Raw genomic sequence first — 57,671 nt, 5'->3', positions numbered from 1 at the left:
CACAGTTCTATTCGACCGGGACTGACCGGAATACGCTGGTGGTAGCGATTTTCGATGCCGCTGAGTGCATAACGTTTGCCGGGAGTAACGCTGGCCGGGTCGTATCGCAGATAGAACGAAGTCGCGGTCTGTTCGTCATGGCTGACGCGCACCAGTTCAACTTCAGGGCTGTCGGCTTCATGCAGGCTGATAGTGACCGCTTCTTCGGTCGGGAAACTTTCCGGCTCTTGAACTTCAACATACAACAGCCCGATCGGGCTCAAGTGCACAGTCTGGCGATGAGGCAGCGTGTTGACGATAACAAAGTGTTCCTGATCAAGCAGCAGGGGTTGGCGGTTGTGGAACATCCGCACGGTAATCCGGTACTTCACGCCGATATTGGTATGGGAATGGGCAAACTCGAACTTCCAGTCGCCTTCGAACAGTCTCGCGAAGCGCTGTTCCCTGGCGGGCGTCGCCAACTTCGGATTAACCACCTCGATACTGACAATGGTTTCATGTTCACCGTCGAAGGGGATTTGAAAGGCTGCAGGCAGGCTGAAGTTTAAAGTCACTGCCGAAGCGGGATCTTGTAACAGGCTCATCTCGATATCCTTATCGTGATTATTTTAAAGAGCCTATTAATTCACGGATCAACTAACGGGGGAACCCGAGTGGTACCCCGTTAGTTGTCGACAAGTTTCAGACTTGCGGTGTCACTGCCGTTTCCGCGGCATCTTCACTGCGATGCAGGGCCACTTGACGAATCGACAGACGAATCTCCGCCGGCAACACGCGTTTGGCCGCGCCCTCCGCCAGTTCGCCGAGCAGTTCGTGGTAGCTCAACTTGCCGGCTTCGTCGCGGCGCAGGACGTCGAGGTCGAGCATCGTCTGGATGAAATGACGGAACAGGCTCTTGTCGAAGAACTCCGGGGCATTCAGGCCGTGCAGGATCGACAGGCGCTGGGCCATGACCGTGCACAGGTCTTCCAGCTCTTCGGCGCTGATGCTGTTCTGCCCGGCGTTGAGCAGCAGCGAGACGGTCATGTAGAAGCGCTGCAGGGTCTGCGCGATGCTTTTCGACAGCAGGGTCAGCAGCACAAAGTGCCGCGAACTTGGAGCGGGTCGCAGGTACACGTCCTTTTCGAAACGCAGCAGGCCTTGCTCGACGAACGCTTCCAGCCATTGATCGATTACCGCGTCCAGTTCCTCCAGGCTCCAGCGGATGAACAGCTCCGACTGCAAGTACGGATACAGCGCGCGGGTGTAGCGCAGGATCTGCTCGCGGCTCATGCGCGAAGTGCTCTGGAAGAAGCTCGCCAGCAGCGCTGGCAAGGCGAAGATGTGCAGCACGTTGTTGCGGTAGTAGGTCATCAGGACGGCGTTCTGCTCGTCCAGATACAGAATCTTGCCCAGCGCATCGTTCTGCTCGGACAGCAGGTCCATGTCCTTCACATGCTCGATCAGCGCGCGACCGTCGCCTTCGGGCAACGTGGTGTGCGGCGAGTAAGGGACTTTGCGCAGCAGCGCCAGATACAGATCCAGCACCCGCGCCATGGCCCGATCGTCCAGCGCCAGGCGGGTGGTCGAGAGCAGCGCCAGCGCCACCAGATTGACCGGGTTAATTGCCGCCGCTTCGTTCAGGTGCTGCGCGACTTTCTCGCCGAGGCGGTTGGTGGTTTCGTTGAGCCAGGCCGGTTTGTACTGCGGGCCGAGTTCCTGCTGGCGCCAGTCTGGCTGTTCGCTGTCGAGGAACTCTGCAAGTTTGATCGGTTCGCCGAAGTTCACCGCGACCTGACCGAAGCGCTGCTTGAGCGCGCCGATGACTTTGAAGATGTCGAAGATCGACTCTTTCTTCTTGCTCGCGCCACGCAATTCGCCGAGGTAGGTGCGACCTTCCAGCACGCGCTCGTAACCGATGTACACCGGCACGAAGACGATCGGCATCCGCGATGAACGCAGGAAGCTGCGCATCGTGATCGCGAGCATGCCGGTCTTCGGTTGCAGCATGCGCCCGGTGCGCGAGCGGCCGCCCTCGACGAAGTACTCGACCGGGAAACCTTTGGTGAACAGGGTGTGCAGGTATTCGTTGAACACCGAGGTGTACAGCGGATTGCCCTTGAACGTACGGCGCATGAAGAACGCGCCACCACGGCGCAGCAGGCTGCCGATCACTGGCATGTTCAGGTTGATCCCGGCGGCAATGTGCGGCGGGGTCAGGCCGTTGCGAAACAGCAGGTACGACAGCAGCAGGTAGTCGATGTGGCTGCGGTGGCACGGCACGTAGATCACTTCGTGACCCTGGGCGACCTTCTGCACGCCTTCGATGTGGTTGACCTTGATCCCGTCGTAGATCTTGTTCCAGAACCAGCTCAGCACCACTTCGAGGAAACGGATCGCGGTGTAGGTGTAGTCCGAGGCGATCTCGTTGCCGTAGCGCAGGGCCTGGGCCTTGGCTTTTTCCAGGGAAATGTTCTCGCGTTCGGCTTCGTCGACGATCGCCTGCTTGACCAGTGGCTGATTGAGCAGACCCTTGACCAGATTGCGCCGGTGGGAAATGTCCGGGCCGATCACTGCCGCCTTCAGGTTGCGGAAGTGCACGCGCAGGATGCGCTGGGCCATGCGTACGGTGCGTTCGTGGCCCTTGTTGTGCTCGATCAGTTCGCGCAGGTGAATCGGCGCGGAGAACTGCACACGGGTCTTGCGTCCCAGAACGATGATGCTCAGCAGTCGGCGCAGACGCCCGGTGACGGCCCAGCTGTCGGCGAACAGCAACTTCCACGGACTGTTTTCGCTGTCCGGCGACTGGCCCCAGAACACGCTGACCGGAATGATCTGCGCGTCTTCGGCGGCGTTCTGCGTCAGGGCGCTGACCAGACGGGTCAGGGTCGGCGGTGCCCCGCGCTTGTCCTGACGGCCGAGCCAGTCCGGGTCCGGCGTCAGGTAGAAAAACGCCGCCGGTTCGATCAACGGTCCCACCGACACCGGCAGCACCGGACGCGGCAGACCGGCCTTGGTGCACTCGGTGTCGACCACCGCCAGATCAGTCAGCGATGGGTTTTGCAGGACGTAGAACACCGGACGACTGCGGTCGAGGTTGAGGGTGAGCGACGACTGGTTGATCGTCTCGGAGCGAACCCAGAGGTACAACAATCGGCGCAAGGTGCCAAACACAAGACGGCGGAACGGGGAACGGGTCATACGGCTTCTGCGTGAGTGAATAAAACCGAGCGTTTGCTCGGGCGGTCGACAGTTTGCCGGATTCATCGAAAATCGGCAAAAAAGCGGCGAAGTAATCTCCTGTTGAGAGTTTTTGCGCCTGTCATATACTCGGCAATCTGTCGCCGGGGCCCTTTATGGACGTCGGGCGCAGGCTGACGTTCCGCAAAGGCTTTCCTGCGAAAAGCCTGTTCAATAATAAAAAAGGAGTATGAACAGATGGCAACACGTGAAACCGGCAATGTGAAGTGGTTCAACGACGCCAAGGGCTACGGCTTCATTCAGCGCGACGACGGGGTGGACGTGTTCGTGCACTACCGCGCGATTCGCGGCGAAGGGCATCGCTCGCTGACTGAAGGTCAGCAGGTTGAATATGCGGTGGTGGAAGGGCAGAAGGGGTTGCAGGCTGAAGACGTGGTCGGATTGTAAACCGCACTCTTCGGATACTCGGAAAACACTGTGGGAGCGGGCTTGCCCGCGAAAGCGGTTTGTCAGCCACCTCTATTTTGGATGTGCCGCCGCCTTCGCGGGCAAGCCCGCTCCCACAGATTTTGTGTACGGCTTTGTTATGCCGTTTTCCAGGTGATTTCTTCTTCACCGTCGGCGCTGATGCGAATCCAGCGATCCGCCGTTTCCTCACCTTCTTCCTCGACCCACGTGCCCGGTGCGCAACGCACTTCCACGTTCAGCGCGGCAAAGGCTGCACGGGCGCAGGCGATGTCGTCGTCCCAAGGCGTCGCGTCGCTTTCCAGGTACAGGCTGTTCCATTTGCCCACGGCCTTCGGCAGCCACGTCACCGGGATGTTGCCGGCCTTGCACTTGTAGGTCTGGCCTTTCTGTACCCAGTCGCTGCACGGGCCCAGAGCCTCACCGAGCCAGGCGGAAATCGCCTTGTGGTCGACGTCGGCGTCTTTCAGGTAAATCTCGATATCCGGTTGGCGCATGGATGTCCTCACTGCGGGTCTGAAAAATCCATTCGCGGATTTAGCCGGCCCCGGGCACTTGCCCGAGACCAAAAGTTATTGAAGAACGAAATAATCGTAGCGCATCGACACGGTGGTCACGAACGGCTCGGGCTGTTCGATCACGGCGGCGCGGCGTTCGGCACTGGCGCGCCAGCCGTGGGGTGTCATCGCCAGCAGGTTGGCGCGATCCTCGGGCTTGTCCAGCGTCAGTTTGAATTCCAGAGTTTCGCTGTGCGCCAGCGCCATGCCTTCCGGCACCAGGGCCAGATGCTTGTCGTCGGTGTATTCGCGCACTTCGTCGTACAGACGTTCGCGCAGTTCCATCAGGTGGCCGCTGGTCGGGCCGACCTTCATCAGACCGCCGCCGACGCTGAGCAGGCGTTTGGCTTCTGCCCAGTCCAGCGGACTGAAAACGCTGGCGAGAAATTGGCAACTGCCCGACGCCAATGGCACACGGGCCATGCTGGCGATCAACCAGGTGAGCGCCGGGTTGCGCTTGCAGGCGCGTTTCACCGCCTCGCGGGAGATGTCCAGTGCGTAGCCATCGGCGTCCGGCAGGGCCTCGGCGATCTGTGCGGTGTAGTAACCCTCGCCACAGCCGATATCGACCCAGCGCGCTGGCGCATAACTCGCCGCCAGTTCTGCCAGACGCTTGGCCACCGGGGCGTAATGCCCGGCGTTCAGGAAGTCGCGGCGCGCCTCGACCATCGCCTGATTGTCGCCAGGGTCGCGACTATTCTTGTGCTGCACCGGCAACAGGTTCAGGTAGCCCTGACGCGCGCGGTCGAAGCGGTGGCCGGCGGGGCAGACCACGCCGTTGTCCACGCTGCTGAGCGGTTCACTGCAGATCGGGCACGCGAGCATCAGGCGAGCAACTTGATCAGGGTCTGGTAGTAAATCTCGGTCAACACGTCGAGATCGGCCGCCAGCACACGCTCGTTGACCTGGTGAATGGTCGCGTTGACCGGCCCCAGCTCAACCACTTGCGTACCCATGGTCGCGATGAAACGGCCATCGGAAGTCCCGCCGCTGGTCGACGCGTGGGTCTCGCGGCCGGTGATGTCCTTGATGCTCGACGACACCGCGTCAAGCAGCGCGCCCGGCTCGGTGAGGAACGGCAGGCCGGACAGCGCCCAGTCGATGTGCCAATCCAGATTGTGTTTGTCGAGGATGTCGGCCACGCGTTTCTGCAGGCCTTCGACGGTGGATTCGGTGGAGAAGCGGAAGTTGAACACCGCCACCAGATCACCCGGAATCACGTTGGTCGCGCCGGTGCCGGAGTTGAGGTTGGAAATCTGGAAACTGGTCGGCGGGAAGAAATCGTTGCCGTGATCCCAATGCTCGGCAGCCAGCTCGGCCAGCGCCGGAGCCGCGAGGTGGATCGGGTTCTTCGCCAGATGCGGGTAGGCCACGTGACCCTGCACGCCGCGCACGGTCAGCTTGGCGCCCAGCGAGCCGCGACGCCCGTTTTTCACCACGTCACCGACCAGTGTGGTGCTCGACGGTTCGCCGACGATGCACCAGTCCAGACGTTCCTTGCGCGCCACCAGACGTTCAACCACCGCTTTGGTGCCATGGTGCGCCGGGCCTTCTTCGTCGCTGGTGATGAGGAACGCGACCTTGCCCTTGTGATTCGGGTAGTCGGCAACGAAACGCTCGGCGGCGACGGTCATCGACGCCAGGCTGCCTTTCATGTCCGCTGCGCCACGGCCACAGAGCATGCCGTGTTCATCGATCACCGCGTTGAACGGGTCGATCTGCCAGGCAGTCACCGGACCGGTCGGCACCACGTCGGTGTGGCCGGCGAAGCACAGCACCGGGCCGTCGTCGTTGCCGTGGGTGGCCCAGAAGTTGTCCACATCTTCGATGCGCATCGGCTCGAGGGTGAAACCGGCATCGCCCAGGCGCTGCATCATCTGCTTCTGGCAATCGGCGTCGACCGGCGTCACGGACGGACGGCGGATCAGGTCGATGGCGAGTTGGAGGGTCGGCGAAAGGTCGGCGTGGGCCGTCATGGAAAACTCCGGGAGCTTGAAATTGGGCTGGGGCCACTGTGGGAGCGAGCTTGCTCGCGAAAGCGGTATATCAGGCAACATAAGGGTTGAATGTTACAAAGCCTTCGCGAGCAAGCTCGCTCCCACAGGGATTGGGTTCGGTCGGTTACACCGCGTATCACGCCAAGCCTCGCAAAATGGCGGTTATCTTAAAGCAAAACGGCGACCATTGGCCGCCGTTTAGTGGATCAAAGAGGAATTAGACGACAGGCGCCGGTTCAGGCTCCGCCGCCGGTTTTGGCAGCGACGAGAGGAACGCCATGATCAGCGCCGCAACGTACGGCAGCGACTGCACCAGCAGCATCGCCACCCAGAAGCGCATGTCGTTGCTCGGAATGCCTTGCACCAGGTAAATCCCCAGCGCCGCGCCCCACAACAGCAGCATGATGAACAGCTCTTCCCGCGCTTCGGAAATCGCCACCCAGAAGCCGTGGTTGTCGGCGTTTTTCGGTGTGCGGAAGAACGGAATGCTGCTGGTGAAGAAGCCGTACAGCACCGCTTTGGCGATGGTGTGCGACAACGCCAGCCCGGCCAATGCCGCGCAGAACGCATCCTTGAGGTTCACGCCGACGGCGCGACGGTAGAGGAAGATGATCTTACCGACCTTGAACACGAACAGCGCCAGCGGCGGGATGGCGAAAATCAGCAGCGGCGGATCGACCCGCTGCGGCACGATGATCATCGCCGCCGACCACAACAGCGCGCCGACGGTGAAGAAAATGTTCATGCCGTCCGCCACCCACGGCAGCCAGCCCGCAAGGAAGTGGTAACGCTGGCCACGGGTCAGCTCGGTGTCCTTGCCGCGCAGCAGGCTGCGGGTGTGGCGCTTGATGATCTGGATCGCGCCGTAGGCCCAGCGGAAACGCTGCTTCTTGAAGTCGATGAAGGTGTCCGGCATCAGACCCTTGCCGTAGCTGTCGTGGTAATACGCCGCCGACAGGCCTTTTTCGAACACGCGCAGACCGAGTTCGGCGTCTTCACAAATGCACCAGTCGGCCCAGCCCAGCTCTTCCAGAACCGAACGCCGGGTCATGGTCATGGTGCCGTGCTGGATGATCGCGTCGCGGTCGTTACGGGTGACCATGCCGATGTGGAAGAAGCCTTTGTATTCGGCATAGCAGAGCTTCTTGAAGGTGCTTTCGTTCTGGTCGCGGTAATCCTGCGGCGACTGCACCACGGCGATTTTCGGGTCGGCGAAGTGCGGCACCATGTGCTTGAGCCAGTTCGGGTGTACGCAGTAGTCGGAGTCGATCACCGCGATCACTTCGGCGTCCTTGGCGGTGTGCGGAATCAGGTAGTTCAGCGCGCCACCCTTGAAACCGGCCAGGGGCGAGACGTGGAAGAACTTGAAGCGCGGGCCGAGGGTCTGGCAGTAGTCGCGCACCGGTTCCCAGACTGCCGGGTCCTTGGTGTTGTTGTCGATGATCAGGACTTCATAGTCCGGGTAATCGAGGGCCGCGAGGGCGTCGAGGGTCTGTTTGACCATGTCCGGCGGCTCGTTGTAGCAAGGCACGTGGATCGAGACTTTCGGCCGGTAGTCCGAATCACCGATCACCGGCAGGAATTCCCGCCGACGCTTGTGAATCCACACGGCTTCGGCCAGTTCATGCGCTTCGGTCAGCAACACGATGAACACCCCGAGCGCACCCAACGCCAGGAGGAAACCCACCGTCAGGCTGAACCACGTACTGTATTGCTGGCTGTAGTCGTAGCCGATCCACACCAGCACCGAACCGCAAAGGAACGCGATAAAGGTCAGGAAGGTGCGGCCACGCTGGCGCAGGGCCGAGCCGTCGATCATCAGCAGGGTCAGCGACAACAGCGCCAGCACCACCGAACCGATGGCCAGCACGCGCCATTGCGGGATGGCGACGACCGGGCCTTCGAAGTTGAATTTCTGCTGGCGCGCAGCGTTGAACACGCCCCAGTAGGCGCCGACCGAACCTTCGTCACTGGCCTTCCACGGCTGGTCGAAGGCTTCAATCACGAAGTAGTTGAAGCCCTGACGGTTGAGTTTGTTGACCAGCGTGCGCAGGTAGATCGCCTGATCCGCCGGCGACGCATCGGCGCCACCGCGCATGCGCCCGTTGCTCGGCCAGCCGACTTCGGACAGCAGCAACGGTTTTTTCGGGAACAGCTTTTTCAGGTCGCGGGCGCGGTCGAAGACAAACTGCCCGGCCTTGTCCACTGGAATGAATTCCCAGTAAGGCAGCACGTGCGCAGCGATCAGGTCGACGTGTTTGGCCAGTTCCGGGTGTTCTTCCCAGACGTGCCATTGCTCGGAGGTGGTCACCGGCACTTTCACCGCTGCGCGCACGCGATCCAGCAGCACGCTCAGTTGTTCGGCGGTGATTTCCTTGCGGAAAATCGCCTCGTTACCGACCACCACCCGCACCACGCTGCGCGAGGTGTTGGCCAGTTCGATGGCGCGCTGGATCTCGCGCTCGTTGCGTTCCTGATCGGGGCTGATCCAGATCCCGAGGGTCACGCGCAGACCAAACTCTTCCGCCAGTTTCGGGATGTCCTGCAGCGAACCGTCGACCGAGTAGATGCGGATGTTGTCCGTCAGCTTGCTCATGATCTCCAGATCACGGCGCATTTCATCGTCAGTCGGATACTGATCCTTCTGCGGGAATTGGCCCTGCTGGAATGGCGAATAAGAGAAACCGGAGATCTGCTCCGGCCAGTTGGGCGCGGAGACCGGGCGGTTGATCAGCGCCCAGAAACCGGTGAACAGGGCGGCGATTGCCAGAACCACCACCAGGTTGAGACCAAATTTACGCGATGACATAGCTATTTCGGGTTCCAAAGGCTGTGGAACGAAGGAACGGTTGGCAAGCGCCAAAAGGGCGCGAATCCTACACCGGCAGTTCACTGCTCGTACACCGGACAGGGAAATGCCCGACATTGGGCAGTCCAACCTGATTTAAGTTCTTTAGTAACAGCTTGTAAGAGAAAACTTTGTTATTCAGTTATAGCAATTCCCGGTGGCGAGGGAGCTTGCTCCCGCTGGACTGCGAAGCAGTCCGCTTTTCAAGGGCCGCTTCGCGACCCGGCGGGAGCAAGCTCCCTCGCCACAAGGGTTGCGCAAAACGGCGGCGTTCACCGTTCATAGCGTCAAAGATGTTCTTGGCCGCCGACGGCCCTATAATGCGCGCCGGTTTTTGGGGTAATGGTCATGAGTACAGAAGATCCGCGGTTTGCAGGCATCGCCCGTTTGTATGGCATCGAGGGCCTTGAGCGCCTGCGTGCGGCCCATGTGGCGATTGTCGGCGTCGGTGGCGTCGGTTCCTGGGCGGCGGAAGCCATGGCCCGCTGTGGCGTGGGTGAGATTTCGCTGTTCGACCTCGACGACGTCTGCGTCAGCAACGCCAACCGCCAGTTGCACGCGCTGGACAGCACCGTCGGCAAACCCAAGGTCGAGGTGATGGCCGAGCGTCTGCGCGGGATCAACCCGGACTGCACGGTGCACGCGGTGGCGGATTTCGTCACCCGCGACACCATGGCCGAGTACATCACACCGAACATCGACTGCGTGATCGACTGCATCGACGCCGTCAACGCCAAGGCTGCGCTGATCGCTTGGTGCAAGCGGCGCAAGATCCAGATCATCACCACCGGCGGTGCTGGCGGACAGATCGATCCGACGCTGATTCAGGTCTGCGACCTCAACCGCACATTCAACGATCCACTGGCCTCGAAAGTGCGTTCGACGTTGCGTCGCGACTATGGCTTCTCGCGTACCGTGACTCGCCATTACAGCGTGCCGTGTGTGTTCTCCACCGAACAACTGCGCTATCCGAAACCGGACGGCAGCATCTGTTTGCAGAAGAGTTTTGTCGGCGACGGGGTGAAGCTCGACTGCGCCGGCGGGTTTGGCGCGGTGATGATGGTCACGGCGACGTTCGGCATGGTCGCGGCGACCAAGGCGGTGGACAAGATTGTGGCGGGTGTGCGGCGGCCGGCTGACCGAGTAAAACCTCAGGTTTGATCTGTGAGGCTGATGACCTCATCGCTGGCAAGCCAGCTCCCACAGTTATTGGGTAAGTTCACCGCATCTATGAACACCATCGAACCCTGTGGGAGCTGGCTTGCCAGCGATGGCGATTAACCGGCCAACTCATTCATCCGCTGGAGCACGGCATTCAAGCCATTACTGCGCGACGGCGACAACTGCCGCGACAGTCCCAGCTGATTGAACCAGTCCGGCAAATCCACCTGCTGCAACTCGACAGCGCTCAAACCGTTGACCCGCAACAGCAACAACGCCACCAACCCACGAATCATCCGCGCATCGCTGGCAGCGCTGAACTGCCAGTGGCCGTCCTGCAATTCCCCCACCAGCCACATTTGACTCTCACAGCCATGCACCCGATTGGCTTCGCATTTGTCCGCGTCGCTCAGCGGCGGCAGACGATCGCCAAACTGCATCAGCAACCGCGCGCGTTGTTCCCAACCGGCGGCATTGTGAAAGGTCTGCAGCGCTTCGGCGGCGGCGAGCGGCAGGTTCATCGCAGCAACTCCAGGGCCTGATCCAGCGCGTCAAAGAAACGCTCCAGATCCTCCGAATCGTTGTACAGCGCCAGCGACACACGAATAGCACCGGCCAGCTCAAAGCTTTTCAGCAACGGCATGGCGCAGTGATGCCCGGCGCGCACGGCGATGCCTTGCTCGGTGAGCAGGTGCGCCAGATCGGCGTTGTGCACACCCTCGACGACAAAACTGGCCAGCGCCAGTTGCGGCTTGCCGAGCAGGCGAATGCCGTTACGCGCGGCCAGGCCTTGCAGCAGATAGGCGTGCAGCGCCGCTTCGTGAGCGGACACCGCGTCCTGATCCAGCCCGGCCAGATAATCGAGCGTGGCACCGAGGCCAATCACGCTGGCGATCGGCGGCGTGCCCGCCTCGAACCCCAGCGGGGCAGGGCGGAAGCGTGAATCGTGATAATTGGCTTCCAGCACCATTTCGCCGCCGAACTGCCAGGGCTGCAGTTGCTCAAGCGCCTTGTTGCGCCCGAACAGCACGCCGAGGCCATCGGGGCCGTACAGCTTGTGGCTGGAAAACACATAGAAGTCGCAACCCAGCGCCTGCACGTCGTGGCGACCATGCACCACACCCTGGGCGCCATCGACCACGGTCAGCGCGTTGTGCGCCTTGGCCATCGCCAGCAGCGCCGGCAGCGGTTGCCAGGCACCGAGCACGTTGGACAGCTGACTGATCGCCAGCAAGCGAGTGCGTGGACCGATCAGGTGAACGGCAGCAGCGAGGTCGATCACCCCGTCTTCGTCCAGTGGCAGGATCACCAGTTTCAGCTCGCGACGCTGCGCCAGTTGCTGCCACGGCAGCAGGTTGGCGTGATGCTCCAGGGCGCTGATGACAATTTCATCGCCCGGGTGGAAAAGATGTTCCAGGCCGTAAGCCAGGAGATTCAGCGCGCTGGTGGCGCCGTGGGTGAAGATGATCTGCCCGCTGTCACCGGCATTCAGCCACTGGGCAACCTTGAGCCGACTGTCTTCGAACGCCTGTGTGGCGTGGGCGCCGGGCAGATGCTGCGCACGATGCACATTGGCCGCGCCGTTGGCGTAGTAATGCGTCAGTGCGTCAAGCAGGGCCTGGGGTTTTTGCGTGGTGGCGGCGTTGTCCAGATAGGTCTGGTCTTGCCGTTGCAGGGCGGCGATGGCCGGAAAGTCGGCACGCCAGGGGGAGGGAATCATCATAGGTTCAGCCCTGTGAACTTGGGCGGGGGTACATCGAACCTTGTGGGAGCGAGCTTGCTCGCTCCCACAGGTGGATCGTACGGCTGCTTAGTTGTGCGCGTGCAGCGCTTCGTTCAGCTCGATCGCCGATTTGTGGGTCTTGCATTCCACGGCACCGGTTTCCGAGTTGCGACGGAACAGCAGGTCGGTCTGACCGGCCAGCTCGCGCGCCTTCACAACCTTGACCAGGTTGTTGTGCTCGTCCAGCAGCGCGACCTTGGTGCCGGCGGTCACGTACAGGCCCGACTCGACGGTGTTGCGGTCGCCCAACGGAATACCGATACCGGCGTTGGCGCCGATCAGGCAGCCTTCGCCCACCTTGATCACGATGTTGCCGCCGCCCGACAAAGTGCCCATGGTCGAGCAGCCGCCGCCCAGGTCCGAGCCCTTGCCGACGAATACGCCAGCGGAAACGCGGCCTTCGATCATGCCCGGGCCTTCGGTGCCGGCGTTGAAGTTGATGAAGCCTTCGTGCATCACGGTGGTGCCTTCGCCCACGTACGCACCCAGACGCAGACGAGCGGCGTCAGCGATACGCACGCCGGCCGGCACCACGTAGTCGGTCATTTTCGGGAACTTGTCCACCGAGAACACTTCCAGCAGCTCGCCGCGCAGGCGGGCTTCGAGTTGCAGCTCGGCCAGTTCGCTCAGGTCGATCGCACCCTGGCTGGTCCAGGCCACGTTCGGCAGCAGCGGGAAGATCCCGGCCAGGCTCACGCCGTGCGGCTTGACCAGACGATGGGACAGCAGGTGCAGCTTCAGGTACGCCTCTGGCGTCGAGGTCAGCTGTGCGTCTTCGGCCAGCAGGGTGGCGACCAGCGGCTTGTGGCTTTCGGCCAGACGGGTCAGCAGTTTGCCTTGAACGGCGTCGATGCCTTTGACCGCTTCAGCCAGTTGCGCAGCCTGCGCGGTGGTGAAGGTGATGGCCTGGTTGCCTTCGGTGTAGCCGAGGATCGGCGCAACGGCAGCGACCAGTTCGGCCGACGGGTTGAGCAGTGGCTGGGCGTAGAACACTTCCAGCCAGGCACCTTGACGGTTTTGCGTGCCGACACCAAAGGCGATGCTGAACAGAGAGTTGGACATGTGAATACCTCTAGCAATAAGTGACGGGCTGCTTACTTGAGTGCGGCCGCGTAGATGTCTGGCTTGAAGCCAATCAGGGTTCGATCACCGAGATCAAGCACCGGGCGCTTGATCATCGAGGGCTGCGCGAGCATCAGTTCGATGGCTTTCGACTGGTCGAGATCGGCTTTACGTTCGTCGTCGAGTTTGCGAAAGGTCGTGCCGGCACGGTTCAACACCGTTTGCCAGCCGTGCTCGTTGCACCATTGAGTCAGGTGCTCACGGTCGATGCCGGCGGTTTTGTAGTCGTGAAAGTCGTAGCTGACAGCGTGTTCATCGAGCCAGGTGCGCGCCTTCTTCATGGTGTCGCAGGCTTTGATGCCGAAAAGGTGCAACGTTTTACTTGAAACGGTCAAGGAATCGCCCCCTTTACAGGTGCTGGAAAAAAATGGTGTCGGATTATGCCATGGCCAACGCGTTTCGCGGCGCCCGGCTTCATTTGGCAATGCAAAACCCTGTGGGAGCGAGCTTGCTCGCGAAGGGGCCGTGTCAGTCAAAATCTCTGTTAATGACACACCGTATTCGCGAGCAAGCTCGCTCCCACACTGGAATGGCGTTGCGGGCGTGCGACATAGGTGCAACGGTCAGACGTATCCTGAGCGGCTAATATGACCGTTCAACGCTGTCGATTGTCTGAGATTTCCGCTTTATGCAAACCGCTTATACCGTCCTGATCCTGCTGATGCTGGTCAGCGTCTCGCGGCTGGTCGGACGGGTCATCCCGCTGCCGCTGCCCCTGGTGCAAATCGCCGCCGGTGCCTTGCTGGCCTGGCCGACATTGGGCCTGCACGTAGCGCTGGATCCGGAGCTGTTCCTGTTTCTGTTCCTGCCGCCGCTGCTGTTCTCCGATGGCTGGCGGATGCCCAAACGCGAGTTCTGGCATTTGCGTGGGCCGATCCTGACGCTGGCGGTCGGCCTGGTGCTGTTTACCGTGGTCGGTGCCGGGTACTTCATTCACTGGCTGTTGCCGACAATTCCACTACCGGTGGCCTTCGCGCTGGCCGCTGTGCTGTCGCCGACCGACGCCGTGGCGGTGTCGGCGATCTCGCAGAACCGTTTGCCGACGCCGCTGATGCACATACTGCAGGGCGAAGCCTTGATGAACGATGCCTCGGGTCTGGTGACGTTCAAGTTTGCCCTGGTTGCGGCGGTCACCGGAGTGTTCTCACTGGCCAATGCCAGCCTGACCTTCGTGCTGGTGGCGGTCGGAGGCTTGGCCGTCGGCGTGGTGCTGAGCTGGCTGGTCGGGCGTTTGCGCGCGTGGATGATCGCCCGGGGCTGGGACGATCCGGCCACCCACGTGGTGTTCATGTTGCTGCTGCCGTTCGCGGCTTATGTGCTGGCCGAGCGGTTGGGCGCTTCGGGCATCCTGTCGGCGGTGGCGGCGGGGATGATGCAGAGCTGGCTCGATCTGTTGCCACGACAGACCAGCACTCGCTTGCTCAACCGTAGCGTCTGGTCATTGCTCGAATTTGCCTTCAACGGTCTGATCTTTCTGCTGCTGGGCCTGCAATTGCCGGACATCATCAAAGCGGTGGTCAGCCACGAGCCGACGTTGTGGCCGACGCTGCTGTACCGTGGCCTCGATGTGGTGGCGATCTTCCTCGCACTGGTGCTGTTGCGCTTTATCTGGGTGCAGAGCATCTGGCGCCTGTCGGTACTGCTGCGCCGTTTGCGCGGCAAGGGCGACCTGACGCAAGTGCCGACCGCGCGATCCTGCTGGCTGCTGACCGTCGGCGGTGTGCGCGGTGCGGTGACGCTGGCCGGTGTGATGTCGGTGCCGATGTTGATGGGGGCCGAGGCGTTCCCCGAGCGCGATCTGCTGATTTTCATCGCCGCCGGGGTGATTCTGTTGTCGCTGATTTGCGCCTGCATCGCTTTGCCATTGCTGCTGCGCGGCATCGAGAAAAGTCCGGACGACAAGCGCCGTCAGGAAGTGCGCGATGCCTGGCGCAAGACCGCCGAGGCGGCGATCCATGCGCTGGAAACCGAAGAGGTCGCGCCGCAGGATGCTGCTCAGGCAGCACTCTCGGCCGAACTCAAGGCGCGGATCATGTCCGAGTACCGGCATCAGCTAGAAGTGTTCAACGATTCGGCTGAAGCCCAGGCGCTGGCGTTCCAGATGGATCTGCTGGAACGCCGTTTGCGACTCAAGGCGCTGCGGGCGCAGCGCCTTGAGTTGTATAGCCTGAGCCGTCATCACCAGATTGGTGATGATGTGCTCAGAGAAGTATTGAGCGAGCTTGATTTGAGCGAGGCAAATCTGGGGCAGGTCAAATAGTCCGATACGGACCTGACAGGCTCACTGACTCTCGGGGTAGGGGTAAGCGTTCGACATGAAGGTTTTATCCTGTTCGCTGAGACCCAGATTGATGAAGATCTGGAAGTCACCGAGTGTCCAGGACTGGCTGACGGGATAGTGCATGATCGACTTCTGGTCGTAATCTGAATAAATGCTTTCGTCGGGATTGCCGACGTCAAAGTACCAATCGTGCAGTCGTTTGCGCGTCACGCTGGCCTGGTAGTTGTCTTCTTCCGGGTCGGCAGTTATTCCGTGTTGTTTATAAATGGCCGGTTTGTCCCAGGGAATGTTTGCCGTGGGGTTGGTCTGTTCATGTTCTGCACCGAGCATGTGACCGAACTCATGCATGACATTGGCTGCGAAATAACGTGCCTGGCTCGGTGGGTGTGGCCAGAGTCTCATGGTCGGCTCATCGGGATGTAAGAGAGCATCGGTACCGATCAGAGAGGAAAACGTTCCCGGTTGACTGAGTATGCGGATATCGCCTTCTTCACCTTCGACGAAATCGAACTTCAAGTTGATGTGCGGCAACCAGTTGCTGGCGGCGGCGATCGTTTCGTCCTTGAATGCCTGCGTACCGTTGAGGAACGCGATGCGAAGTGTGCTGCCGGGAGTCCAGAATTTTGCCGGATTGTTTTTAGCCCACATTTTTCTGAGTCTCCCAAGTGCATGTGATAGTGCGGGAGGCGCGTGTGTTTTTGAATTGCTTGCTTGGCTGAAGCCGGGTTGAGTGCATAACTGAACATCCATGTTTTCATTCTTCAGGTTTAACTTATCCGGTTGCTTATTGTTCCCGGGAAGTTGCTTTGAATGAGGGATGCTAGTGACTGAGCTGGAGTCGGTAAATTGAATATATGTACGGTTTTATGACCGGTTACCGTGCCAGCGGAACTGGCACGGTAAAGACACTTACGCCTGGCGAGAGACAAACGCGCGAATCCGCTCTGCGGCCTCGACGCATTCAGCCAGTGGCGCAACCAGCGCCATGCGCACTCGACCGGCGCCCGGATTCACACCGTCTACCTCGCGGGACAGATACGAGCCTGGCACCACGGTCACGTGTTCCTGCTCGAACAGGTCGCGACAGAACGCCGCGTCGTCACCTTGTACGTTCGGCCACAGATAGAAACTGCCGTCCGGACGCTGCACGTCCATCACCGGGCTGAGGATCGCCAAGACAGCGTCGAATTTCTCGCGGTACAGCGCACGGTTGGCGCGCACATGCACTTCGTCATTCCACGCCGCAACGCTGGCCAGTTGGGTTTGCACCGGCATCGCGCAGCCGTGGTAGGTGCGGTAGAGCAGGAAGCCTTTGAGGATATCGGCGTCGCCCGCGACGAAACCGGAACGCAGTCCCGGCAGGTTGGAGCGCTTGGACAGGCTGTGGAACACCACGCAACGCTTGAAGTCCTTGCGGCCCAGTTCGACACACGCACTGAGCAGGCCCGGCGGTGGGGTCTGTTCGTCGAAGTACAGTTCGCTGTAGCACTCGTCGGCGGCGATCACGAAGTCGTGTTCGTCGGCCAGGGCGATGAGTTTTTTCAGCACATCGACCGGGATCAGCGCGCCGGTCGGATTGCCCGGCGAACACAGGAACAGGATCTGGCAGCGTTTCCAGATGTCTGGCGAGACTGCGTCGAAATCCGGGTTGAAGCCATTTTCGTCCAGGCACGGCAGGTAGTGCGGCTTGGCGCCGGCGAGGAACGCTGCCCCTTCGTAGATCTGATAGAACGGATTCGGGCTGACCACCAGTGCATCGTCACCGCGATTGACCACGGTCTGGGTAAAGGCGAATAGCGCTTCGCGGGTGCCGTTGACCGGCAGCACGTTGCGCGCCGGATCAATCCAGCCGCTTGGTACGCCGAAGCGACGTTCGCACCAGCCGGCGATGGCTTCGCGCAGGGCCGGAATGCCGAGAGTGGTCGGGTACACCGCCATCTGATCCAGATTGTTCGCCAGCGCTTCGGCGACAAAGCTTGGCGAACGGTGTTTCGGCTCGCCGATCGACAGGGCGATCGGGCGTTTGTCCGGGTTCGGCGTCACGCTGCCGAGCAAGGCGCGGAGCTTTTCGAACGGGTAAGGCTGGAGCTGGTTCAGAGCGTTGTTCATGGGGACCTCGTTCAATGTGGAGAGAACTCCGTGGCGAGGGGATTTATCCCCGATCGGCTGCGCAGCAGCCGCAAAACCATCGCGTGCGGTGTAACGGATACTCCGCGATTGCCGGTTCGGGGCTGCTTCGCAACCCATCGGGGATGAATCCCCTCACCACAAAAGCCCCGGCAGCTATATCTGCCTCCACAGGGGTAGTTTGCTGATTCAAATACTGATGCGCGAAAGCTTGATATCCGGTTCCTGATTGACGCTCAGTTGCTCGACGATTGCGTCCTGCAAGCGGCTGCACAGCAGTGGGTCGGAGAGCGGCTGGTTGTGGGCGTCGGTGATGAAGAACACGTCTTCCACGCGTTCGCCCAGGGTCGCAATCTTGGCGTTCTGCAGCGACAGGTCGAACTCGAGGAAGATCCCGCCGACCCGCGCCAGCAGGCCCGGGCGATCAGGGGCGGTGAGTTCCAGCACCGTCACCGGACGCTGAGCGTCGTTGTGGATCGTTACCTGCGGCGCGAAGGCAAAGTGCTTGAGCTGGCGCGGCACCCGGCGCTGGATGATCGTCGGGTAGTCGTCCGGGTTGCGCAGCGCTTCGGTCAAACCGTCGCGAATCTGTTTGATCCGTGTCGGGTTGTCGCCGATGGATTCACCGTCGTTGTCGAGCACGATATAGGTGTCGAGGGTGAACTGGCTGCTTGAGGTGATGACCCTGGCGTCATGAATGTTCAGGTTGAGCTGATCCATCGCGGCCACGGTCACGGCGAAGAAGTCGTGCTGATCCGGCGCATAGATGAAGATCTGCGTGCCGCCCTCGAACTCGCGCTGGGTGGTTTCCTTGATCAGCACCAGCGGGCCGCCATCGGCCGGTTGCTGCAGGATCGCGTCACTGTGCCAGGCCACGTCGCCAGCGGTGTGACGCAGGAAATAGTCATCGCCCAGTTGTGCCCACAACTGCTCGACGTCGTCCGGATCGGTGCCGCCACGCACGAGGATGTCCAGTGCGGCGCTCTGGGTCTGGCGGATCTGCTCTTCGCGATCCACCGGGTTTTCCAGGCCACGACGCAGAGCGCGTTTGGTCTCGGTATAGAGCTGGCGCAACAGGCTGGCGCGCCAGGAGTTCCACAGCGTCGGGTTGGTCGCGTTGATATCGGCAACCGTCAGCACGTACAGGTAGTCCAGACGGGTTTCGTCGCTGACGATCTGCGCGAAATCATGGATCACCTGCGGATCGGACAGATCCTTGCGCTGCGCGGTGGTCGACATTACCAAGTGGTTCTGCACCAGCCAGACGATCAGGCGGCTGTCCCACAGCGGCAACTGATGGCGCTGGCAGAATGCTTCGGCATCGACCGCGCCGATGTCCGAGTGATCGCCATGCCGGCCCTTGCCGATGTCATGGTACAGGCCGGCCATGTAAATGAGCTCAGGCTTGGGCAGTTTGGCCATGAGCTTGGCGGCCAGCGGGAATTTTTCCGACACCTGGGTGTACTGCAACTTACGCAGGTGTTTGATCAGGTTCAGGGTGTGCGCATCGACCGTATAAATGTGGAACAGGTCGTGCTGCATTTGCCCGACGATAAAGCCGAACTCCGGCAGATAACGCCCGAGGATGCCGTAGCGGTTCATCCGGCGCAGGTTGCGGTGCACGCCGATCTTGCACTTGAACAGCTCGATGAACAGGCTGGTATTGCGGATATCGTTGCGGAAATTGTCGTCGATCAGGTGCCGGTTCTCGCGCAGCAGACGAATGGTGTCGGCGCGCACACCTTTGATTTCTGGCTGCTGGGCCATCAACACGAAAATCTCGAGCATGGCGAACGGCGTGCGACGGAACACGTTGTCGTTGCGCGCTTCGATGTAGCCGTCGTGCAACTGGAAGCGCGAGTTGATCGGCTGCGGCGGTGCTTCGTCTTCCGGGGCGAGGATGACTTCCTCGAAATGCTGGATGATCAGGTCGCTGAGCTGGGCAATGCTCATCACCACGCGGAAATATTGCTGCATGAAGTTTTCGACCGCCTGTTTGGCGTCGTCGCCTTCAAAGCCGAGCAGGCCGGCAATGGTCCGTTGATGATCGAACAGCAGACGGTCTTCGGAGCGACCGGCGAGCATGTGCAGGGCATAGCGCACTTTCCACAGAAATTCCTGGGACGACGCCAGCAGGGCGTTTTCGCTCTCGACCAGAAAACCTTCGCCGGCCAGGGCGCGCAGGTTCAGGGTGCCGTACTGACGCCGGGCCACCCACAGAATCGTCTGGATATCCCGCAGGCCGCCGGGCGAGCCTTTGACGTTGGGTTCCAGGTTGTATTCGGTGTCGTTGTACTTGTGGTGGCGGGCCTTCTGTTCGGCGCGCTTGGCCAGGAAAAACTCCTTGGCCGGCCACATGTGGGCCGTGCTGGTGACATCAAGCATGCGCTGACGCAGGCGCTCGGGGCCGCAGATGGTGCGGCTTTCCATCAGGTTGGTGACCACGGTCAGGTCGGCACGGGCTTCCTCGGCGCATTCATCGACCGAGCGTACGCTCTGGCCGACTTCCAGGCCGATGTCCCACAGCAGCGTCAGAAAACGCTCGATGGAGTCGCGGAAAACTTCGTGATCGGCGCTGTCCAGCAGGATCAGCAAGTCGATGTCAGAGTAGGGATGCAACTCGCCCCGGCCATAGCCACCGACCGCGACCAGCGCGATGTCGGCGTCTTCGCTCCAGTTGAACTGCTCCCAGGCCTTTTGCAGGATGTTGTCGACGAACCATGCGCGGTCTTCGATCAGGCGGCGGATGTCGCGGCCATTGCGAAAACGCGTATCGAGGACCTCGCGCGCCTGGCGGATCGCCTTTTTGAACGCCGCGATAGGACTCGCTTTCAGGGCCAGTTCAGCCTGGAACTGGCCGCGGTCGAAGAGTTCGGGATCCACCTGCGGCATCGATTGGCTTTCCTTCTATAAAGGTGGGAGCGTTCTACGGGTCAGGCCGAGACGCGCGGGATGGTGTCGTCGGCGCGCAGGGTGAAGATCTCGTAGCCGGTGTCGGTCACCAGCAGGGTGTGTTCCCACTGCGCCGAGAGCTTGCGGTCTTTGGTGATCGCGGTCCAGCCGTCGCCCAGCACCTTGGTGTCGGCTTTGCCCTGGTTGATCATCGGCTCGATGGTGAAGGTCATGCCGGCCCTCAGTTCCATGCCGGTGCCGGCGCGGCCGTAGTGCAGGATCTGCGGTTCTTCGTGGAACACCTTGCCGATGCCGTGGCCGCAGAACTCGCGAACCACCGAGAAGCCGTTCTTTTCCGCGTGCTTCTGGATGACTTCACCGATGTCGCCGAGGCGGCAGCCAGGTTTGACGATCTCGATTGCCTTGTACATGCATTCCTGAGTGACCTGCGACAGGCGCTCGGCCCAGACAGGTACTTCGCCAACGTGGAACATGCGGCTGGTGTCGCCGTGGTAACCGTCCTTGATCACGGTGACGTCGATGTTCAGGGTGTCACCGTTTTTCAGCGGCTTATCGTTTGGAATGCCGTGGCAGACCACATGGTTGATCGAGGTGCAGATCGACTTCGGAAAACCCTTGTAGTTAAGCGGGGCCGGGATGGCCTGCTGCACGTTGACGATGTAGTCGTGGCAGATCTGGTTCAGTTGATCGGTGGTCACGCCCGGTTTGACGTGTTCGGCAATCATTTCCAGCACATCGGCGGCCAGTTTGCCGGCGACACGCATGCCAGCGATGTCCTCGGGGGTTTTGAGGTTGACGGTCATACAGGCTCTCTCTGCGCTCGGCGGCGCTTGCTGATACGGATAGGGTGGCAGGTGTACGTTTTGCGACCCTGAAAAACCCGATTCTAACAGACGAAAGGCGCAAATCCGCGCCTGCGTACATCGTCTCTCTCTATACAATGGTGTGCCTGACGGCGATTCCAAGGGGGCTGCGCCCATGTCTCTGGTGCGAATACAGATTCCGGGTTCCGTTTCTGTGCACCCTGTGGTATAAAATGCGCCGCTTTCCGGGGATGCCCCGAGAAGCTTAAATCCACACACGTGTCGACACGATGACCTGGGTGCCTTTGGCTTTATGCCACTGGTTGGTCATTGGGATACGTGGAGGCCAAACCCGACTTATTAAGGAACTATCATGTCCCAAGTCAACATGCGCGATATGCTGAAGGCCGGTGTGCACTTCGGTCACCAAACCCGTTACTGGAATCCGAAAATGGGTAAGTACATTTTCGGCGCGCGTAACAAGATTCACATCATCAACCTTGAAAAAACCCTGCCAATGTTCAACGAAGCTCTGACTTTCGTAGAGCGTCTGGCCCAGGGCAAAAACAAGATTCTGTTCGTCGGCACCAAGCGTTCCGCTGGCAAGATCGTTGCTGAAGAAGCAGCACGTTGCGGTTCGCCGTACGTCGACCACCGCTGGTTGGGCGGCATGCTGACCAACTTCAAAACCATTCGTGCTTCCATCAAGCGTCTGCGTGACCTTGAAGTTCAAGCCGAAGACGGTACTTTCGCCAAGCTGACCAAGAAAGAAGCGCTGATGCGCTCCCGTGACCTGGAAAAGCTGGATCGCTCCCTGGGCGGCATCAAGGACATGGGCGGTCTGCCAGACGCACTGTTCGTGATCGACGTTGACCACGAGCGCATCGCGATCACCGAAGCCAACAAGCTGGGCATCCCGGTCATCGGCGTTGTCGATACCAACAGCAGCCCGGAAGGCGTTGACTACATCATCCCAGGCAACGATGACGCAATCCGCGCTATCCAGCTGTACATGGGTTCGATGGCTGACGCAGTGATCCGTGGTCGCAACAATGTTGCTGGCGGCACTGTTGAATTCGCAGCTGAAGAAACTCAGGCTGCAGCTGAGTAATCGACGCCCTGGCGTTGACTCAGTAAGCAAAAAGGGGGCTTGGCCCCCTTTTTGCCACCTCGAAAACCGTTTGTTGGCGCCCACGTGTGGCAGCGCACCTCCTGCATTTGTAACGTGCAGCAGCTACAAGGTGTTTCGGGAAGAATTGAACGCCCGTTCGATCGGGTGGAATGGTTGAAAACCTATCCAAGAGGAATTTGAAAATGGCAGCAATTACTGCAGCGTTGGTTAAAGAACTGCGCGAGCGTACCGGCGAAGGCATGATGGACTGCAAGAAAGCCCTGGAAAAGGCTGACGGCGACATCGAAAAAGCCATTGATGACATGCGTGCTTCGGGCGCGATCAAGGCTGCGAAAAAGGCTGGCAACGTTGCCGCTGAAGGCGCAATCGCAATCAAGGACGACGGTAAAGCTGCCGTTATCCTGGAAGTGAACTCGCAGACCGACTTCCTGGCTCTGCAAGACGACTTCAAAAACTTTGTTGCTGCTAGCGTAGAAAAAGCCTTCGCTGACAAGCTGACCGACGCTGCTCCGCTGATCGCTGCTCAAGAAGCCGCTCGCGAAGCACTGGTTGCCAAAGTAGGCGAAAACGTCAACATCCGTCGTCTGACCCGTATCGAAGGTGACGTTGTAGGTTCCTACCTGCACGGCAACAAGATCGGTGTTGTTGTGGCTCTGAAAGGCGGCGACGTCGAGCTGGCCAAAGACATCGCGATGCACGTAGCTGCAAGCAACCCTGAGTTCCTGCTGCCTTCGCAGGTTTCGGCTGAAGCGATCGAGCGTGAAAAAGCTGTGTTCCTGCAGCTGAACGAAGAGAAGATCAAAGGCAAGCCGGAAAACATTGTTGAGAACATGGTCAAAGGCCGTATCAGCAAGTTCCTGGCAGAAGCGAGCCTGGTTGAGCAGGCGTTCGTCAAGAACCCTGAAATCAAGGTTGGCGAGCTGGCCAAGAAAGGCGGCGCAGAAATCGTTTCCTTCACTTACTTCAAAGTAGGCGAAGGCATCGAGAAGCCGGTCGACAACTTCGCTGAAGAAGTTGCTGCCCAGCTGGCTGCCGCCAAGCAATAAGACGGTTTTTCAACTGTCGCCCGAAAGAGGCTGCCCGCTCACGCGCGCAGCCTCTTTTCAGATGGGTTACCAATTTTTAATTGGTTTCCACTGGGAACTGACTTACAAAGCCAGGTTCCGATGGCGCTGAAGCAGCGCCAAGCTAGAGTGAACGGCAGCTGTAAAACAGCTTGCACAGATTTTTTTAAATACGCCGCAGGAGAGATTCGCAATGGCTCAGCAGGGCAGTGGTTATCAGGCTCGCTATAAACGCATTCTACTCAAGCTTAGCGGCGAGGCCCTGATGGGCTCGGAAGAGTTCGGGATCGATCCAAAAGTGCTGGATCGGATGGCGCTGGAAGTCGGCCAGTTGGTCGGCATCGGCGTACAGGTCGGTCTGGTGATCGGCGGTGGCAACCTGTTTCGTGGCGAGGCCTTGAGCAAGGCCGGCATGGATCGGGTGACAGGCGACCACATGGGCATGCTGGCCACTGTGATGAACGCCCTGGCCATGCGCGACGCGCTGGAACGTGCCAATATCTCGGCCATCGTGATGTCGGCCATTTCCATGGTTGGCGTGACCGATCACTATGATCGCCGCAAAGCCATGCGCCACCTGAACTCCAAGGACGTGGTGATTTTCGCGGCCGGTACCGGCAATCCGTTCTTTACCACGGATTCGGCAGCCTGCCTGCGTGCCATCGAAATCGATGCCGACGTCGTGCTGAAAGCGACCAAGGTCGATGGCGTCTACACTGCCGACCCATTCAAGGATCCGCATGCCGAGAAGTTCGATCATCTGACATATGATGAAGTGCTGGATCGCAAGCTGGGTGTGATGGATCTGACAGCTATTTGCCTGTGCCGCGATCACAAGATGCCGCTGCGCGTATTCAACATGAACAAGCCCGGCGCCCTGCTGAACATCGTACATGGCGGCGCTGAAGGAACCCTGATCGAGGAAGTTCAACAATGATCAACGAAATCAAGAAAGACGCCAAAGAGCGCATGCAGAAGTCGGTGGAATCGCTGTCCCACAACTTCGGTCGCATCCGTACCGGTCAGGCGCACCCAAGCATCCTGGAAGGTGTGATGGTGCCGTACTACGGCGCTGACACTCCGATCAAGCAAGTGGCCAACATCACTGTCAAAGACGCCCGTACCCTGCAAGTCGTTGCGTTCGAACGCAACATGCTGGGTGCCGTCGACAAGGCGATCGGCAGTGCAGGCCTGAACCTGAACCCGACCAACCTCGGTGAGTTGCTGCTCATCAGTATGCCGGCCCTGACCGAAGAAACCCGTCGTGGCTTCACCAAGCAAGCGCGTGACGTTGCTGAAGACGCGCGTGTTGCCGTGCGCAACATTCGTCGTGACGCGAACAGCTCGCTGAAGGACCTGGTCAAGGAAAAAGAGATCAGTGAAGACGAAGAGCGTCGCGCGACTGGCGAGATCGACGATCTGACCAAGAAATTCGTGGCTGAAATCGACGCGAAGCTGGCAGAGAAAGAAAAAGACCTGATGGCCGTATAAGGGTCGCGTTTCAATGGAAAAGACCAAGCAGTCTGCGCCGTCCGCGGTGCCGCGCCATGTCGCGATCATCATGGATGGCAATAATCGCTGGGCGAAAAAACGCTTTATGCCGGGTGTCGCCGGGCATAAAGCCGGCGTGGATGCTGTGCGGGCGGTAATCGAGGTGTGCGCCGAGGCCAAGGTCGAAGTGCTCACCCTGTTCGCCTTTTCCAGTGAAAACTGGCAGCGCCCGGCCGATGAGGTCAGTGCCTTGATGGACCTGTTCTTCAAGGCCCTGCGTCGTGAGGCCAAGCGCCTCAACGACAACAACATCAGCTTGCGCATCATCGGTGATCGCTCGCGCTTCCACCCTGAGCTTCAGGCGGCGATGCGCGAAGCCGAGGCCATGACCGCGGGTGCCAACCGCTTTATTCTGCAGATCGCCGCCAACTACGGCGGTCAGTGGGATATTGCTCAGGCAGCGCAACGTCTGGCGCGTGAGGTTCAGGCCGGGCATCTGCGTCCGGAAGACATCACTCCGGAGCTGTTGCAAACCTGTCTGGCGACCGGCGACCTGCCGCTGCCGGACTTGTGCATCCGTACCGGTGGCGAGCACCGCATCAGCAACTTCCTGCTGTGGCAACTGGCGTATGCCGAGTTGTACTTCTCCGACCTGTTCTGGCCGGACTTCAAACACGAAGCCATGCGCACTGCGCTGGCCGATTTCGCTTCGCGCCAGCGTCGCTTCGGTAAAACGAGCGAACAGGTCGAAGCTGGAGCCCGGGTTTAATGCTTAAACAACGAATCATCACTGCGCTGATCCTGCTGCCGATCGCTCTGTGCGGTTTTTTCCTGCTCGAGGGTTCCGGTTTTGCGCTGTTCATCGGTCTGGTCGTGAGCCTGGGTGCCTGGGAATGGGCGCGTCTGGCTGGCTTTACCGCGCAGTCGTTCCGTGTCGGCTTTGCCGCTGTCGTCGCGCTGATGCTGTTCGTCATGTACGTCCTGCCGGGTCTTGCCCCTTGGGTGTTGGGTGCTTCGGTGTTGTGGTGGGCGGTGGCGACTTACCTGGTGCTGACGTATCCACGCTCGAGCGAGCATTGGTCCACCGCAGCCACCAAACTGGTGATCGGCTTGCTGATCTTGCTGCCGGCCTGGCAGGGGCTGGTTCAGATCAAACAGTACCCGCTGGGTAACTGGCTGATCATGGCGGTGATGGTGCTGGTCTGGGGTGCCGACATCGGTGCTTACTTCTCCGGCCGTGCTTTCGGCAAGCACAAGCTGGCGCCGCAGGTCAGTCCTGGTAAGAGTTGGGAAGGTGTTTACGGTGGTCTGGCGCTGAGTCTGGTGATCACCGCGATCGTCGGTCTGGTTCGCGACTGGACGGTGGCTGAGCTGCTCAAGGGGCTGATCGGTGCTGCATTGATCGTATTCATTTCGGTGGTGGGCGACCTCACCGAAAGCATGTTCAAGCGTCAGTCCGGCATCAAGGACAGCAGTAACCTGCTGCCAGGCCATGGCGGCGTGCTTGATCGCATCGACAGCCTGACCGCGGCGATCCCGATTTTCGCTGTCTTGCTGTGGATGGCTGCACCGTGAGCCGTCCTCAACAGATCACTGTTCTGGGGGCTACCGGTTCGATTGGCCTGAGCACCCTCGACGTCATCGCGCGTCATCCTGAGCGCTATCAGGTGTTCGCCCTGAGCGGCTTCACGCGCCTGAGCGAGTTGCTGGCCTTGTGCGTGCGCCATGTGCCGCAATTCGCAGTCGTGCCGGAAGTGGCAGCGGCGCGCGGTTTGCAGGATGACCTGCGGGCTGCCGGTCTGCCCACTCGCGTGCTGGTGGGGGAGGAGGGCCTGTGTCAGGTTGCCTCTGCACCTGAAGTGGATGCCGTGATGGCGGCCATCGTCGGTGCCGCGGGCCTGCGCCCGACGCTAGCGGCGGTGGAGGCTGGCAAGAAGATCCTGCTGGCCAATAAAGAGGCGCTGGTGATGTCCGGCGCGCTGTTCATGCAGGCCGTGCACAAGAGCGGCTCGGTGCTGCTGCCGATCGACAGCGAGCACAACGCGATCTTCCAGTGCATGCCGCAGGATTTTGCCCGTGGCCTGAGCACTGTCGGCGTGCGACGGATTTTGCTCACGGCTTCGGGCGGGCCTTTTCGCCAGACGCCGTTGAGCGAGCTGGCGCACGTTTCGCCTGATCAGGCGTGTGCGCACCCGAACTGGTCCATGGGGCGCAAGATTTCCGTGGACTCCGCCAGCATGATGAACAAGGGCCTTGAGTTGATCGAGGCCTGCTGGCTGTTCGACGCCAAGCCGTCGCAGGTCGAGGTGGTGATCCATCCGCAGAGTGTGATTCACTCGCTGGTCGACTATGTGGATGGCTCAGTGTTGGCGCAGTTGGGCAACCCTGACATGCGCACACCGATTGCCAATGCATTGGCCTGGCCCGAGCGTATCGACTCGGGTGTAGCGCCCTTGGATCTGTTTGCCATTGCGCGCCTGGACTTCGAGGCGCCCGACGAAGAGCGTTTTCCTTGCCTGCGCCTGGCGCGACAGGCAGCCGAGGCGGGTAACAGTGCGCCGGCGATGCTCAATGCGGCCAACGAAGTGGCGGTCGCCGCGTTTCTCGACGGACGGGTGGGTTATCTGGAAATCGCGAGTATCATCGAGGACGTGCTGAACCTTGAGCCAGTGGTTGCGCTGGAGGATCTGGACGCGGTGTTTACCGCAGACGCGAAAGCGCGGGCTCTGGCCGGGCAGTGGCTGAATCGTCACGGCCGATAGCCATTGCAGTACCATGGCGTCACGCGGCACTGAACAGGATTGCGGAGAAAGTAGATGAGCGCGCTCTATATGATTGCCGGCACCCTGATCGCTTTGGGTGTGTTGGTCACCTTTCACGAATTCGGCCACTTCTGGGTCGCGCGTCGCTGTGGCGTCAAGGTTCTGCGTTTTTCCGTGGGCTTCGGCATGCCCCTGTTGCGTTGGCACGACAAGCAGGGCACTGAATTTGTCGTCGCCGCGATTCCGCTGGGCGGCTACGTCAAGATGCTCGATGAGCGTGAAGGCGAAGTCCCGGCCGATCAGCTTCATCAATCCTTCAATCGTAAATCGGTGCGCCAGCGCATCGCCATTGTCGCGGCGGGGCCGATTGCCAACTTCCTGCTGGCCCTGGTGTTTTTCTGGGTGCTGGCCATGCTCGGCAGCGAGCAGATCCGCCCGGTCATTGGTGCCGTCGAGTCCGGCAGCATTGCGGCCAGGGCTGGTTTGAGTGCCGGTCAGGAAATCGTCGCCATCGATGGTGAGCCAACGTCCGGTTGGGCCGCCGTCAATTTGCAACTGGTGCGTCGACTCGGGGAAAGCGGCTCCCTGCAATTGCTCGTGCGCGAGCAGGGTTCGACCGTCGACGCGCCGCGTGAGCTGGCGCTGGATCATTGGCTCAAAGGCGCTGATGAGCCCGATCCGATTCGCTCGCTGGGTATTCGCCCATGGCGCCCGGCTTTGCCGCCAATACTGGCTGAACTCGATCCAAAGGGCCCGGCACAAGCCGCCGGTCTGAAAACCGGTGATCGCCTGCTGGCGCTCGATGGCCTGGCGCTGAATGACTGGCAGCAAGTGGTCGACAGCGTTCGTACGCGTCCTGATACCAAAATCATGCTGAAAGTCGAGCGCGATGGTGCTCAAATTGACGTCCCGGTGACCCTGGCGGCGCGCGGCGAAAGCAAGTCGCCAAGCGGTTATCTCGGGGCGGGCGTAAAAGCCGTGGACTGGCCGCCGGAAATGATTCGCGAGGTCAGTTATGGTCCGTTGGCCGCGATTGGCGAGGGTGCCCGTCGTACCTGGACCATGAGCGTGCTGACGCTGGACTCGTTGAAGAAAATGCTGTTTGGCGAGCTCTCGGTAAAAAACTTGAGTGGGCCGATAACCATTGCTAAAGTGGCGGGCGCTTCTGCCCAGTCGGGCGTTGCTGATTTCCTGAATTTCCTTGCTTATCTGAGTATTAGCCTGGGGGTTCTGAATTTGCTGCCCATTCCTGTACTGGATGGGGGGCATTTGTTGTTTTATCTGATTGAGTGGGTGCGTGGTCGCCCCTTGTCGGATCGGGTGCAAGGTTGGGGGGTGCAGATCGGTATCAGTTTGGTGGTCGGAGTGATGTTGCTTGCTCTGGTCAATGATCTGGGTCGACTGTAAAGCTTCGCTGAATTGCGAATCTGCCGCATTTTGCGGCAGTTTGTTTATTGCCAGTTGGAATAAGAAAGGACTTCATGAAACGTCTGCTGCTAACTGCGGTTCTCACCGTATTGATGATCGCCGAAGTTCACGCCGAGTCCTTCACTATCTCTGATATTCGCGTCAACGGCCTCCAGCGGGTCTCCGCGGGTAGCGTCTTTGGTGCCTTGCCGTTGAACGTCGGCGAGCAGGCGGATGATCGTCGCCTGGTGGAATCCACTCGTGCGTTGTTCAAAACCGGTTTCTTTCAAGATATCCAGCTGGGCCGCGAAGGCAACGTTCTGGTGATCACGGTCGTCGAACGTCCGTCGGTCGCCAGTATCGAGATCGAGGGCAACAAGGCGATCTCTACCGAAGACCTGATGAAAGGCCTGAAGCAGTCCGGTCTGTCCGAAGGTGAAATCTTCCAGCGTGCCACCCTCGAAGGTGTCCGTAACGAGCTGCAGCGTCAGTACGTTGCCCAGGGCCGTTACTCGGCGACCGTCGATACCGAAGTGGTCTCGCAGCCGCGCAACCGCGTGGCGCTGAAAGTGAAGATCAACGAAGGCACCGTGGCCGCGATCCAGCACATCAACGTGGTGGGTAACACGGTCTTCCCTGATGACGACCTGATCGACCTGTTCGAGCTGAAAACCACCAACTGGCTGTCGTTCTTCAAGAACGATGACAAGTACGCCCGTGAAAAGCTGTCCGGTGACCTGGAGCGTCTGCGTTCCTACTACCTGGACCGTGGTTACATCAACATGGATATCGCTTCGACCCAGGTATCCATCACCCCGGACAAGAAGCACGTCTACATCACCGTCAACATCACCGAAGGCGAGAAGTACACCGTACGTGACGTCAAGCTCAGCGGTGACCTGAAAGTCCCTGAAGACCAGGTCAAGTCGCTGTTGCTGGTGCAGAAAGGCCAGGTGTTCTCGCGCAAGCTGATGACCACCACTTCCGAACTGATCACTCGTCGCCTGGGTAACGAGGGCTACACCTTCGCCAACGTCAATGGCGTTCCTCAGCCGCATGACGACGATCACACCGTGGACATCCTGTTCGCCGTCGATCCGGGCAAGCGTGCCTACGTCAACCGTATCAATTTCCGTGGCAACACCAAGTCCGAAGACGAAGTGCTGCGTCGTGAAATGCGTCAGATGGAAGGTGGCTGGGCTTCGACCTACCTGATCGACCAGTCCAAGACCCGTCTTGAACGTCTGGGCTTCTTCAAGGAAGTGAACGTCGAGACTCCGGCTGTACCGGGTGTCGACGACCAGGTGGACGTGAACTACGCCGTTGAAGAACAAGCTTCCGGTTCGATCACCGCCAGCGTCGGTTTCGCCCAGAGCGCCGGTCTGATCCTCGGTGGTTCGATCACCCAGAACAACTTCCTGGGTACCGGTAACCGTGTGAGCGTGGGCCTGACTCGCAGCGAATACCAGAGCCGCTACAACTTCGGCTACGTTGACCCCTACTGGACCGCCGATGGCGTGAGCCTGGGTTACAACGCGTTCTATCGCACCACCGACTACAAAGATCTCAACATTGATGTAGCCAGCTATGCGGTAGACAGCCTGGGTGCCGGCGTCAACGTTGGCTATCCGATCAGCGAGACTTCGCGTCTGACCTTCGGTCTGTCCGCACAGCAGGACAAGATCAAGACCGGTCAGTACACCGTTGACGAGATCTTCGACTTCGTGAACAAGGAAGGCGATCAGTACCTGAACTTCAAGGCGTCGGCCGGCTGGTCCGAATCGACCCTGAACAAGGGTGTATTGCCGACCCGTGGCCGTTCCCAGAGCCTGACACTGGAAACCACGATTCCAGGCAGCGACCTGTCGTTCTACAAACTCGACTACCGTGGTCAGTTGTTCCAGCCGATCACCGAGAACTACACCCTGCGTCTGCACACCGAGCTGGGTTATGGCGACGGCTATGGTTCGACCGACGGCTTGCCGTTCTATGAAAACTACTATGCTGGTGGTTTCAACTCGGTTCGCGGTTTCAAGGACAGCACCTTGGGTCCTCGTAGTACGCCGAGTCGTGGTTTCGACAAAACCGGTAACGTAGGTACCATCGCTGACCCGGACCAGGATCCGTTGCCATTTGGTGGTAACGTGCTGATCCAGGGTGGTGCCGAGGTTCTGTTCCCGCTGCCATTCGTGAAGGATCAACGCTCCCTGCGGACTTCGGTATTCTGGGATGTGGGTAACGTATTCGATTCCAAGTGCCAGAAGACGACAAACGCGACAGCAGGCTCCACGTCAGACACACAGTGCAACGACATCAGCCTGAGCAACATGGCCAGTTCCGTTGGTGTGGGTGTGACCTGGGTCACCGCACTGGGTCCTCTGAGTTTTGCTCTGGCGATGCCGGTCAAGAAACCGGATAACGCTGAAACTCAAGTGTTCCAATTCTCCCTCGGCCAGACGTTCTAAGCGTCTGACCCAAGATAACGACAATGGATTTTGTAGGAGTGCATCGTGCGTAAGTTGACTCAATTGGTTCTCCTGGCCTCCGTACTGGTGGCAGGCCCGGCGTTCGCCGACATGAAAATCGCTGTTCTGAACTATCAGATGGCATTGCTGGAATCCGATGCGGCCAAGAAATACGCGGTGGATGCCGAGAAGAAGTTCGGTCCGCAACTGACCAAGCTCAAGACGCTGGAAAGCAGCGCCAAAGGCATTCAGGACCGTCTGATGGCCGGTGGCGACAAGATGCAACAGGGCGAGCGTGAGCGTCTGGAGCTTGAGTTCAAGCAAAAGGCCCGTGACTTCCAGTTCCAGTCCAAGGAACTGAACGAAGCCAAGGCAGTTGCCGACCGCGAAATGCTCAAGCAACTGAAGCCGAAACTGGATAGCGCAGTGGAAGAAGTCATCAAGAAAGGTGGTTTTGACCTGGTGTTCGAGCGTGGCGCAGTGATCGATGTCAAACCTCAGTACGACATCACGCGCCAGGTTATCGAGCGCATGAATCAGCTGAAGTAACCCATGACCGTGACTATCAAGCTCGGCCAGTTGGCTGAGTTCCTCGGCGCCACCCTGCGTGGCGACCCCGAGACGCAAATTACTGGGCTAGCCACCTTGCAGGAGGCTGGCCCAGCTCAGTTGAGCTTTCTGGCAAATCCTCAATATCGCAAATACCTGGCAAGTTCCCAGGCGGCTGCGCTATTGCTCAAGGAGGCTGATGCCGACGGTTTTGCCGGTCACGCACTGGTGGTGCCGGATCCTTACCTGGCTTATGCACGCATCTCGCACCTGTTCGATCCGAAACCGAAAGCCACTGCGGGTGTTCATCCCACAGCGGTGATTGCGCCGGATGCAGTGGTTGATCCAAGCGCCAGCATTGGTCCGTTCGTGGTGATCGAGGCGGGTGCGCGCATCGGTGCGCAGGTCACGTTGGGCGCCCATTGCGTCATCGGTGCCCGCAGTGAAATCGGTGAGGGCGGCTGGCTCGCTCCGCGGGTGACGCTGTACCACGACGTGCGCATCGGCAAGCGCGTAGTGATCCAGTCCGGTGCCGTGCTCGGTGGTGAAGGTTTCGGTTTTGCCAACGAGAAAGGTATCTGGCAGAAGATCGCCCAGATCGGTGGCGTGACCATCGGCGACGATGTCGAGATCGGCGTGAACACCGCCATCGACCGTGGTGCGCTGGCAGATACCGTGATCGGCAACGGCGTGAAACTCGACAACCAGATCCAGATCGCGCACAACGTCCAGGTTGGTGATCACACCGCCATGGCGGCGTGTGTCGGTATCTCCGGCAGCACCAAAATCGGCAAGCATTGCATGCTCGCCGGTGGTGTCGGCCTGGTTGGGCACATCGATATTTGCGACAACGTTTTCCTGACCGGGATGACCATGGTGACCCACTCGATTACCGAGCCGGGTGCCTATTCGTCCGGCACAGCTATGCAACCGGCGGCCGAATGGCGCAAAAGCGCGGCCCGCATCCGTCAGCTCGATGACCTCGCGCGACGTTTGAAGCAGCTGGAAAAGCGCGTCGGGGAAGTGACCCCCGGCAGCAATGCTTCATCTGATGGCTGATACCATTTCCATATCAAGTGTGCACAGCCTCTAGACTGCCTCCTTGATTTGCTAGAGGAGTGCGCGTCAGTCGCGCTCCCAATCTTTACATAGGCTTCCCCCCGAAATGATGGACATCAACGAGATTCGCGAATACCTGCCTCACCGTTACCCGTTCCTGCTGGTGGACCGGGTGGTGGAACTGGACACTGAAGGCAAGCGCATTCGCGCCTACAAGAATGTCAGCATCAATGAGCCATTCTTCAACGGTCACTTCCCGGCGCACCCGATCATGCCGGGCGTACTGATCATCGAAGCGATGGCCCAGGCTGCCGGGATCCTCGGTTTCAAAATGCTTGACGTAAAACCGGCCGACGGCACCCTGTACTACTTCGTCGGTTCCGACAAACTGCGTTTCCGCCAGCCAGTGCTGCCGGGCGACCAGTTGATCCTTGAAGCCAAGTTCATCAGTTGCAAGCGTCAGATCTGGAAATTCGAATGCCAGGCTTCGGTCGACGGCAAGCCGGTCTGCTCGGCGGAAATCATCTGTGCGGAACGCAAGCTATGAGTTTGATTGACCCTCGTGCAATCATCGATCCGTCGGCCATTCTGGCTGACGGCGTCGAGGTCGGCCCGTGGTCGATCATCGGCGCAGGTGTGGAAATCGGCGAGGGTACTGTGATCGGGCCGCACGTGGTCCTCAAAGGCCCGACCCGCATCGGCAAGCACAATCGCATCTACCAGTTTTCCTCGGTAGGCGAAGACACGCCCGATCTGAAGTACAAAGGTGAAGAAACCCGTCTGGTGATCGGTGACCACAACGTCATCCGCGAAGGCGTGACCATTCACCGTGGCACCGTGCAGGACCGTTCGGAAACCACGCTGGGCGATCATAACCTGATCATGGCCTATGCCCACATCGGGCATGACAGCGTCATCGGCAACCACTGCATTCTGGTCAACAACACCGCGTTGGCCGGGCATGTGCACGTTGACGACTGGGCGATCCTGTCCGGGTTCACCCTGGTTCATCAGTATTGCCATATCGGCGCGCACAGCTTCTCCGGCATGGGCACTGCCATCGGCAAGGACGTTCCGGCGTTCGTCACCGTATTCGGCAACCCCGCCGAAGCGCGCAGCATGAATTTCGAAGGCATGCGCCGCCGCGGTTTCAGTGAAGACGCGATTCATGCGCTGCGCCGCGCTTATAAAACGGTGTATCGCCAGGGGCTGACCGTGGAGCAAGCGCTGGCCGAACTGGTCGAACCTGCTGCGCAATTCTCGGAAGTCGCGCTGTTCCGTGATTCGATCCAGTCCTCGACTCGCGGCATCACCCGCTGATCATGGCCAATCTGCGTATTGCGCTGGTGGCGGGCGAAGCTTCCGGGGATATTTTGGGCGCCGGTTTGATGCGCGCCCTCAAGGCGCAGCATCCGGCAGTCGAGTTTATCGGTGTCGGCGGTCCGTTGATGCAGGCTGAAGGCCTGACGTCGTATTTCCCCATGGAACGCCTTTCGGTCATGGGGCTCGTGGAGGTGCTCGGGCGGCTGCGCGAGTTGCTCAAGCGCCGCAAGGACCTGATCGCCACGCTGATCGCCGAGAAGCCGGACGTGTTCATCGGCATCGATGCCCCGGATTTCAACCTCAATATCGAACTCAAGCTGCGTCAGGCCGGGATTAAGACCGTGCACTACGTCAGCCCGTCGGTGTGGGCGTGGCGCCAGAAGCGTGTGCTGAAGATTCGCGAAGGCTGCGATCTGATGCTCACCCTGTTGCCATTTGAAGCAAAATTCTACGAAGAGAAAGGCGTGCCGGTGCGGTTCGTCGGTCATACGCTGGCCGATACCATTCCGTTGCAGGCCGACCGCGCCGCTGCGCGTGCCGAACTCGGCTTGCCCGACGGGCCGCTGGTGGCGTTGATGCCCGGCAGTCGCGGTGGTGAAGTGGGTCGTCTGGGCGCGCTGTTCCTTGATACGGCCGAGCGTCTGCGGGCCATGCGCCCGGGGCTGCGTTTCGTCATCCCGTGCGCCAATGCCGAGCGTCGCGCTCAGCTCGAAGAGCTGCTGGTTGGTCGCGACTTGCCGGTCACCTTGCTCGATGGCAAATCGCACCTGGCCCTCGCGGCGTGCAACGCGGTGCTGATCGCTTCGGGCACGGCGACGCTTGAGGCGTTGCTGTACAAGCGACCAATGGTCGTTGCGTATCGCCTGGCGCCGCTGACCTTCTGGATTCTCAAGCGCATGGTCAAGAGCCCGTACGTGTCGCTGCCGAACCTGCTGGCCCAACGGCTCTTGGTGCCGGAATTGTTGCAGGATGATGCGACAGTCGAGGCATTGGCGCAGACATTGTTGCCATTGATCGAAGGCGGCGAAGAGCAGACCCGAGGCTTCGACGAAATCCACCGAACCCTGCGGCTGGATGCTTCCAATCAGGCGGCGGATGCCGTCCTTAACCTGATCGGTCGGAAACAATGAGCAAGACGATGCAAATGGGCCTGGATTTCACCCTGGTCGCCGAAGTCGAAGAGCTGGTGGCCGGTGTCGACGAAGTCGGTCGTGGCCCGTTGTGCGGCGCGGTGGTGACGGCGGCGGTGATCCTCGATCCAAACCGGCCGATCCTCGGTCTCAACGACTCGAAGAAGCTCACCGAAGCCCGGCGCGAGAAGCTTTACGACGAGATCATCGAGAAATCCCTGAGCTGGTGCATCGCCCGCGCCGAAGTCGAGGAAATCGACGAGCTGAACATCCTGCACGCGACCATGCTCGCCATGCAGCGCGCGGTGGCCGGGCTGCATGTGCAGCCGAAACTGGCGATGATCGACGGTAACCGCTGCCCGAAACTGCCGATGCGCGCCGAAGCGGTGGTGCAGGGCGACGGCAAGGTGCCGGCCATCGCTGCCGCGTCGATTCTGGCCAAAGTCAGCCGCGACCGGGAAATGGCGGCATTCGAATTGATCTACCCGGGGTACGGCATCGGCGGCCATAAAGGCTATCCGACGCCCGTTCATCTGGAAGCGTTGGCGCGGCTGGGCCCGACACCGATTCACCGGCGCTCGTTCGCCCCGGTGCGTCAGGCTTACGAGGCGCGCGAAGGCCTGACACAGGTTTAGGCGCAAGGCTGATGTTTTGTTCGAGGCCCGGTACAATCCGGGCCTTGTTGTCTCTATGTAACTGGACAGGATCACTATGCCGGCTTCATTCGTTCATCTACGCCTGCACACTGAATACTCCCTGGTCGACGGGCTGGTGCGGATCAAGCCACTGGTCAAGGCGCTGACCGGCATGAACATGCCGGCTGTGGCGGTCACCGATCAGAACAACATGTGTTCCTTGGTCAAATTCTATAAAAACGCCATGGGCGCCGGCATCAAGCCGATCTGCGGCGCCGACCTGTGGCTGTCCAACAAGGATCCGGACGGGCCATTGAGCCGGATCAGTCTGTTGGTGATGAACGCCAAGGGTTATCGCAATCTCACCGAGCTGATCTCGCGCGGCTTCATCGACGGCCAGCGTAACGGCATGATCATCATCGAGCGCGAATGGGTCGCCGAGGCCAACGAAGGCCTGATCATGCTGTCCGCCGCGAAGGAAGGCGAGATCGGCATGGCCATGATTGGCGGTAACCCGGCCGAAGCCGAGACTTTGGCGCGGGAGTGGATGGCGGTGTTCCCTGACCGTTTCTATCTGGAAATCCAGCGCACCAATCGCCCCAACGACGAAGAGCAATTGCACGGCGCCGTGGCCCTGGCCGACAAGCTCGGCGCGCCGCTGGTGGCGACCAACGATGTGCGCTTTATCAAGCAGGAAGACTTTGCTGCCCACGAAACCCGCGTGTGCATCGGTGAGGGCCGCGCCCTCGACGATCCGCGGCGCTCGAAGAATTACAGCGATCAGCAGTACCTGAAAAGCGCCGAGGAAATGGCCGAGCTGTTCAGTGACATTCCCGACGCGATCGAAAACACCGTCGAGATTGCCAAGCGTTGCAACATCGACGTGAAGCTGGGCAAGCACTTCCTGCCTGACTACCCGATTCCTGATGGCATGACCATCGATGAATACTTCCGCAAGGTGTCGTTCGACGGTCTGGAGGACCGCCTCAGCGTATTGCTGCCCAAGGACACCACCGAAGACTATGAAGCCAAGCGTCAGGTCTACGTCGACCGGCTGAATTTCGAGCTGGATATCATCATCCAGATGGGCTTCCCCGGTTACTTCCTGATCGTGATGGACTTTATCCAGTGGGCCAAGAACAACGGCGTTCCGGTGGGCCCGGGCCGTGGGTCGGGTGCCGGATCGCTGGTGGCCTATGTGCAGAAGATCACCGACCTCGACCCGCTGGAATACGATCTGCTGTTCGAACGTTTCCTTAACCCGGAACGGGTCTCGATGCCCGACTTCGACGTCGACTTCTGCATGGACGGTCGCGACCGGGTAATTGATTACGTGGCCGAAAAATATGGCCGCAACGCTGTAAGCCAGATCATCACCTTCGGTTCCATGGCCGCCAAGGCGGTGGTGCGCGACGTGGCGCGAGCCCAGGGCAAGTCATTCGGCCTGGCGGATCGTCTGTCGAAGATGATTCCGTTCGAAGTCGGCATGACCCTGGAAAAAGCCTACGAGCAGGAAGAGATCCTGCGCGACTTCATCAAGGTCGATGAGGAAGCGGCGGAAATCTGGGAGATGGCGCGCAAGCTCGAGGGCGTGGTGCGTAACGTCGGCAAGCACGCCGGTGGTGTGGTAATCGCCCCGACCAAGCTGACCGATTTCTCGCCTATCTATTGCGACGAGGCCGGCGATGGCCTGGTGACCCAGTTCGACAAGGACGACGTTGAGGCGGCCGGTCTGGTGAAGTTCGACTTCCTCGGCTTGCGGACCCTGACGATCATCGACTGGGCGCTGAAAACCATCAACCGCGACCGCGCCAAGGTCAACGAGCCGCCGCTGGACATCGCGTTCATCCCGCTGGATGACAAACCGACTTATCAGTTGCTGCAAAAAGCTGAAACCACCGCGGTGTTCCAGCTCGAATCCCGGGGCATGAAAGAGCTGATCAAAAAGCTCAAGCCTGACTGCCTCGAAGACTTGATCGCACTGGTGGCCCTGTTCCGTCCGGGCCCACTGCAATCGGGCATGGTGGATGACTTCATCAACCGTAAGCACGGTCGCGCCGAATTGGCTTATCCGCACCCGGATTACCAGTATGAAGGCCTGCAACCGGTACTGGCGCCGACGTACGGCATCATCCTGTATCAGGAACAGGTGATGCAGATCGCCCAGGTCATGGCCGGTTACACCCTCGGTGGTGCGGACATGCTGCGTCGGGCGATGGGTAAGAAGAAACCCGAAGAAATGGCCAAGCAGCGCGGCGGTTTCATTGAAGGTTGTGCGTCGAACAATATCGATGCGGATCTTGCCGGTAACATTTTTGACCTGGTGGAGAAATTCGCCGGTTACGGCTTCAACAAGTCCCACTCCGCCGCTTACGGCCTGGTGTCGTACCAGACCGCTTGGCTGAAAGCCCATTACCCGGCGCCGTTCATGGCGGCGGTGCTTTCGGCGGATATGCACAACACCGACAAGGTCGTGACCTTGATTGAGGAAGTGCGCACGATGAAGCTGCGCCTCGACGCGCCGGACGTGAACACTTCGGAGTTCAAGTTCACGGTGAACGACGAAGGCCGCATCGTGTACGGCCTGGGCGCGATCAAAGGTGTCGGTGAAGGCCCGGTGGAAGCGATCACCGAGGCCCGTCAGGCCGGTCCCTTCAAGGATCTGTTCGACTTCTGTGCCCGGGTCGACCTCAAGCGCATCAACAAACGTACGCTGGACGGTTTGATCCGCAGCGGTGCGCTGGATCGTCTCGGCCCGTACTTCCACGATGAACAAAAGGCTTATCAGGCCAACATCGACCGCAACCGCGCCGTGCTGCTGGCGGCGATGGAAGAGGCAATCAAGTCGGCTGAGCAGACTGCGCGCACCCGCGACAGCGGTCATGCCGACCTGTTCGGTGGGCTGTTCGTCGAGGAAGATGCCGACGTCTACGCGACGCACCGCAAGGCCAAGGAGCTGACCCTCAAGGAGCGGCTCAAGGGTGAGAAAGACACTCTGGGCCTGTACCTGACCGGTCATCCGATCGACGAGTACGAAGGCGAGATTCGCCGTTTCGCCCGGCAGCGCATCATCGACCTGAAACCGGCTCGCGACACGCAAACCGTGGCCGGGATGATCATTGCCCTGCGCGTGATGAAGAACAAAAAGGGCGACAAGATGGGCTTCATCACCCTCGATGACCGCTCGGGACGGATCGAGGCGTCGCTGTTTGCCGATGCGTTCCACTCCGCGCAGTCGTTGTTGCAGACCGACGCGATGGTGGTGGTTGAAGGCGAGGTCAGCAACGACGACTTCTCCGGCGGCCTGCGCCTGCGGGTCAAACGGGTGATGAGCATGGAAGATGCACGGACCAATCTGGCCGAGAGCCTGCGCCTGAAGCTGCACTCTCAGGACTTGAAAGGCGATCAGCTACGCTGGTTGGGTGAGCTGCTCAAGCGTCACCGCGGGGCGTGCCCGATCACCATGGAGTACACCAGCCCGGATGCGAAGACCTTGCTGCAGTTTGGCGAGACCTGGCGAATCGACCCGGCGGATGCGTTGATTCAAGCCCTGCGTGACCAGTTCGGGCGAGACAACGTCTTCCTCCAATACCGTTGACCGGCAAGTGCCATCATTGCGCTTGCCCACAACCTGAATTTTTAATCTCGACCTCAGCGCGCCTCTCCCTTAAGGTAGGGCGCGAATAGACAACCGGCCGGCCCAAGCTCATTTGGGACACGACCCAAGACGGACGCCTATGAACCCGAATTTTCTAGATTTCGAACAGCCGATCGCCGACCTGCAAGCCAAGATCGAAGAGTTGCGCTTGGTCGGTAATGACAATTCGCTGAATATCGGCGATGAGATCTCCCGCCTGCAGGACAAGAGCCGCACGCTGACCGAAGACATCTTCGGCAAGCTGACCAGCTGGCAGATCGCTCGCCTGGCGCGCCACCCGAAACGCCCGTACACCCTTGATTACATCGAGCACATCTTCACCGAGTTCGACGAACTGCACGGTGACCGTCACTTCTCCGACGACGCCGCCATTGTGGGTGGCGTGGCCCGTCTGGAAGACCAGCCAGTGATGGTTATCGGTCACCAGAAGGGTCGCGAAGTGCGCGAGAAGGTACGCCGCAACTTCGGCATGCCGCGTCCGGAAGGCTACCGCAAGGCTTGCCGTCTGATGGAAATGGCCGAGCGTTTCAAGATGCCGATCCTGACCTTCATCGATACTCCGGGCGCCTACCCGGGTATTGACGCCGAAGAGCGCAACCAGAGCGAGGCCATCGCCTGGAACCTGCGCGTGATGGCGCGCCTGAAAACCCCGATCATCGCCACCGTGATCGGTGAAGGTGGTTCCGGCGGTGCGTTGGCGATCGGTGTCTGCGATCAGTTGAACATGCTGCAGTACTCGACCTACGCGGTGATCTCGCCGGAAGGTTGCGCTTCGATCCTGTGGAAAACCGCCGAAAAAGCGCCGGACGCTGCCGAGGCGATGGGCATCACCGCCGAGCGCCTGAAAGGTCTGGGTATCGTCGACAAGGTGATCGGCGAGCCACTGGGCGGCGCCCATCGTGATCCGGCCGCTGCCGCTGCGTCGATCCGTGCCGAACTGAGCTCGCAACTGGCGATGCTGAAGAAGTTCGACAACGAAGCGCTGCTCAAGCGCCGTTACGATCGTCTGATGAGCTACGGACTCTAAGTCGAAGCGCGATACCCATGTGGGAGCGAGCCTGCTCGCGAAAGCGGTATGACACTCGACGAATGAGTTGAATGTTAAACCGTCTTCGCGAGCAGGCTCGCTCCCACAGTTGTTTGGGGCAAAGAGAAAGGTATGGGTCAGTCCATGATTGATTTGCCTTCACGGCTTTTGCGCAACCTTGAGCCTTGGCGCGACGCCGCTCATTGGCGCATCGCGTTTTCCGGTGGTCTCGACTCCACCGTCCTGCTGCACCTGCTTGCCGATCTGGCAAAAACCGAATCATTTCCTGCGCTCAGCGCCATCCATATCCACCACGGCCTCCAGGCTGCGGCCGATGCGTGGCCGGCGCATTGTCAGTCGGTCTGCGATGCGCTGGGTGTGCCGCTGCACGTGATGCGGGTGATGGTGCAGCCCGGCGCCAGTCTTGAAAGGGCGGCGCGGGAGGCGCGTTACGCGGCGTTCATGTCGCTGACCGAAGCGGATGACGTGCTACTGACCGCGCAGCACCGTGATGATCAGGCGGAAACCCTGTTGTTTCGCCTGATGCGCGGTGCCGGCGTTCGCGGACTTTCGGCGATGCCGGCGCAGCGACCGTTGGGGCAGGGCACGCTGTTGCGGCCTCTTCTCGATGCCACGCGTGCCGAGCTTGAGGCGTACGCCCGTGCGCATCAGTTGCACTGGATCGAAGACCCGTCGAACGAAGACCGGCAGTTCTCCCGCAACTACTTGCGTCATCAGGTGCTGCCGCTGCTCACCGCGCGCTGGCCGCAAGCGCAGGCGAGCATGGCGCGCAGCGCGGCGCACCTGCGTGAGGCGCAAGGCCTGCTCGATGAGCTGGCGCAGCTCGATCTGGCACAAGCCGCCACGCCGAGCGGGTTTCCATGGCTGGACCTGCCGTCGCTGGAGTTGGTGCCGCTGGCGAATTTGTCCGCCGCTCGTCAGCGCAATGCACTCAGCCACTGGCTCGAACCGCTGACCCGGCTGCCCGATACTGACCATTGGTCGGGTTGGGACAACCTGTGCGGCGCTGCCAATGATGCATCCCCGGTCTGGCGTCTGGCCGATGGCGAACTGCATCGTAGCGCTGGTCGGTTATGGTGGTTGAACGGCGACTGGCTGCGTGCGCCAGCGGTCAGCGTTGACTGGCATGACCCATCGATGCCGCTACCCTTGGCGAATAACGGGCGTGTCATGTTCAGCGGGCAGACTCCCATCGGGCCGTTACGGATTGGCTATCGACAGGGCGGCGAAGTCATGCACCTGGCCGATCGTGGCCACCGCGATCTCAAGCGCCTGCTCAATGAGCGCGCGGTGCCGGGCTTCGTCCGTGGCAGATTGCCGCTGCTGTTTCGCGGCGCAGAATTGCTCGCCGTGGCGAACCTGCCGGGCCTTGACGGGCAGGGGCCGGACGGCTGGAAATTGCATTGGCAGCCAACAGACGAAGATCAAGGTTTGAGATGAAAGGGGCATTCCGGTAGACTACGCTCCCTTCTTGATACAACTTCTGTGGATTCGCCTGAATTGCAGGAGTTGCCGATTACCAAGCAGTCTTTGCTGGGCGATTCCAAAAAATGTGTAGCGAGCAACGTACCGGTGTTTCATCTGCCGGTCTGTCCCAACGCGGCGGTTTTTTTGAAAGGTGCACTGTGATTAATGCAGGTGATCGGGGGCTTCGGCCTTCCTTCGCTTTCCCCGGCGGCTCGTACCGCTTTAACGCAGACTTCTAGGGTTTTTCATGACGCGCTACATATTCGTCACGGGCGGTGTTGTTTCTTCATTGGGGAAAGGCATTGCCTCGGCTTCATTGGCGGCCATCCTGGAGGCGCGGGGGCTTAAGGTCACCATGCTTAAGCTGGATCCGTACATCAACGTCGACCCGGGCACCATGAGCCCGTTCCAGCACGGTGAAGTGTTCGTCACCCACGACGGCGCCGAGACCGACCTGGACCTGGGCCACTACGAGCGGTTCATCCGCACGACCATGACCCAGAACAACAACTTCACCACCGGCCGTGTCTACGAGCACGTGCTGCGCAAAGAGCGCCGTGGTGATTACCTGGGTGCAACCATCCAGGTGATTCCGCACATCACCGACGAAATCAAGCGTCGCATCATCAAGGGTGCCGGCGATGCCGACGTGGCCCTGGTGGAAATCGGCGGTACCGTTGGCGACATCGAATCGCAACCGTTCCTCGAAGCCATCCGTCAACTGCGTGTGGAAGTCGGTTCCAAGCGCGCGATGCTGATGCACCTGACCCTGGTTCCGTACATCGCCACCGCTGGCGAGACCAAGACCAAGCCAACCCAGCACTCGGTTAAAGAGCTGCGTTCGATTGGCCTGCAGCCTGACGTGCTGATCTGCCGCTCCGACCATCCGGTGGATGTGTCGTCGCGTCGCAAGATCGCGCTGTTCACCAACGTTGAAGAACGTGCGGTGATCTCCCTGGAAGACGTCGACACCATCTACAAGATCCCGGCCGTGCTGCACGCCCAGGGTCTGGACGATTTCGTCGTCGAGCGTTTCGGCCTGCAATGCAACGGCGCCGACCTGTCCGAGTGGGAAAAGGTTGTCGATGCCAAGCTCAATCCAGAGCACGAAGTGACCATCGCGATGGTCGGCAAGTACATGGAACTGCTGGACGCCTACAAGTCGCTGATCGAAGCGATGAGTCACGCCGGCATCACCAACCGTACCAAGGTCAACCTGCGTTACATCGATTCCGAAGACATCGAGAACCAGGGCACCGCGCTGCTCGAAGGTGTCGACGCGATCCTCGTGCCGGGCGGCTTCGGTCTGCGCGGTGTGGAAGGTAAGATCACGGCCGTTCAGTACGCTCGTGAGAACAAGGTTCCATACCTGGGCATCTGCCTGGGCATGCAAGTGGCGGTCATCGAGTTCGCCCGTAACGTGCTGGGCTGGAAAGACGCCAACTCCACCGAGTTCGATCGCGCCAGCGGCCATCCGGTCGTGGGTCTGATCACCGAGTGGGAAGATGCCACTGGCGCGGTTGAAGTGCGTACCGAAGCGTCCGATCTGGGCGGCACCATGCGCCTCGGCGCTCAGGAATGCCTGCTCGAAGCCGGCTCCAAGGTGCACGACTGCTATGGCAAGGACGTGATTGTTGAACGTCACCGTCACCGCTACGAAGTGAACAACAACCTGCTGCCACAAATCATCGAAGCCGGCCTGAAAATCTCCGGTCGCTCCGCTGACGCCGCGCTGGTTGAAGTGGTCGAAGCGCCGGATCATCCATGGTTCGTCGCTTGCCAGTTCCACCCGGAGTTCACCTCGACGCCTCGTGACGGTCACCCGCTGTTCAGCGGTTTCGTAAAAGCAGCGTTGGCTCAACACCAGAAGAAGGCGTAACCCGATGGCACAGAAGATCATCCGCGTCGGCGACATCGAGATTGCCAACGACAAACCCATGGTGCTGTTCGGCGGCATGAACGTGCTGGAAAGCCGCGACATGGCCATGCAGGTTTGCGAGGAGTACGTGAAGGTTACCGAGAAACTCGGTATCCCTTACGTGTTCAAGGCCAGCTTCGACAAGGCCAACCGCTCTTCTGTGACCTCGTATCGCGGCCCTGGCCTGGAAGAGGGCATGCGCATCTTCCAGGACATCAAGCAAGCCTTCGGCGTGCCGATCATCACCGACGTCCACGAGCCTGATCAGGCTGCGGTCGTCGCTGAAGTCTGCGACATCATCCAGCTGCCGGCCTTCCTGTCGCGTCAGACCGATCTGGTCGTCGCGATGGCCAAGACCAACGCGGTGATCAACATCAAGAAAGCCCAGTTCCTCGCCCCTCAGGAAATGAAACACATCCTGAACAAGTGTGTGGAAGCGGGTAACGATCAATTGATCCTCTGCGAGCGTGGTTCGAGCTTCGGCTACAACAACCTCGTGGTCGACATGCTCGGCTTCGGCATCATGAAGCAGTTCGAGTACCCGGTATTCTTCGACGTGACCCACTCGCTGCAAATGCCTGGCGGTCGTTCCGACTCCGCCGGCGGGCGCCGTGCACAGGTCACCGATCTGGCCAAGGCAGGCATGAGCCAGTCGCTGGCCGGTCTGTTCCTCGAAGCGCATCCGGATCCGGACAACGCCAAATGCGACGGCCCCTGCGCCTTGCGTCTGGACAAACTGGAGCCATTCCTGGCCCAGCTCAAAGCCTTGGACGAACTGGTGAAGAGTTTTCCGACGGTAGAAACCGCGTAACGCTCATTTCTCCGGTAAAGTACCGCACGATTTGTCGCACATGCCCTCGGGCATGTGCGTTGTCGTCTGCAAGCTGCCCGCTGCACACCACTTGCCGACGGTAAAAAGATTTCCTCTAGCTGCGTCGTTTTCGTCAACTTTGGAGTGTTTACAACAATGGCAAAAATCGTCGACATCAAAGGTCGTGAAGTCCTCGACTCCCGTGGCAATCCCACCGTGGAAGCGGACGTGCTTCTCGACAACGGCATCATCGGCAGCGCTTGCGCGCCGTCCGGTGCATCCACTGGCTCGCGTGAAGCGCTCGAGCTGCGTGATGGCGACAAGAGCCGTTACCTGGGCAAAGGTGTGCTCAAGGCGGTAGCCAACATCAACGGTCCGATCCGCGATCTGCTGCTGGGCACTGACCCAAGCGACCAGAAAGCCCTCGACCACGCGATGATCAAGCTCGACGGTACCGAAAACAAGGCAACTCTGGGCGCCAACGCCATCCTCGCGGTGTCCCTGGCTGCGGCCAAGGCGGCTGCACAGGACCAGGACCTGCCGCTGTACGCACACATCGCCAACCTGAACGGCACCCCGGGGGTGTACTCGATGCCGGTGCCGATGATGAACATCATCAACGGTGGCGAGCATGCCGATAACAACGTCGACATCCAGGAATTCATGGTGCAGCCGGTTGGCGCCAAGACCTTCTCGGAAGGTCTGCGCATGGGCACCGAGATTTTCCATCACCTCAAAGCCGTGCTGAAGGCCCGTGGCCTGAGCACTGCCGTTGGCGACGAAGGCGGTTTCGCACCAAACCTGGCGTCCAACGAAGACGCGTTGAAAGTGATCTCCGAAGCGGTGGCCAACGCCGGCTACAAGCTGGGCACCGACGTGACCCTGGCGCTGGACTGCGCCGCGAGCGAGTTCTTCGAAGACGGCAAGTACAACCTGTCCGGCGAAGGCCAGGTGTTTACTGCTGAAGGTTTCGCCGATTATCTGAAAGGCCTGACCGAACGTTATCCGATCATCTCGATCGAAGACGGTCTGGACGAGTCCGACTGGGCTGGCTGGAAGATCCTCACCGACAAGATTGGCGAGAAAACCCAACTGGTCGGCGACGACCTGTTCGTGACCAACACCAAGATCCTGAAAGAAGGCATCGATAAAAAGATCGCCAACTCGATCCTGATCAAGTTCAACCAGATCGGCACCCTGACCGAAACCCTGGAAGCCATCCAGATGGCCAAGGCCGCCGGTTACACCGCCGTGATCTCGCACCGTTCGGGCGAAACCGAAGATTCGACGATTGCCGACCTGGCCGTGGGCACCTCGGCTGGCCAGATCAAGACCGGTTCGCTGTGCCGTTCCGACCGCGTTTCCAAGTACAACCAACTGCTGCGTATCGAAGAGCAGTTGAATGGCAAAGCCAAGTACAACGGTCGCGCCGAGTTCCGCGGTTAAGCTGTAGATGGTAAAAAGACACCGGATTGTGTCGGAAAAGTCGTGACAGCGATGGATTTGCCACTAATCTGATGCCTTATATGCACAAGCCTGGATCTTCCAGGCTTCGTGCTATCAGACGTTTCAAAGTTTTCGCGTGGCTGTCTTTTTTCACTGGATACCTGATATTCGATGCGCAGTCCTTACTGGTTGTTTCTCGTTTTGCTCTTGCTGCTGGCCGGTCTGCAGTACCGCCTGTGGGTGGGCAATGGCAGTCTGGCGCAGGTCGCCGAGCTGAAGCAGCAGATTGCTGATCAGCACGCCGAGAACGAAGGCCTGCTGGAGCGCAATCGGGTGATGGATGCTGAAGTCAGCGAGTTGAAAAAAGGCATGGAGACCGTTGAAGAGCGGGCTCGCCATGAGCTGGGCATGGTCAAGGACGGTGAAACCCTTTACCAGCTCGCGCAATGATCGATTCCCTGCCGGCCTTCTGGGCCGTGATTCCTGCCGCGGGCGTCGGTGCCCGAATGGCTGCGGACCGTCCCAAGCAATACCTGCAACTGGGCGGACGGACAATTCTTGAACACAGCCTCGGCTGTTTCCTCGATCACCCAAGCCTCAAGGGGCTGGTGGTCAGTCTGGCGGTTGATGATCCTTATTGGCCAAACCTGGCTTGCGCCAGCGACTCGCGGATTCAGCGGGTCGAGGGCGGCGCGGAGCGTTCCGGGTCGGTGCTCAATGCCTTGCTGCATTTGCATGCGCAAGGTGCCGACGATGAAGACTGGGTGCTGGTGCACGATGCCGCGCGCCCGAATCTGAGCCGTGACGATCTCGACAAATTGCTGGCTGAGCTGGCGGACGATGCCGTCGGCGGTCTGCTGGCCGTGCCGGCGCGTGACACCTTGAAGCGGGTCGACAAGCACGGTCGTGTGGTGGAAACCGTGGATCGCAGCGTGATCTGGCAAGCCTATACACCACAGATGTTCCGCCTCGGTGCGCTGCATCGGGCGTTGGCTGACAGTCTGGTGGCGGATGCGGTGATTACCGATGAAGCCTCGGCGATGGAGTGGGCTGGTCTGGCACCGCGTTTGATCGAAGGGCGGGCGGACAACCTTAAAGTCACCCGGCCGGAAGATCTGGAGTGGTTGCGTCAGCGTTGGGCTAACCGCCGCTGAAAGATCAAAGGATCGCAGCCTGCGGCAGCTCCTACAGGGAGTTCGCGGTTTCCCTGTAGGAGCTGCCGCAGGCTGCGATCTTTTGCTTTTAAATTCGATACTCCGGCCGCTCGGCCAACCCTTCCTTCAAGAAATCCACCAGCTTGCGCACCTTCGGCGACAGATGCCGCTGCTGCGGATATAACGCCCACACCGCCGTATTCGGTGGCTGATGCGCCTCCAGCAGCGAAATCAGCGCCCCGCTGTGCAAATGCTCGAGCACGTAGTAGTCCGGCAACTGACACAGGCCGACCCCTTGCAGCGCCGCATCCAGTACCGCCTGCCCACTGTTGCAGCGCCAGTTTCCCTGAACACGTTGGGAAAATTCCCGCCCGTTCTGTTCCAGTTGCCACAGATCCGAGCTGCCGATCAGGCAATTGTGGCGGCTCAGTTCCGACAAACTGTGTGGGCGGCCATACCGTTCCACGTAGGACGGAGACGCGCACAGATACATCCGGCGCGGCGCCAGGCGAGTGGCGACCAATCGCGAATCCTGTAGCCGGCCCAATCGGATCGCCAAATCCAGCCCCTCATGCACCAGGTCGAGCTGGCGGTTGGTTAACTCGATGTCGACGCGCAATTGCGGATATTGCCCCATGAAGCGTGTCACCAGCGGCACGATGAACCGCTCGCCATAGGCCACGGCACAGGTCATGCGCAGCATGCCTTTGGGCTCGCTGGTCAAGTCGCCAACCGCGCGCAGGGCTTCTTCGCGACCGTCCTGCAGGCGTTGGCAATGCTGCAGAAAAGTTTGTCCGGCTTCGGTCAACGTCACGCGGCGGGTACTGCGATAGAGCAGACGCGTCTGCAAGCGCTCTTCCAGTCGTACGATTTGTCGACTGATGTGCGAGGACGAAACCCCAAGACGCTCTGCTGCGGCGGTGAATTGGCTGCATTCGGCTACGGCGACGAACTCGTCGATGCCTTCCCAACGATTTTCCGACATCGGGATTATCCCTGTATGGCAATAATGTTTTGCTTTGGTCCGGATTATTCATCAGATCGCGCTGTACTACACTGCCGGTCTGGTTTTTTTAATCAATGGATTCACTGGAGAGTCAGCATGATCAAGTCGCGCGCCGCCGTTGCCTTCGAGGCCAAGAAGCCGCTGGAAATCGTAGAAGTCGATGTGGCCATGCCCAAGGCCGGTGAAGTGTTGCTGCGCGTGGTGGCTTCCGGGGTTTGCCACACTGACGCCTACACCCTGTCCGGCGCAGATCCGGAAGGCATCTTCCCGTCGATCCTTGGCCACGAAGGTGGCGCAATCGTTGAAGCGATCGGCGAGGGCGTCACCTCGGTCGCCGTCGGTGACCACGTGATTCCGCTGTACACCCCGGAATGCGGCCAGTGCAAATTCTGCAAGTCGGGCAAGACCAACCTGTGTCAGGCGATTCGCGCTACTCAGGGCAAAGGTCTGATGCCGGACGGCACTTCGCGCTTTTCCTACAAGGGCCAAACGATTTTCCACTACATGGGTACTTCGACGTTCTCGGAATACACCGTACTGCCGGAAATCTCCGTGGCGAAAATCGCCAAGGACGCGCCGCTGGAAAAGGTCTGCCTGCTCGGTTGCGGCGTGACCACCGGTATCGGTGCGGTGATCAACACCGCCAAGGTCAAGCCGGGTGACACCGTGGCGATTTTCGGTCTGGGCGGCATCGGTCTGTCGGCCGTCATTGGTGCGGTTAAAGCCAAGGCTGCGCGGATCATCGCCATCGACATCAACCCGGCCAAGTTCGAGATCGCCAAGCAGTTGGGCGCCACCGATTGCGTCAACCCGAAAGACTTCGATCGTCCGATCCAGGAAGTGATCGTCGACATGACCGATGGCGGCGTCGACTTCTCCTTTGAATGCATCGGCAACGTGCAACTGATGCGCGCGGCGCTGGAATGCTGCCACAAGGGCTGGGGCGAATCGGTGATCATCGGTGTTGCCGGTGCCGGTCAGGAAATTTCGACCCGTCCGTTCCAGCTGGTGACCGGTCGCGTCTGGCGTGGTTCGGCATTTGGCGGCGTGCGTGGTCGTACCGAGTTGCCAAGCTACGTTGACATGGCGCAGAGCGGCGAGATTCCGCTGGATACTTTCATTACCCACACCATGGGTCTGGAAGATATCAACAAGGCCTTCGATCTGATGCACGAAGGCAAGAGCATCCGTACCGTCATTCATTTCTGATCATTCGCGACGCTACGGCTACAGACCTTGAAGGTTTATAGCCGGGGCCGCGTAGGAGTCTTTACATGAGTCTGGAAAATATCTCCTGTCAGAAAAGTTTCGGCGGCTGGCACAAGCGCTATCGCCACCGTTCCGACATGCTCGGCTGCGACATGGTGTTTGCCGTGTACCTGCCGCCGCAAGCGGAGCAGGGCGGCAAGTTGCCAGTGCTCTACTGGCTGTCCGGTCTGACCTGCACCGACGAGAACTTCATGCAAAAGGCCGGCGCGATGCGCATGGCCGCCGAACTTGGCCTGATCATCGTCGCACCGGACACCAGTCCGCGCGGCCCGGATGTGCCGGGTGATCCGGATGGCGCCTGGGATTTCGGCCTCGGCGCCGGGTTCTACCTGAATGCCACGCAGGAACCATGGGCGCGGCACTATCGGATGCATGACTATGTCGTGCAGGAATTGCCTTCATTGGTTGAAGCGCATTTCCCGGCGTCGGACAAACGCAGCATCAGCGGCCATTCAATGGGCGGCCACGGCGCTTTGGTTTGTGCGCTGCGCAATCCGGGGCGTTACCAGTCGGTCTCGGCGTTTTCGCCGATCAACAATCCGATGGATTGCCCATGGGGACAGAAGGCGTTCTCGCGTTATCTGGGTGAAGACCGTTCGAAGTGGAAAGAATGGGATGCTTGCGCGCTGATTGCCGAGGCCGGCGAAAAACTGCCGTTACTGGTCGATCAGGGTGATCGCGACGACTTCCTCGAAAACCAGCTCAAGCCCCAGGCCCTGCAACAAGCGGCAAAACAAGCGGGTCATCCGCTGACGTTGCGCCTGCAGCCGGGCTACGACCACAGCTATTTCTTCATCTCAAGCTTCATAGATGACCACTTGCAGCATCACGCACGCGCCCTGCGCGGTTAATGCAGGTAGAATCACGCCCTGACAAAAATCGGGGCGTTTTTTTATGCGTATTGGCCACGGCTACGATGTGCACCGTTTCGCTGAAGGCGATTTCATTACTCTGGGCGGCGTGCGCATTGCACACAGCTTCGGGCTGCTCGCTCACTCCGACGGTGACGTCCTGCTGCACGCCTTGAGCGATGCCTTGCTCGGCGCGGCCGCGCTGGGTGATATCGGCAAACATTTTCCGGACACTGACCCGCAATTCAAGGGCGCCGACAGCCGCGTGCTGCTGCGTCATGTGGTCGCGCTGATCCACGCCAAGGGCTGGAAAGTCGGCAACGTCGACAACACCATCGTCGCCCAGGCACCGAAAATGGCCCCGCATATCGAAGCGATGCGAGCGTTGATCGCCGCCGATCTGCAAGTTGAACTGGATCAAGTGAACGTGAAAGCTACCACCACCGAAAAGCTCGGCTTTGTCGGTCGCGAAGAAGGCATCGCCGTGCATTCCGTTGCCTTGTTGCTGCGCGCATGAACGAATTGCAACTGCTCGGCCCGCGCGCCTATGGCGAACCCCTCGGCACTGCGGTTCTGAAAGCCATCGCCGAAGATTTTCAGGTCGATGAAGTGCTCGACATCCCGTTCAGCGGCGATGGCGAACACCTGTGGATCTGGGTGGAAAAACGCGGTCTGAACACCGAAGAGGCAGCGCGGCGGATTGCCAAGGCGGCTGGCGTGCCGTTGCGCACCGTCAGTTATGCCGGGCTCAAGGATCGTCAGGCGTTGACTCGTCAGTGGTTCAGTGTGCAACTGCCGGGCAAGGCTGATCCGGATCTGTCGGCGGCGGAAAACGACACGCTGAAGATCCTCAAGACCACGCGCCACAAACGCAAGCTGCAACGCGGCGCGCATTCGGCCAACGGTTTCACCTTGCGCCTGACCCAGTTCGCCGGCGACAAGGACGCAATCGAGCAGCGTCTGCAACGGATCGCCAGGCAAGGCATTCCCAATTATTTCGGCGCCCAGCGTTTCGGCCATGACGGCGGCAACGTCGTCGATGCGCGTGCGTGGGCGGCGCGCAAGGCATTGCCGGAGCAGCGCAATGTGCGCTCGCGGCTGCTGTCGACGGCGCGCAGTTTTCTGTTCAATCAAGTGCTGGCGGCGCGGGTGGCCGATGGCACCTGGCAGCAGGCGCAAGTCGGCGATCTGCTGGCGTTCACCGACAGCCGCAGTTTTTTCCCGGCCGGTGAGGCCGAATGCAGCGATCCGCGCCTGGCGATTCTCGACCTGCACCCGACCGGCCCGCAGTGGGGCGAAGGTGACTCACCGGCCGCCGGCGCTGTCCATGATCTGGAGCAGGGGATTGCCGAGCGTGAGGCGGATCTGCGCGATTGGCTGATCAATGCCGGAATGAGCCACGAACGTCGCATCCTGCGGCTGCCCATTGGCGGGTTGTCGTGGCATTATCCCCAGCCTGACATTCTGCAACTGGAATTCGTCCTCCCGGCCGGATGCTTCGCCACCGTATTGGTGCGCGAACTCGTTGATCTGGTGCCGGTGGGGCAGACGGACAGCCCATGCGTATTCTGATTTCTAACGACGATGGGGTAACCGCACCCGGTCTCGCCGCGCTTTATGCTGCGCTGGCGGATTACACCGAATGCGTGGTTATCGCCCCGGAGCAGGACAAAAGCGGCGCCAGCAGTTCGCTGACGCTCGACCGTCCGCTGCACCCGCAATACCTGGCCAATGGTTTCATCAGCCTCAACGGAACACCGACCGACTGCGTGCATCTGGGCCTCAACGGCCTGCTGGAGCGCGAGCCGGACATGGTGGTTTCCGGGATCAACCTCGGCGCCAACCTCGGCGATGACGTGCTGTATTCCGGCACGGTGGCCGCCGCCCTCGAAGGGCGCTTTCTCGAGCGTCCTTCGTTCGCGTTCTCGCTGTGTTCGCGCCAGGTGGACAATCTGGCGACAGCTGCACATTTCGCGCGCAAACTGGTCGAGGCCCATGCCGGGCTGGACCTGCCACCGCGCACGGTGCTGAACGTGAACATTCCCAATCTGCCGATCGACCATATTCGTGGCATTCAACTGACCCGTCTGGGCCATCGCGCCCGCGCCGCAGCACCCATGAAAGTGGTCGACCCGCGTGGCAAGGCCGGTTACTGGATTGCCGCTGCCGGCGATGCCGAAGACGGCGGGCCAGGCACCGACTTTCATGCCGTGATGCAGGGCTACGTTTCCATTACCCCGCTGCAGCTCGATCGCACCTTCAACGATGCCTTCAGGCATCTCGACGGCTGGCTGGAGGGACTGCGCTAATGGCTCGTGAACACGAAGACAGAATGCGCAGCGGCATCGGCATGACGTCGCAGCGTACGCGCGAACGTCTTATCCAGCGCCTCTATGAAGAAGGCCTGTCCAACGCCAAGGTGCTGGAAGTGATCCGCCGTACGCCGCGTCATCTGTTTGTCGATGAAGCGCTGGCGCACCGTGCCTATGAAGATACCGCGCTGCCGATTGGCCACAACCAGACCATCTCCCAGCCTTATATGGTGGCGCGCATGAGCGAGCTGCTGCTGGAGGCAGGGCCTTTGGACAAGGTTCTGGAAATCGGTACCGGTTCGGGCTATCAGACGGCGGTGCTGTCGCAACTGGTTGAGCGGGTGTTCTCGGTCGAGCGCATCAAGGTCCTGCAGGACCGGGCCAAGGAACGCCTGGTCGAGTTGAACCTGCGCAACGTGGTGTTCCGCTGGGGCGATGGCTGGGAAGGCTGGCCGGCGTTGGCGCCGTACAATGGCATCATCGTCACCGCAGTCGCGACTGACGTTCCGCAGGCGTTGCTCGATCAACTGGCACCGGGCGGGCGGATGGTGATTCCGGTCGGCTCCGGAGAAGTGCAGCAACTGATGCTGATCGTGCGTGAAGAACACGGCTTTTCCCGTCACGTGCTGGGGGCGGTGCGCTTCGTGCCATTGCTCAATGGTCCGTTGGCCTGAGCATTTATTTGCGCGCGCTGAATTCCTTGCGCTGGCCTGTGTCTTACACCGTCAGTGAGGGTTTAAACGCTATCAATTGCCCAAGGGCAAACGTGTGCGTGAAGCGTTTTCGCATCTTTAACGGTAAAGCCCATTCGGCCCGTTATACTTGCGACACTACTTGCCGCGATTCGGCATTCCACATATTTCAGCCACCACAAAGGGAGCGGCGGGTGAGTCTCACAGTCATTGCGCAGCGTATGGGTAACACGAGCTTTCAGCGCCTGGTGACTGGCCTTGTATTGAGCACCTTGCTGGTCGGTTGCTCCAGCACCAAATCGAGCAATGTGCGGGTGGTCGATCGCAACAGTGCGGCGGCTCAACGCCCTGCGGTAACGACCGGGCAGTATGTAGTCCGTCCGGGCGATACGCTGTTTTCCATCGCTTTTCGCTACGGCTGGGACTACAAAGCCCTCGCGGCCCGGAACAATATTCCTACGCCGTATACGATCCACCCGGGTCAGACAATTCGCTTTGATGGCCGCACCGGCTCAACGCCGACGGCGGTGGTCAGCAACAGCAGCTCTTCGCCGTCTTCGTCGAGCAAAACCACGGTAATCCGGCGTCAGGCGAATGGCACTACAACCACGACGGTGACCGGTTCCGGCGCCGGCTCTGCGGGGGCTGCACCGTCCGTCGCCAGCAAACCGGCCCCGGCTCCGCTGCCTCCACCGGGGCCAGCCCCGACCGGCTGGGGATGGCCATCTAATGGCATTCTGATTGGAAAATTCTCTTCAAACGGTAGTTTGAATAAAGGAATTGATATCGCCGGAGATTTGGGACAGCCTGTTTTAGCTGCGTCTGATGGGACGGTGGTTTACGCCGGGAGTGGCTTAAGGGGCTACGGCGAATTAGTCATCATCAAACACAGCGAAACCTACGTCAGTGCCTACGGACATAACCGCAGGCTGTTGGTACGGGAGGGGCAGCAGGTCAAAGTCGGACAGACAATTGCCGAAATGGGGTCAACGGGTACAGACCGGGTGAAACTGCATTTTGAGATTCGCCGACAAGGTAAACCTGTAGATCCGCTGCAGTTCCTGCCCAGACGTTGATTTGAGGCCAGCCTGTTCCGTCGCGTAGAGGGGACAGGCTCCAGCGCTGCCAAGGATAAAGGCGTCGCTTGAGCTTGGGGTCGAACTCACCAAAGGACTATAACAATGGCTCTCAGTAAAGAAGTGCCGGAGTTTGACATCGACGATGAGGTTCTCCTTATGGAGGCCGGCATCGATTCGGAATCTTCGATGTCGAATGATGAAGGGGCTGCTCCACCTTCCGTTCGTTCCAAATCCAAACACTCCGCTTCACTTAAACAACACAAGTACATCGACTACACTCGGGCACTCGATGCCACGCAGCTGTATCTCAACGAAATCGGCTTTTCACCACTGCTCTCCCCGGAGGAAGAAGTTCATTTTGCGCGTCTGTCGCAAAGTGGCGACCCTGCCGGGCGCAAGCGCATGATTGAAAGTAACCTGCGGCTGGTCGTGAAGATCGCCCGGCGTTATGTCAATCGGGGGCTGTCGCTGCTGGACCTGATCGAAGAGGGCAACCTCGGCTTGATCCGAGCGGTGGAAAAGTTCGATCCCGAGCGCGGCTTCCGCTTCTCGACCTACGCCACCTGGTGGATTCGTCAGACCATCGAGCGTGCGATCATGAATCAGACCCGGACCATCCGGCTGCCGATCCATGTGGTCAAGGAGCTCAACGTGTACCTGCGGGCCGCACGCGAGTTGACGCAAAAGCTCGATCACGAACCTTCACCCGAAGAAATCGCCAACCTGCTGGAAAAACCGGTGGGCGAGGTCAAGCGCATGCTTGGCCTGAACGAGCGGGTTTCTTCGGTCGATGTCTCGCTGGGTCCGGATTCGGATAAAACCCTGCTGGACACCCTGACGGATGACCGTCCGACCGATCCATGCGAACTGCTGCAGGATGACGACCTGTCGCAGAGCATCGATCAATGGCTCTCGGAACTGACCGACAAGCAGCGTGAGGTGGTCGTTCGCCGCTTTGGCCTGCGCGGCCATGAGAGCAGCACGCTGGAGGATGTAGGCCTGGAGATCGGCCTGACTCGGGAGCGGGTGCGGCAGATCCAGGTAGAGGGCCTCAAGCGCCTTCGTGAAATCCTTGAGAAGAATGGCCTGTCGAGCGAGTCGCTGTTTCAGTAAGCGCCTCTGGCAACCGTCCATAAAAAAGCCCCGACTGGTTCGGGGCTTTTTTATTGCTCGGATATCGGCTGAAGACGGTCTGTGGTGAGGGAGCTTGCTCCCGCTTGAGTGCGCAGCGCTCATGAATCTCAGGGGTTGCTGCGCAACCCGGCGGGAGCAAGCTCCCACATCGTTCATTGCCGGACAAATGGTCAGCATTTCCATCGTTTGTAGTCTCGCGACGTAAGCCTTGGCTTACTCTCTCGTAAGCGTTCCCTATTTTTGCAGGACGGTAGACGTCGATTGCTCTCGGTGAACGTATTTAACTAATTGATTTTAAAGCTTATTTAATAATATGAAGTGCTTATGACAGCGATCTTCAGCCTTTGAGGCCGATTGCTCTCGGCAGGGAACTCTCTAATATCAGCACTGTGTCGACGGACAGACACGCCCTTCAAGGAAGAGGGGAACGGACATCGCAGGACGCGATTCATCAGGACGATGAAAAGGAATACAGGGAATAGGGAAAAATGTGGGCGGGTCAAACCGCCCCTTTTTTTGCCTGTAGAAAAGTAAAACCCGCAAAAGCAAAAAGGCCCGCAAGGGGCCTTTTCGTAACGCGCGACAGATCAGCGTTCGAGGTCTTTGATCTTGCCTTTGACGCCATCCCACTCTTCGGCATCCGGCAGCGATTCTTTCTTCTCGGTGATGTTCGGCCAGATTTCAGCCAATTCAACGTTCAGCTGAATGAACTCCTGCATCTCTTCCGGGACTTCGTCCTCGGAGAAAATCGCGACGGCCGGGCATTCCGGTTCGCACAGGGCGCAGTCGATGCACTCGTCCGGGTGAATCACCAGGAAGTTCGGGCCTTCGTAAAAGCAGTCCACCGGACAGACTTCTACGCAGTCGGTGTACTTGCACTTGATGCAGTTGTCGGTGACGACGAAGGTCATTTCTAATTTTCTCCTCAGGCGGCGGCAGCGTAGCCCCTTCACGGTTGGGGTCGCCAGGTTCGGGAGCGATGTCTGCCAGCCAGGCTATTAACCGGCAGCATCCCGAACCGCGCGAGATTCTAACAGCTTGAAGCCGTTTGCGTTATATCCGGTTCTTTGCTGCTTAGATCCGGTTCTTAAGTGCATATAACAATTCGAGTGCTCGACGCGGGGTCAGGTCATCGAGATCCACTTTCGCCAATTCGTCCAGTACCGGATGCGGCAGGCTGGCAAACATGTCGCTTTGCTGAGGGGCCGCCGGTTTGCCTTTGATGGCAGGCTTCGGCGCTTCGTGCGGCAATGCGGTGTCTTCCAGTCGGCTCAGATGCTCACGGGCACGCACGATGACTTCGCTCGGTACGCCGGCCAGTTGCGCCACGGCCAGGCCGTAGCTTTGGCTGGCAGGTCCCGGCAAGACGTGGTGCAGGAACACGATGCGCTCGTTGTGCTCGGTCGCGTTGAGGTGCACGTTGGCCACCAGCGGCTCGGCTTCCGGCAACACGGTCAGTTCGAAATAGTGTGTGGCAAATAAAGTATAGGCACGCAGATGTGCCAGGCGCTCGGCAGCGGCCCATGCCAGCGACAGACCGTCGAAGGTGCTGGTGCCGCGACCGACTTCGTC

51 protein-coding genes (2 of these 51 only partly in view) are annotated in these 57,671 nt (G+C 59.9%); 34 read left to right on the top strand and 17 right to left on the bottom strand.

The features are described from left to right. Together OC71_RS19175 and plsB are read right to left on the bottom strand one after the other, a co-directional pair. A protein-coding gene (locus OC71_RS19175; protein ID WP_041072373.1) for a hypothetical protein crosses the window boundary here: on the bottom strand, nt 1-584 show its 5' portion. It extends 103 nt beyond the left edge of the window; the window shows 584 of its 687 coding nt (coding positions 1-584); the start codon lies at nt 582-584; the stop codon falls past the left edge of the window. Nucleotides 585-681: 97 nt separating this feature from the next. After that, nucleotides 682-3,180, bottom strand: coding sequence for a glycerol-3-phosphate 1-O-acyltransferase PlsB (plsB, locus tag OC71_RS19170; protein ID WP_041072371.1), 2,499 nt, complete (start codon nt 3,178-3,180; stop codon nt 682-684). A gap of 237 nt (nt 3,181-3,417) precedes the next feature. On the opposite strand from plsB, the gene OC71_RS19165 reads away from it, so the two are divergent. Further along, nucleotides 3,418-3,627: a cold shock domain-containing protein gene (locus OC71_RS19165; protein WP_041072369.1), complete on the top strand. Its 210-nt coding sequence runs from the start codon at nt 3,418-3,420 to the stop codon at nt 3,625-3,627. 137 nt (nt 3,628-3,764) lie between these two features. Here OC71_RS19165 and OC71_RS19160 read toward each other — a convergent pair whose 3' ends face one another. From OC71_RS19160 to OC71_RS19145, 4 genes are all read right to left on the bottom strand, one after another. Then, nucleotides 3,765-4,142, bottom strand: coding sequence for a hypothetical protein (locus OC71_RS19160; RefSeq protein ID WP_007964251.1), 378 nt, complete (start codon nt 4,140-4,142; stop codon nt 3,765-3,767). 75 nt (nt 4,143-4,217) lie between these two features. Continuing rightward, nucleotides 4,218-5,027, bottom strand: a complete 810-nt coding sequence (locus OC71_RS19155) for a putative RNA methyltransferase (protein WP_041072367.1) — start codon at nt 5,025-5,027, stop codon at nt 4,218-4,220. After that, nucleotides 5,027-6,178, bottom strand: coding sequence for a succinyl-diaminopimelate desuccinylase (gene dapE, locus OC71_RS19150; protein WP_041072365.1), 1,152 nt, complete (start codon nt 6,176-6,178; stop codon nt 5,027-5,029). Before dapE ends, OC71_RS19155 begins: the two co-directional genes overlap by 1 nt. A gap of 238 nt (nt 6,179-6,416) precedes the next feature. Next, nucleotides 6,417-9,008: a glycosyltransferase gene (locus OC71_RS19145; RefSeq protein WP_041072363.1), complete on the bottom strand. Its 2,592-nt coding sequence runs from the start codon at nt 9,006-9,008 to the stop codon at nt 6,417-6,419. A gap of 381 nt (nt 9,009-9,389) precedes the next feature. Here OC71_RS19145 and tcdA point away from each other — a divergent pair, with 381 nt between their 5' ends. Continuing rightward, the gene (gene tcdA, locus OC71_RS19140; RefSeq protein ID WP_003222099.1) at nt 9,390-10,208 is read left to right on the top strand and encodes a tRNA cyclic N6-threonylcarbamoyladenosine(37) synthase TcdA; all 819 of its coding nucleotides are present in this window, start codon (nt 9,390-9,392) and stop codon (nt 10,206-10,208) included. 116 nt (nt 10,209-10,324) lie between these two features. Here the strand turns inward: tcdA and OC71_RS19135 are convergent, their stop codons facing one another. The 4 genes from OC71_RS19135 to OC71_RS19120 form a co-directional block, all read right to left on the bottom strand. Then, a complete protein-coding gene (locus tag OC71_RS19135) occupies nt 10,325-10,729 on the bottom strand; it encodes a SufE family protein (RefSeq protein ID WP_041072360.1) in 405 nt (134 codons plus the stop codon). Further along, complete coding sequence (locus tag OC71_RS19130) at nt 10,726-11,931, bottom strand: aminotransferase class V-fold PLP-dependent enzyme (RefSeq protein ID WP_041072359.1); 1,206 nt, start codon at nt 11,929-11,931, stop codon at nt 10,726-10,728. The genes OC71_RS19135 and OC71_RS19130 overlap by 4 nt, the downstream gene beginning before the upstream one ends. An 87-nt stretch (nt 11,932-12,018) precedes the next feature. Further along, complete coding sequence (dapD, locus tag OC71_RS19125) at nt 12,019-13,053, bottom strand: 2,3,4,5-tetrahydropyridine-2,6-dicarboxylate N-succinyltransferase (protein ID WP_007954762.1); 1,035 nt, start codon at nt 13,051-13,053, stop codon at nt 12,019-12,021. 32 nt (nt 13,054-13,085) lie between these two features. Then, the gene (locus OC71_RS19120; protein ID WP_041072357.1) at nt 13,086-13,448 is read right to left on the bottom strand and encodes an ArsC family reductase; all 363 of its coding nucleotides are present in this window, start codon (nt 13,446-13,448) and stop codon (nt 13,086-13,088) included. Nucleotides 13,449-13,741: 293 nt separating this feature from the next. On the opposite strand from OC71_RS19120, the gene OC71_RS19115 reads away from it, so the two are divergent. Beyond that, nucleotides 13,742-15,373, top strand: coding sequence for a Na+/H+ antiporter (locus tag OC71_RS19115; RefSeq protein WP_041072355.1), 1,632 nt, complete (start codon nt 13,742-13,744; stop codon nt 15,371-15,373). Nucleotides 15,374-15,394: 21 nt separating this feature from the next. On the opposite strand, the gene OC71_RS19110 is transcribed toward OC71_RS19115, so the two are convergent. The 4 genes from OC71_RS19110 to map form a co-directional block, all read right to left on the bottom strand. Continuing rightward, entirely contained in the window at nt 15,395-16,144 is a 750-nt protein-coding gene (locus OC71_RS19110; protein WP_256198927.1) for a hypothetical protein, read from the bottom strand. Between the two features lie 159 nt (nt 16,145-16,303). Further along, nucleotides 16,304-17,503 carry a succinyldiaminopimelate transaminase gene (gene dapC / locus OC71_RS19105; protein ID WP_041072351.1) on the bottom strand — a complete coding sequence of 400 codons (1,200 nt, stop codon included), beginning with the start codon at nt 17,501-17,503 and terminating at the stop codon, nt 16,304-16,306. Nucleotides 17,504-17,710: 207 nt separating this feature from the next. After that, nucleotides 17,711-20,413 carry a [protein-PII] uridylyltransferase gene (locus tag OC71_RS19100; RefSeq protein WP_041072349.1) on the bottom strand — a complete coding sequence of 901 codons (2,703 nt, stop codon included), beginning with the start codon at nt 20,411-20,413 and terminating at the stop codon, nt 17,711-17,713. 41 nt (nt 20,414-20,454) lie between these two features. Continuing rightward, complete coding sequence (gene map / locus OC71_RS19095; protein ID WP_041072346.1) at nt 20,455-21,237, bottom strand: type I methionyl aminopeptidase; 783 nt, start codon at nt 21,235-21,237, stop codon at nt 20,455-20,457. 373 nt (nt 21,238-21,610) lie between these two features. Between map and rpsB the strand changes: the two genes are divergently transcribed. The 23 genes from rpsB (at nt 21,611) to ispD (ending at nt 47,756) form a co-directional block, all read left to right on the top strand. Further along, complete coding sequence (gene rpsB / locus OC71_RS19090) at nt 21,611-22,348, top strand: 30S ribosomal protein S2 (RefSeq protein ID WP_003222119.1); 738 nt, start codon at nt 21,611-21,613, stop codon at nt 22,346-22,348. Between the two features lie 203 nt (nt 22,349-22,551). Next, nucleotides 22,552-23,415, top strand: a complete 864-nt coding sequence (gene tsf / locus OC71_RS19085; RefSeq protein ID WP_025110889.1) for a translation elongation factor Ts — start codon at nt 22,552-22,554, stop codon at nt 23,413-23,415. A 211-nt stretch (nt 23,416-23,626) separates the two neighbouring features. Then, entirely contained in the window at nt 23,627-24,370 is a 744-nt protein-coding gene (gene pyrH / locus OC71_RS19080; protein ID WP_011332683.1) for a UMP kinase, read from the top strand. Continuing rightward, complete coding sequence (gene frr / locus OC71_RS19075; protein ID WP_008019552.1) at nt 24,367-24,924, top strand: ribosome recycling factor; 558 nt, start codon at nt 24,367-24,369, stop codon at nt 24,922-24,924. Before pyrH ends, frr begins: the two co-directional genes overlap by 4 nt. 13 nt (nt 24,925-24,937) lie before the next feature. Continuing rightward, nucleotides 24,938-25,693, top strand: a complete 756-nt coding sequence (uppS, locus tag OC71_RS19070; RefSeq protein WP_041072340.1) for a polyprenyl diphosphate synthase — start codon at nt 24,938-24,940, stop codon at nt 25,691-25,693. Further along, nucleotides 25,693-26,499: a phosphatidate cytidylyltransferase gene (locus OC71_RS19065; RefSeq protein ID WP_041072338.1), complete on the top strand. Its 807-nt coding sequence runs from the start codon at nt 25,693-25,695 to the stop codon at nt 26,497-26,499. The genes uppS and OC71_RS19065 overlap by 1 nt, the downstream gene beginning before the upstream one ends. Next, nucleotides 26,496-27,686, top strand: a complete 1,191-nt coding sequence (ispC, locus tag OC71_RS19060; RefSeq protein ID WP_041072336.1) for a 1-deoxy-D-xylulose-5-phosphate reductoisomerase — start codon at nt 26,496-26,498, stop codon at nt 27,684-27,686. The genes OC71_RS19065 and ispC overlap by 4 nt, the downstream gene beginning before the upstream one ends. Before the next feature lie 54 nt (nt 27,687-27,740). Further along, nucleotides 27,741-29,093 carry a sigma E protease regulator RseP gene (gene rseP, locus OC71_RS19055; protein WP_041072334.1) on the top strand — a complete coding sequence of 451 codons (1,353 nt, stop codon included), beginning with the start codon at nt 27,741-27,743 and terminating at the stop codon, nt 29,091-29,093. A gap of 74 nt (nt 29,094-29,167) precedes the next feature. Continuing rightward, complete coding sequence (bamA, locus tag OC71_RS19050; RefSeq protein ID WP_041072332.1) at nt 29,168-31,558, top strand: outer membrane protein assembly factor BamA; 2,391 nt, start codon at nt 29,168-29,170, stop codon at nt 31,556-31,558. Nucleotides 31,559-31,603: 45 nt separating this feature from the next. Next, nucleotides 31,604-32,107: an OmpH family outer membrane protein gene (locus tag OC71_RS19045; RefSeq protein ID WP_003222140.1), complete on the top strand. Its 504-nt coding sequence runs from the start codon at nt 31,604-31,606 to the stop codon at nt 32,105-32,107. A gap of 3 nt (nt 32,108-32,110) precedes the next feature. After that, nucleotides 32,111-33,166: a UDP-3-O-(3-hydroxymyristoyl)glucosamine N-acyltransferase gene (gene lpxD, locus OC71_RS19040; protein ID WP_041072330.1), complete on the top strand. Its 1,056-nt coding sequence runs from the start codon at nt 32,111-32,113 to the stop codon at nt 33,164-33,166. A gap of 106 nt (nt 33,167-33,272) precedes the next feature. Continuing rightward, nucleotides 33,273-33,713 (top strand): 3-hydroxyacyl-ACP dehydratase FabZ, encoded by a 441-nt coding sequence (gene fabZ / locus OC71_RS19035; RefSeq protein WP_003222142.1) that lies wholly within the window; start codon nt 33,273-33,275, stop codon nt 33,711-33,713. Then, nucleotides 33,710-34,486 carry an acyl-ACP--UDP-N-acetylglucosamine O-acyltransferase gene (gene lpxA / locus OC71_RS19030; protein ID WP_041072328.1) on the top strand — a complete coding sequence of 259 codons (777 nt, stop codon included), beginning with the start codon at nt 33,710-33,712 and terminating at the stop codon, nt 34,484-34,486. Before fabZ ends, lpxA begins: the two co-directional genes overlap by 4 nt. 2 nt (nt 34,487-34,488) lie before the next feature. Continuing rightward, nucleotides 34,489-35,619: a lipid-A-disaccharide synthase gene (gene lpxB, locus OC71_RS19025; protein WP_041072326.1), complete on the top strand. Its 1,131-nt coding sequence runs from the start codon at nt 34,489-34,491 to the stop codon at nt 35,617-35,619. Between the two features lie 8 nt (nt 35,620-35,627). Further along, entirely contained in the window at nt 35,628-36,254 is a 627-nt protein-coding gene (gene rnhB, locus OC71_RS19020) for a ribonuclease HII (RefSeq protein ID WP_041072324.1), read from the top strand. A 76-nt stretch (nt 36,255-36,330) separates the two neighbouring features. Beyond that, nucleotides 36,331-39,852: a DNA polymerase III subunit alpha gene (gene dnaE / locus OC71_RS19015; protein ID WP_041072322.1), complete on the top strand. Its 3,522-nt coding sequence runs from the start codon at nt 36,331-36,333 to the stop codon at nt 39,850-39,852. 139 nt (nt 39,853-39,991) lie between these two features. Then, on the top strand, nt 39,992-40,939 hold the full coding sequence (locus OC71_RS19010; RefSeq protein WP_041072320.1) for an acetyl-CoA carboxylase carboxyltransferase subunit alpha: 948 nt from the start codon (nt 39,992-39,994) through the stop codon (nt 40,937-40,939). 132 nt (nt 40,940-41,071) lie between these two features. Continuing rightward, nucleotides 41,072-42,400, top strand: coding sequence for a tRNA lysidine(34) synthetase TilS (gene tilS / locus OC71_RS19005; protein WP_041072318.1), 1,329 nt, complete (start codon nt 41,072-41,074; stop codon nt 42,398-42,400). Between the two features lie 274 nt (nt 42,401-42,674). Further along, nucleotides 42,675-44,306, top strand: a complete 1,632-nt coding sequence (locus tag OC71_RS19000) for a CTP synthase (protein WP_003222153.1) — start codon at nt 42,675-42,677, stop codon at nt 44,304-44,306. A gap of 4 nt (nt 44,307-44,310) precedes the next feature. Beyond that, nucleotides 44,311-45,156, top strand: coding sequence for a 3-deoxy-8-phosphooctulonate synthase (gene kdsA / locus OC71_RS18995; RefSeq protein WP_007954807.1), 846 nt, complete (start codon nt 44,311-44,313; stop codon nt 45,154-45,156). A gap of 156 nt (nt 45,157-45,312) precedes the next feature. Beyond that, nucleotides 45,313-46,602 carry a phosphopyruvate hydratase gene (gene eno, locus OC71_RS18990; RefSeq protein ID WP_041072316.1) on the top strand — a complete coding sequence of 430 codons (1,290 nt, stop codon included), beginning with the start codon at nt 45,313-45,315 and terminating at the stop codon, nt 46,600-46,602. 171 nt (nt 46,603-46,773) lie between these two features. Beyond that, on the top strand, nt 46,774-47,052 hold the full coding sequence (ftsB, locus tag OC71_RS18985) for a cell division protein FtsB (protein WP_007964293.1): 279 nt from the start codon (nt 46,774-46,776) through the stop codon (nt 47,050-47,052). Beyond that, on the top strand, nt 47,049-47,756 hold the full coding sequence (ispD, locus tag OC71_RS18980; RefSeq protein ID WP_041072314.1) for a 2-C-methyl-D-erythritol 4-phosphate cytidylyltransferase: 708 nt from the start codon (nt 47,049-47,051) through the stop codon (nt 47,754-47,756). Before ftsB ends, ispD begins: the two co-directional genes overlap by 4 nt. Nucleotides 47,757-47,844: 88 nt before the next feature. Here the strand turns inward: ispD and OC71_RS18975 are convergent, their stop codons facing one another. Next, a complete protein-coding gene (locus tag OC71_RS18975; protein ID WP_041072312.1) occupies nt 47,845-48,741 on the bottom strand; it encodes a LysR substrate-binding domain-containing protein in 897 nt (298 codons plus the stop codon). A 117-nt stretch (nt 48,742-48,858) separates the two neighbouring features. On the opposite strand from OC71_RS18975, the gene OC71_RS18970 reads away from it, so the two are divergent. The 8 genes from OC71_RS18970 (at nt 48,859) to rpoS (ending at nt 56,078) form a co-directional block, all read left to right on the top strand. Beyond that, complete coding sequence (locus tag OC71_RS18970; RefSeq protein ID WP_027611042.1) at nt 48,859-49,971, top strand: S-(hydroxymethyl)glutathione dehydrogenase/class III alcohol dehydrogenase; 1,113 nt, start codon at nt 48,859-48,861, stop codon at nt 49,969-49,971. Between the two features lie 65 nt (nt 49,972-50,036). Then, complete coding sequence (fghA, locus tag OC71_RS18965) at nt 50,037-50,882, top strand: S-formylglutathione hydrolase (RefSeq protein ID WP_041072310.1); 846 nt, start codon at nt 50,037-50,039, stop codon at nt 50,880-50,882. Nucleotides 50,883-50,925: 43 nt separating this feature from the next. Further along, the gene (gene ispF, locus OC71_RS18960; protein ID WP_007964300.1) at nt 50,926-51,399 is read left to right on the top strand and encodes a 2-C-methyl-D-erythritol 2,4-cyclodiphosphate synthase; all 474 of its coding nucleotides are present in this window, start codon (nt 50,926-50,928) and stop codon (nt 51,397-51,399) included. After that, nucleotides 51,396-52,454, top strand: coding sequence for a tRNA pseudouridine(13) synthase TruD (truD, locus tag OC71_RS18955; protein ID WP_041072308.1), 1,059 nt, complete (start codon nt 51,396-51,398; stop codon nt 52,452-52,454). The genes ispF and truD overlap by 4 nt, the downstream gene beginning before the upstream one ends. Then, nucleotides 52,442-53,191 carry a 5'/3'-nucleotidase SurE gene (surE, locus tag OC71_RS18950; protein WP_041072306.1) on the top strand — a complete coding sequence of 250 codons (750 nt, stop codon included), beginning with the start codon at nt 52,442-52,444 and terminating at the stop codon, nt 53,189-53,191. Before truD ends, surE begins: the two co-directional genes overlap by 13 nt. Nucleotides 53,192-53,232: 41 nt before the next feature. Further along, nucleotides 53,233-53,868, top strand: a complete 636-nt coding sequence (locus tag OC71_RS18945) for a protein-L-isoaspartate(D-aspartate) O-methyltransferase (protein ID WP_169841266.1) — start codon at nt 53,233-53,235, stop codon at nt 53,866-53,868. 212 nt (nt 53,869-54,080) lie between these two features. Beyond that, on the top strand, nt 54,081-54,962 hold the full coding sequence (locus OC71_RS27150) for a peptidoglycan DD-metalloendopeptidase family protein (RefSeq protein ID WP_041072302.1): 882 nt from the start codon (nt 54,081-54,083) through the stop codon (nt 54,960-54,962). A gap of 105 nt (nt 54,963-55,067) precedes the next feature. Then, a complete protein-coding gene (rpoS, locus tag OC71_RS18935; RefSeq protein WP_016985073.1) occupies nt 55,068-56,078 on the top strand; it encodes an RNA polymerase sigma factor RpoS in 1,011 nt (336 codons plus the stop codon). Nucleotides 56,079-56,686: 608 nt separating this feature from the next. Here rpoS and fdxA read toward each other — a convergent pair. Further along, on the bottom strand, nt 56,687-57,010 hold the full coding sequence (gene fdxA, locus OC71_RS18930; protein WP_007908827.1) for a ferredoxin FdxA: 324 nt from the start codon (nt 57,008-57,010) through the stop codon (nt 56,687-56,689). Between the two features lie 163 nt (nt 57,011-57,173). After that, a protein-coding gene (mutS, locus tag OC71_RS18925; protein WP_041072297.1) for a DNA mismatch repair protein MutS crosses the window boundary here: on the bottom strand, nt 57,174-57,671 show its 3' portion. Its footprint extends 2,085 nt past the window's final position; the window shows 498 of its 2,583 coding nt (coding positions 2,086-2,583); its start codon lies beyond the right edge, outside the window; its stop codon occupies nt 57,174-57,176.

The organism is Pseudomonas sp. W15Feb9B, assembly GCF_000828175.1.
Classification (GTDB): domain Bacteria; phylum Pseudomonadota; class Gammaproteobacteria; order Pseudomonadales; family Pseudomonadaceae; genus Aquipseudomonas; species Aquipseudomonas parakoreensis.
This window is presented reverse-complemented; position numbering and strand designations above follow the sequence as displayed.

Excerpts from the sequence above, each read along its gene's own strand:
- truD (WP_041072308.1), top strand. The coding sequence starts at position 51,396 with ATGAACGAATTGCAACTGCTCGGCCCGCGCGCCTATGGCGAACCCCTC.
- lpxD (WP_041072330.1), top strand. The coding sequence starts at position 32,111 with ATGACCGTGACTATCAAGCTCGGCCAGTTGGCTGAGTTCCTCGGCGCC.
- plsB (WP_041072371.1), bottom strand. The coding sequence starts at position 3,180 with ATGACCCGTTCCCCGTTCCGCCGTCTTGTGTTTGGCACCTTGCGCCGA.
- dnaE (WP_041072322.1), top strand. The coding sequence starts at position 36,331 with ATGCCGGCTTCATTCGTTCATCTACGCCTGCACACTGAATACTCCCTG.
- rnhB (WP_041072324.1), top strand. The coding sequence starts at position 35,628 with ATGCAAATGGGCCTGGATTTCACCCTGGTCGCCGAAGTCGAAGAGCTG.
- rseP (WP_041072334.1), top strand. The coding sequence starts at position 27,741 with ATGAGCGCGCTCTATATGATTGCCGGCACCCTGATCGCTTTGGGTGTG.
- fghA (WP_041072310.1), top strand. The coding sequence starts at position 50,037 with ATGAGTCTGGAAAATATCTCCTGTCAGAAAAGTTTCGGCGGCTGGCAC.
- uppS (WP_041072340.1), top strand. The coding sequence starts at position 24,938 with ATGGAAAAGACCAAGCAGTCTGCGCCGTCCGCGGTGCCGCGCCATGTC.
- eno (WP_041072316.1), top strand. The coding sequence starts at position 45,313 with ATGGCAAAAATCGTCGACATCAAAGGTCGTGAAGTCCTCGACTCCCGT.
- ispD (WP_041072314.1), top strand. The coding sequence starts at position 47,049 with ATGATCGATTCCCTGCCGGCCTTCTGGGCCGTGATTCCTGCCGCGGGC.
- OC71_RS18970 (WP_027611042.1), top strand. The coding sequence starts at position 48,859 with ATGATCAAGTCGCGCGCCGCCGTTGCCTTCGAGGCCAAGAAGCCGCTG.
- tcdA (WP_003222099.1), top strand. The coding sequence starts at position 9,390 with ATGGTCATGAGTACAGAAGATCCGCGGTTTGCAGGCATCGCCCGTTTG.
- bamA (WP_041072332.1), top strand. The coding sequence starts at position 29,168 with ATGAAACGTCTGCTGCTAACTGCGGTTCTCACCGTATTGATGATCGCC.
- OC71_RS19160 (WP_007964251.1), bottom strand. The coding sequence starts at position 4,142 with ATGCGCCAACCGGATATCGAGATTTACCTGAAAGACGCCGACGTCGAC.
- fdxA (WP_007908827.1), bottom strand. The coding sequence starts at position 57,010 with ATGACCTTCGTCGTCACCGACAACTGCATCAAGTGCAAGTACACCGAC.
- OC71_RS19165 (WP_041072369.1), top strand. The coding sequence starts at position 3,418 with ATGGCAACACGTGAAACCGGCAATGTGAAGTGGTTCAACGACGCCAAG.
- dapC (WP_041072351.1), bottom strand. The coding sequence starts at position 17,503 with ATGAACAACGCTCTGAACCAGCTCCAGCCTTACCCGTTCGAAAAGCTC.
- frr (WP_008019552.1), top strand. The coding sequence starts at position 24,367 with ATGATCAACGAAATCAAGAAAGACGCCAAAGAGCGCATGCAGAAGTCG.
- OC71_RS19145 (WP_041072363.1), bottom strand. The coding sequence starts at position 9,008 with ATGTCATCGCGTAAATTTGGTCTCAACCTGGTGGTGGTTCTGGCAATC.
- surE (WP_041072306.1), top strand. The coding sequence starts at position 52,442 with ATGCGTATTCTGATTTCTAACGACGATGGGGTAACCGCACCCGGTCTC.
- OC71_RS19110 (WP_256198927.1), bottom strand. The coding sequence starts at position 16,144 with ATGGATGTTCAGTTATGCACTCAACCCGGCTTCAGCCAAGCAAGCAAT.
- OC71_RS19135 (WP_041072360.1), bottom strand. The coding sequence starts at position 10,729 with ATGAACCTGCCGCTCGCCGCCGCCGAAGCGCTGCAGACCTTTCACAAT.
- OC71_RS19155 (WP_041072367.1), bottom strand. The coding sequence starts at position 5,027 with ATGCTCGCGTGCCCGATCTGCAGTGAACCGCTCAGCAGCGTGGACAAC.
- OC71_RS19065 (WP_041072338.1), top strand. The coding sequence starts at position 25,693 with ATGCTTAAACAACGAATCATCACTGCGCTGATCCTGCTGCCGATCGCT.
- tsf (WP_025110889.1), top strand. The coding sequence starts at position 22,552 with ATGGCAGCAATTACTGCAGCGTTGGTTAAAGAACTGCGCGAGCGTACC.
- pyrH (WP_011332683.1), top strand. The coding sequence starts at position 23,627 with ATGGCTCAGCAGGGCAGTGGTTATCAGGCTCGCTATAAACGCATTCTA.
- ispF (WP_007964300.1), top strand. The coding sequence starts at position 50,926 with ATGCGTATTGGCCACGGCTACGATGTGCACCGTTTCGCTGAAGGCGAT.
- map (WP_041072346.1), bottom strand. The coding sequence starts at position 21,237 with ATGACCGTCAACCTCAAAACCCCCGAGGACATCGCTGGCATGCGTGTC.
- OC71_RS19010 (WP_041072320.1), top strand. The coding sequence starts at position 39,992 with ATGAACCCGAATTTTCTAGATTTCGAACAGCCGATCGCCGACCTGCAA.
- OC71_RS18975 (WP_041072312.1), bottom strand. The coding sequence starts at position 48,741 with ATGTCGGAAAATCGTTGGGAAGGCATCGACGAGTTCGTCGCCGTAGCC.
- kdsA (WP_007954807.1), top strand. The coding sequence starts at position 44,311 with ATGGCACAGAAGATCATCCGCGTCGGCGACATCGAGATTGCCAACGAC.
- OC71_RS19130 (WP_041072359.1), bottom strand. The coding sequence starts at position 11,931 with ATGATGATTCCCTCCCCCTGGCGTGCCGACTTTCCGGCCATCGCCGCC.
- rpsB (WP_003222119.1), top strand. The coding sequence starts at position 21,611 with ATGTCCCAAGTCAACATGCGCGATATGCTGAAGGCCGGTGTGCACTTC.
- tilS (WP_041072318.1), top strand. The coding sequence starts at position 41,072 with ATGGGTCAGTCCATGATTGATTTGCCTTCACGGCTTTTGCGCAACCTT.
- lpxA (WP_041072328.1), top strand. The coding sequence starts at position 33,710 with ATGAGTTTGATTGACCCTCGTGCAATCATCGATCCGTCGGCCATTCTG.
- dapE (WP_041072365.1), bottom strand. The coding sequence starts at position 6,178 with ATGACGGCCCACGCCGACCTTTCGCCGACCCTCCAACTCGCCATCGAC.
- OC71_RS19115 (WP_041072355.1), top strand. The coding sequence starts at position 13,742 with ATGCAAACCGCTTATACCGTCCTGATCCTGCTGATGCTGGTCAGCGTC.
- OC71_RS19000 (WP_003222153.1), top strand. The coding sequence starts at position 42,675 with ATGACGCGCTACATATTCGTCACGGGCGGTGTTGTTTCTTCATTGGGG.
- dapD (WP_007954762.1), bottom strand. The coding sequence starts at position 13,053 with ATGTCCAACTCTCTGTTCAGCATCGCCTTTGGTGTCGGCACGCAAAAC.
- lpxB (WP_041072326.1), top strand. The coding sequence starts at position 34,489 with ATGGCCAATCTGCGTATTGCGCTGGTGGCGGGCGAAGCTTCCGGGGAT.
- OC71_RS18945 (WP_169841266.1), top strand. The coding sequence starts at position 53,233 with ATGACGTCGCAGCGTACGCGCGAACGTCTTATCCAGCGCCTCTATGAA.
- fabZ (WP_003222142.1), top strand. The coding sequence starts at position 33,273 with ATGATGGACATCAACGAGATTCGCGAATACCTGCCTCACCGTTACCCG.
- ftsB (WP_007964293.1), top strand. The coding sequence starts at position 46,774 with ATGCGCAGTCCTTACTGGTTGTTTCTCGTTTTGCTCTTGCTGCTGGCC.
- rpoS (WP_016985073.1), top strand. The coding sequence starts at position 55,068 with ATGGCTCTCAGTAAAGAAGTGCCGGAGTTTGACATCGACGATGAGGTT.
- OC71_RS19100 (WP_041072349.1), bottom strand. The coding sequence starts at position 20,413 with ATGCCGCAGGTGGATCCCGAACTCTTCGACCGCGGCCAGTTCCAGGCT.